Origin of the sequence: Antrihabitans spumae (assembly GCF_043944905.1) — a bacterium.
Classification (GTDB): Bacteria; Actinomycetota; Actinomycetes; order Mycobacteriales; family Mycobacteriaceae; genus Antrihabitans; species Antrihabitans spumae.
On sequence record NZ_JBIMSN010000096.1, the window covers coordinates 1 to 53,880 of the forward strand.

Annotated in this window: 53 protein-coding genes and 1 pseudogene; 29 read left to right on the forward strand and 25 right to left on the reverse strand. The window is 63.5% G+C overall.

Translation table 11 applies throughout. The features are described 5' to 3' along the window. Positions 1–90 precede the first annotated feature (90 nt). Complete coding sequence (gene coaA / locus ACHIRB_RS20765; protein WP_395114742.1) at positions 91–1,023, reverse strand: type I pantothenate kinase; 933 nt, start codon at positions 1,021–1,023, stop codon at positions 91–93. A 121-nt stretch (positions 1,024–1,144) separates the two neighbouring features. On the opposite strand from coaA, the gene ACHIRB_RS20770 reads away from it, so the two are divergent. The 5 genes from ACHIRB_RS20770 (at position 1,145) to ACHIRB_RS20790 (ending at position 7,354) form a co-directional block, all read left to right on the forward strand. Then, on the forward strand, positions 1,145–2,341 hold the full coding sequence (locus tag ACHIRB_RS20770) for a DUF885 domain-containing protein (RefSeq protein ID WP_395114743.1): 1,197 nt from the start codon (positions 1,145–1,147) through the stop codon (positions 2,339–2,341). 60 nt (positions 2,342–2,401) lie between these two features. Continuing rightward, positions 2,402–3,694 carry a serine hydroxymethyltransferase gene (gene glyA / locus ACHIRB_RS20775; protein WP_395125581.1) on the forward strand — a complete coding sequence of 431 codons (1,293 nt, stop codon included), beginning with the start codon at positions 2,402–2,404 and terminating at the stop codon, positions 3,692–3,694. Positions 3,695–3,972: 278 nt separating this feature from the next. Further along, complete coding sequence (locus tag ACHIRB_RS20780; RefSeq protein ID WP_395125582.1) at positions 3,973–5,376, forward strand: PhoH family protein; 1,404 nt, start codon at positions 3,973–3,975, stop codon at positions 5,374–5,376. Positions 5,377–5,772: 396 nt separating this feature from the next. After that, positions 5,773–6,387: an LGFP repeat-containing protein gene (locus ACHIRB_RS20785; protein WP_395125583.1), complete on the forward strand. Its 615-nt coding sequence runs from the start codon at positions 5,773–5,775 to the stop codon at positions 6,385–6,387. A gap of 103 nt (positions 6,388–6,490) precedes the next feature. Beyond that, positions 6,491–7,354 (forward strand): acyl-ACP desaturase, encoded by an 864-nt coding sequence (locus ACHIRB_RS20790; RefSeq protein WP_395125611.1) that lies wholly within the window; start codon positions 6,491–6,493, stop codon positions 7,352–7,354. Here the strand turns inward: ACHIRB_RS20790 and ACHIRB_RS20795 are convergent. The 4 genes from ACHIRB_RS20795 to glpX form a co-directional block, all read right to left on the reverse strand. Beyond that, entirely contained in the window at positions 7,351–7,800 is a 450-nt protein-coding gene (locus tag ACHIRB_RS20795) for a limonene-1,2-epoxide hydrolase family protein (RefSeq protein ID WP_395125584.1), read from the reverse strand. The two genes, ACHIRB_RS20790 and ACHIRB_RS20795, sit on opposite strands and share 4 nt — an antisense overlap. After that, entirely contained in the window at positions 7,797–9,404 is a 1,608-nt protein-coding gene (locus ACHIRB_RS20800) for a serine hydrolase (RefSeq protein WP_395125585.1), read from the reverse strand. The genes ACHIRB_RS20795 and ACHIRB_RS20800 overlap by 4 nt, the downstream gene beginning before the upstream one ends. Before the next feature lie 171 nt (positions 9,405–9,575). Next, a complete protein-coding gene (locus tag ACHIRB_RS20805) occupies positions 9,576–10,976 on the reverse strand; it encodes a class II fumarate hydratase (protein ID WP_199708401.1) in 1,401 nt (466 codons plus the stop codon). A gap of 46 nt (positions 10,977–11,022) precedes the next feature. Continuing rightward, a complete protein-coding gene (gene glpX, locus ACHIRB_RS20810; RefSeq protein ID WP_199708400.1) occupies positions 11,023–12,063 on the reverse strand; it encodes a class II fructose-bisphosphatase in 1,041 nt (346 codons plus the stop codon). Positions 12,064–12,216: 153 nt separating this feature from the next. On the opposite strand from glpX, the gene ACHIRB_RS20815 reads away from it, so the two are divergent. After that, complete coding sequence (locus ACHIRB_RS20815; RefSeq protein ID WP_395114754.1) at positions 12,217–12,777, forward strand: DUF4245 domain-containing protein; 561 nt, start codon at positions 12,217–12,219, stop codon at positions 12,775–12,777. A 13-nt stretch (positions 12,778–12,790) separates the two neighbouring features. On the opposite strand, the gene ACHIRB_RS20820 is transcribed toward ACHIRB_RS20815, so the two are convergent. The 4 genes from ACHIRB_RS20820 to ACHIRB_RS20835 form a co-directional block, all read right to left on the reverse strand. Further along, positions 12,791–13,321: a pyridoxamine 5'-phosphate oxidase family protein gene (locus tag ACHIRB_RS20820; RefSeq protein ID WP_395114755.1), complete on the reverse strand. Its 531-nt coding sequence runs from the start codon at positions 13,319–13,321 to the stop codon at positions 12,791–12,793. Positions 13,322–13,371: 50 nt separating this feature from the next. Further along, positions 13,372–13,605, reverse strand: coding sequence for an exodeoxyribonuclease VII small subunit (locus ACHIRB_RS20825; RefSeq protein WP_199708397.1), 234 nt, complete (start codon positions 13,603–13,605; stop codon positions 13,372–13,374). A gap of 88 nt (positions 13,606–13,693) precedes the next feature. Further along, positions 13,694–14,941: an exodeoxyribonuclease VII large subunit gene (xseA, locus tag ACHIRB_RS20830; RefSeq protein ID WP_199708396.1), complete on the reverse strand. Its 1,248-nt coding sequence runs from the start codon at positions 14,939–14,941 to the stop codon at positions 13,694–13,696. Beyond that, positions 14,938–15,522 carry a lipid droplet-associated protein gene (locus ACHIRB_RS20835; RefSeq protein WP_199708395.1) on the reverse strand — a complete coding sequence of 195 codons (585 nt, stop codon included), beginning with the start codon at positions 15,520–15,522 and terminating at the stop codon, positions 14,938–14,940. The genes xseA and ACHIRB_RS20835 overlap by 4 nt, the downstream gene beginning before the upstream one ends. A 98-nt stretch (positions 15,523–15,620) precedes the next feature. Here ACHIRB_RS20835 and ACHIRB_RS20840 point away from each other — a divergent pair, with 98 nt between their 5' ends. Next, positions 15,621–16,631 (forward strand): 4-hydroxy-3-methylbut-2-enyl diphosphate reductase, encoded by a 1,011-nt coding sequence (locus ACHIRB_RS20840; RefSeq protein ID WP_395114757.1) that lies wholly within the window; start codon positions 15,621–15,623, stop codon positions 16,629–16,631. 145 nt (positions 16,632–16,776) lie between these two features. Here ACHIRB_RS20840 and ACHIRB_RS20845 read toward each other — a convergent pair whose 3' ends face one another. After that, positions 16,777–17,778 carry a DUF6542 domain-containing protein gene (locus tag ACHIRB_RS20845; protein ID WP_395125586.1) on the reverse strand — a complete coding sequence of 334 codons (1,002 nt, stop codon included), beginning with the start codon at positions 17,776–17,778 and terminating at the stop codon, positions 16,777–16,779. A gap of 23 nt (positions 17,779–17,801) precedes the next feature. After that, complete coding sequence (locus ACHIRB_RS20850) at positions 17,802–18,965, reverse strand: DNA recombination protein RmuC (RefSeq protein ID WP_395114760.1); 1,164 nt, start codon at positions 18,963–18,965, stop codon at positions 17,802–17,804. Positions 18,966–19,099: 134 nt separating this feature from the next. Between ACHIRB_RS20850 and ACHIRB_RS20855 the strand changes: the two genes are divergently transcribed. After that, positions 19,100–20,269, forward strand: a complete 1,170-nt coding sequence (locus ACHIRB_RS20855; protein WP_395125587.1) for an exonuclease SbcCD subunit D — start codon at positions 19,100–19,102, stop codon at positions 20,267–20,269. Next, positions 20,266–23,244: an AAA family ATPase gene (locus ACHIRB_RS20860; RefSeq protein ID WP_395125588.1), complete on the forward strand. Its 2,979-nt coding sequence runs from the start codon at positions 20,266–20,268 to the stop codon at positions 23,242–23,244. The genes ACHIRB_RS20855 and ACHIRB_RS20860 overlap by 4 nt, the downstream gene beginning before the upstream one ends. Here ACHIRB_RS20860 and ACHIRB_RS20865 read toward each other — a convergent pair. The 6 genes from ACHIRB_RS20865 to ligD all read right to left on the reverse strand — a co-directional run bounded on the left by ACHIRB_RS20865 (position 23,195) and on the right by ligD (position 30,135). Further along, positions 23,195–24,352, reverse strand: a complete 1,158-nt coding sequence (locus tag ACHIRB_RS20865) for an AI-2E family transporter (RefSeq protein WP_199708389.1) — start codon at positions 24,350–24,352, stop codon at positions 23,195–23,197. The genes ACHIRB_RS20860 and ACHIRB_RS20865 overlap by 50 nt on opposite strands. A gap of 92 nt (positions 24,353–24,444) precedes the next feature. Continuing rightward, the gene (locus tag ACHIRB_RS20870; RefSeq protein ID WP_395125589.1) at positions 24,445–24,954 is read right to left on the reverse strand and encodes a methylated-DNA--[protein]-cysteine S-methyltransferase; all 510 of its coding nucleotides are present in this window, start codon (positions 24,952–24,954) and stop codon (positions 24,445–24,447) included. Further along, positions 24,951–26,420, reverse strand: coding sequence for a DNA-3-methyladenine glycosylase 2 family protein (locus ACHIRB_RS20875; protein WP_395125590.1), 1,470 nt, complete (start codon positions 26,418–26,420; stop codon positions 24,951–24,953). The genes ACHIRB_RS20870 and ACHIRB_RS20875 overlap by 4 nt, the downstream gene beginning before the upstream one ends. A 126-nt stretch (positions 26,421–26,546) precedes the next feature. Then, positions 26,547–26,729 (reverse strand): YbdD/YjiX family protein, encoded by a 183-nt coding sequence (locus ACHIRB_RS20880; protein ID WP_395114768.1) that lies wholly within the window; start codon positions 26,727–26,729, stop codon positions 26,547–26,549. Beyond that, the gene (locus ACHIRB_RS20885) at positions 26,729–29,047 is read right to left on the reverse strand and encodes a carbon starvation CstA family protein (RefSeq protein ID WP_395125591.1); all 2,319 of its coding nucleotides are present in this window, start codon (positions 29,045–29,047) and stop codon (positions 26,729–26,731) included. The genes ACHIRB_RS20880 and ACHIRB_RS20885 overlap by 1 nt, the downstream gene beginning before the upstream one ends. A 128-nt stretch (positions 29,048–29,175) precedes the next feature. Next, positions 29,176–30,135 carry a non-homologous end-joining DNA ligase gene (gene ligD, locus ACHIRB_RS20890; RefSeq protein ID WP_395125592.1) on the reverse strand — a complete coding sequence of 320 codons (960 nt, stop codon included), beginning with the start codon at positions 30,133–30,135 and terminating at the stop codon, positions 29,176–29,178. 124 nt (positions 30,136–30,259) lie between these two features. Here ligD and ACHIRB_RS20895 point away from each other — a divergent pair, with 124 nt between their 5' ends. Beyond that, positions 30,260–31,639 carry a WS/DGAT/MGAT family O-acyltransferase gene (locus ACHIRB_RS20895; RefSeq protein ID WP_395114799.1) on the forward strand — a complete coding sequence of 460 codons (1,380 nt, stop codon included), beginning with the start codon at positions 30,260–30,262 and terminating at the stop codon, positions 31,637–31,639. A gap of 46 nt (positions 31,640–31,685) precedes the next feature. Further along, positions 31,686–32,765 (forward strand): redox-regulated ATPase YchF, encoded by a 1,080-nt coding sequence (gene ychF, locus ACHIRB_RS20900; RefSeq protein ID WP_395114774.1) that lies wholly within the window; start codon positions 31,686–31,688, stop codon positions 32,763–32,765. A gap of 17 nt (positions 32,766–32,782) precedes the next feature. Here the strand turns inward: ychF and ACHIRB_RS20905 are convergent, their stop codons facing one another. Further along, positions 32,783–33,970 carry a tyrosine-type recombinase/integrase gene (locus ACHIRB_RS20905; RefSeq protein WP_395125593.1) on the reverse strand — a complete coding sequence of 396 codons (1,188 nt, stop codon included), beginning with the start codon at positions 33,968–33,970 and terminating at the stop codon, positions 32,783–32,785. Beyond that, positions 33,954–34,550: a helix-turn-helix transcriptional regulator gene (locus ACHIRB_RS20910; protein ID WP_395125594.1), complete on the reverse strand. Its 597-nt coding sequence runs from the start codon at positions 34,548–34,550 to the stop codon at positions 33,954–33,956. Before ACHIRB_RS20910 ends, ACHIRB_RS20905 begins: the two co-directional genes overlap by 17 nt. 123 nt (positions 34,551–34,673) lie before the next feature. Between ACHIRB_RS20910 and ACHIRB_RS20915 the strand changes: the two genes are divergently transcribed. The 4 genes from ACHIRB_RS20915 (at position 34,674) to ACHIRB_RS20930 (ending at position 35,694) form a co-directional block, all read left to right on the forward strand. Continuing rightward, a complete protein-coding gene (locus ACHIRB_RS20915; RefSeq protein WP_395125612.1) occupies positions 34,674–34,868 on the forward strand; it encodes a helix-turn-helix transcriptional regulator in 195 nt (64 codons plus the stop codon). Positions 34,869–34,961: 93 nt separating this feature from the next. Continuing rightward, the gene (locus ACHIRB_RS20920; protein WP_395125595.1) at positions 34,962–35,294 is read left to right on the forward strand and encodes a hypothetical protein; all 333 of its coding nucleotides are present in this window, start codon (positions 34,962–34,964) and stop codon (positions 35,292–35,294) included. Beyond that, complete coding sequence (locus tag ACHIRB_RS20925; RefSeq protein ID WP_395125596.1) at positions 35,291–35,494, forward strand: hypothetical protein; 204 nt, start codon at positions 35,291–35,293, stop codon at positions 35,492–35,494. The genes ACHIRB_RS20920 and ACHIRB_RS20925 overlap by 4 nt, the downstream gene beginning before the upstream one ends. A gap of 44 nt (positions 35,495–35,538) precedes the next feature. Further along, on the forward strand, positions 35,539–35,694 hold the full coding sequence (locus tag ACHIRB_RS20930; protein ID WP_395125597.1) for a hypothetical protein: 156 nt from the start codon (positions 35,539–35,541) through the stop codon (positions 35,692–35,694). A gap of 173 nt (positions 35,695–35,867) precedes the next feature. Here the strand turns inward: ACHIRB_RS20930 and ACHIRB_RS20935 are convergent, their stop codons facing one another. Beyond that, complete coding sequence (locus ACHIRB_RS20935) at positions 35,868–36,215, reverse strand: hypothetical protein (RefSeq protein ID WP_395127768.1); 348 nt, start codon at positions 36,213–36,215, stop codon at positions 35,868–35,870. A gap of 470 nt (positions 36,216–36,685) precedes the next feature. Here ACHIRB_RS20935 and ACHIRB_RS20940 point away from each other — a divergent pair, with 470 nt between their 5' ends. Genes ACHIRB_RS20940 through ACHIRB_RS20970 form a run of 7 tightly spaced genes read left to right on the forward strand, consistent with a single transcriptional unit; the run spans position 36,686 to position 43,059 of the window. Continuing rightward, on the forward strand, positions 36,686–36,934 hold the full coding sequence (locus tag ACHIRB_RS20940; protein ID WP_395125598.1) for a hypothetical protein: 249 nt from the start codon (positions 36,686–36,688) through the stop codon (positions 36,932–36,934). Positions 36,935–36,946: 12 nt separating this feature from the next. Further along, positions 36,947–37,282, forward strand: coding sequence for a hypothetical protein (locus ACHIRB_RS20945; RefSeq protein ID WP_395125599.1), 336 nt, complete (start codon positions 36,947–36,949; stop codon positions 37,280–37,282). Beyond that, a complete protein-coding gene (locus tag ACHIRB_RS20950) occupies positions 37,279–37,593 on the forward strand; it encodes a hypothetical protein (RefSeq protein ID WP_395125600.1) in 315 nt (104 codons plus the stop codon). The genes ACHIRB_RS20945 and ACHIRB_RS20950 overlap by 4 nt, the downstream gene beginning before the upstream one ends. 19 nt (positions 37,594–37,612) lie before the next feature. Continuing rightward, positions 37,613–37,981: a helix-turn-helix domain-containing protein gene (locus tag ACHIRB_RS20955; protein ID WP_395125613.1), complete on the forward strand. Its 369-nt coding sequence runs from the start codon at positions 37,613–37,615 to the stop codon at positions 37,979–37,981. Then, positions 37,978–38,346: a DUF2190 family protein gene (locus tag ACHIRB_RS20960; RefSeq protein ID WP_395125601.1), complete on the forward strand. Its 369-nt coding sequence runs from the start codon at positions 37,978–37,980 to the stop codon at positions 38,344–38,346. The genes ACHIRB_RS20955 and ACHIRB_RS20960 overlap by 4 nt, the downstream gene beginning before the upstream one ends. Before the next feature lie 18 nt (positions 38,347–38,364). Beyond that, complete coding sequence (locus tag ACHIRB_RS20965; protein WP_395125602.1) at positions 38,365–39,255, forward strand: major capsid protein; 891 nt, start codon at positions 38,365–38,367, stop codon at positions 39,253–39,255. Between the two features lie 6 nt (positions 39,256–39,261). Then, positions 39,262–43,059, forward strand: coding sequence for a phage tail tape measure protein (locus ACHIRB_RS20970; RefSeq protein WP_395125603.1), 3,798 nt, complete (start codon positions 39,262–39,264; stop codon positions 43,057–43,059). A 351-nt stretch (positions 43,060–43,410) separates the two neighbouring features. On the opposite strand, the gene ACHIRB_RS20975 is transcribed toward ACHIRB_RS20970, so the two are convergent. Beyond that, positions 43,411–43,881, reverse strand: coding sequence for a hypothetical protein (locus tag ACHIRB_RS20975; RefSeq protein WP_395114775.1), 471 nt, complete (start codon positions 43,879–43,881; stop codon positions 43,411–43,413). Then, complete coding sequence (locus ACHIRB_RS20980; protein WP_395114777.1) at positions 43,878–44,753, reverse strand: ParA family protein; 876 nt, start codon at positions 44,751–44,753, stop codon at positions 43,878–43,880. The genes ACHIRB_RS20975 and ACHIRB_RS20980 overlap by 4 nt, the downstream gene beginning before the upstream one ends. A 473-nt stretch (positions 44,754–45,226) precedes the next feature. Here ACHIRB_RS20980 and ACHIRB_RS20985 point away from each other — a divergent pair, with 473 nt between their 5' ends. Together ACHIRB_RS20985 and ACHIRB_RS20990 are read left to right on the forward strand one after the other, a co-directional pair. Next, positions 45,227–45,754 (forward strand): hypothetical protein, encoded by a 528-nt coding sequence (locus ACHIRB_RS20985; RefSeq protein ID WP_395114778.1) that lies wholly within the window; start codon positions 45,227–45,229, stop codon positions 45,752–45,754. Next, positions 45,751–46,269 carry a hypothetical protein gene (locus tag ACHIRB_RS20990; RefSeq protein WP_395125604.1) on the forward strand — a complete coding sequence of 173 codons (519 nt, stop codon included), beginning with the start codon at positions 45,751–45,753 and terminating at the stop codon, positions 46,267–46,269. Before ACHIRB_RS20985 ends, ACHIRB_RS20990 begins: the two co-directional genes overlap by 4 nt. Before the next feature lie 6 nt (positions 46,270–46,275). Here ACHIRB_RS20990 and ACHIRB_RS20995 read toward each other — a convergent pair whose 3' ends face one another. Further along, complete coding sequence (locus tag ACHIRB_RS20995) at positions 46,276–47,055, reverse strand: alpha/beta fold hydrolase (protein WP_395114780.1); 780 nt, start codon at positions 47,053–47,055, stop codon at positions 46,276–46,278. A gap of 81 nt (positions 47,056–47,136) precedes the next feature. On the opposite strand from ACHIRB_RS20995, the gene ACHIRB_RS21000 reads away from it, so the two are divergent. Next, positions 47,137–48,903 carry a GNAT family N-acetyltransferase gene (locus tag ACHIRB_RS21000; protein WP_395125605.1) on the forward strand — a complete coding sequence of 589 codons (1,767 nt, stop codon included), beginning with the start codon at positions 47,137–47,139 and terminating at the stop codon, positions 48,901–48,903. Positions 48,904–48,997: 94 nt separating this feature from the next. Here the strand turns inward: ACHIRB_RS21000 and ACHIRB_RS21005 are convergent, their stop codons facing one another. Both ACHIRB_RS21005 and ACHIRB_RS21010 read right to left on the reverse strand, forming a co-directional pair. Beyond that, positions 48,998–49,600, reverse strand: a complete 603-nt coding sequence (locus ACHIRB_RS21005) for a class I SAM-dependent methyltransferase (protein WP_395125606.1) — start codon at positions 49,598–49,600, stop codon at positions 48,998–49,000. Between the two features lie 26 nt (positions 49,601–49,626). Continuing rightward, entirely contained in the window at positions 49,627–50,754 is a 1,128-nt protein-coding gene (locus ACHIRB_RS21010) for a helix-turn-helix transcriptional regulator (RefSeq protein ID WP_395125607.1), read from the reverse strand. A 61-nt stretch (positions 50,755–50,815) separates the two neighbouring features. Here ACHIRB_RS21010 and ACHIRB_RS21015 point away from each other — a divergent pair, with 61 nt between their 5' ends. From ACHIRB_RS21015 to ACHIRB_RS21030, 4 genes and pseudogenes are all read left to right on the forward strand, one after another. After that, on the forward strand, positions 50,816–51,334 hold the full coding sequence (locus ACHIRB_RS21015; protein WP_395125608.1) for a cupin domain-containing protein: 519 nt from the start codon (positions 50,816–50,818) through the stop codon (positions 51,332–51,334). A gap of 161 nt (positions 51,335–51,495) precedes the next feature. Continuing rightward, a complete protein-coding gene (locus ACHIRB_RS21020; RefSeq protein WP_395125609.1) occupies positions 51,496–52,962 on the forward strand; it encodes an MDR family MFS transporter in 1,467 nt (488 codons plus the stop codon). A 76-nt stretch (positions 52,963–53,038) separates the two neighbouring features. After that, on the forward strand, positions 53,039–53,524 hold the full coding sequence (locus ACHIRB_RS21025; protein ID WP_395125610.1) for an SRPBCC family protein: 486 nt from the start codon (positions 53,039–53,041) through the stop codon (positions 53,522–53,524). Between the two features lie 153 nt (positions 53,525–53,677). Further along, positions 53,678–53,821: pseudogene (locus tag ACHIRB_RS21030) on the forward strand (oxygenase MpaB family protein); the annotation flags it as partial. Positions 53,822–53,880 lie beyond the last annotated feature (59 nt).

Below are 53,880 nucleotides of genomic sequence, written 5' to 3' on the forward strand. Positions count from 1 at the left end.
GCCTCGGCGGAGCCCGACCCCAACTACCCGGCCGAAAGACCCACGGTTAGAGCAGAAGAGCCCGAAAGGACTCACGAGGCGCGCAGCGCCCTAGAGCTTTCGGAGCCGCAACCGATTGATCGCGTGGTCGGCATCTTTGCGCAGCACCAGCGTCGCTCTCGGTCTCGTCGGCAGGATGTTCTCGACGAGGTTGGGGCGATTGATCGAGTTCCAGATTTCGCGGGCCGCAGCTGTCGCATCACGATCGTTGAGCATCGAGTAGTGATGGAAATGTGAGTTCGGGTCGGCGAAGGACGTTGCCCGGAGCGCGAGAAACCTTTGTGTGTACCAGTTTTCGATGTCTTCGATCCGTGCGTCGACGTAGATCGAAAAATCGAACAGGTCCGACACCATCAGGCGTGGACCTGTCTGTAGAACGTTGAGTCCCTCGATGATCAGGATGTCGGGCTGATGCACCAGGTGATAGTGGCCGGGCACGATGTCGTAGAGCGTGTGCGAATAGACAGGCGCCGCAACCTCTTCGGCCCCCGACTTGACCTCGGTGACGAAGCGCAACAACTTGCGGCGATCGTAGCTCTCGGGAAAGCCCTTGCGATGCATGATGTTTCGACGAGTGAGCTCGGCCGTCGAGTAGAGAAAGCCATCGGTGGTCACGAGATCGATGCGGGAATGATGTTCCCAGCGAGCCAGAAGTGCCTGCAGCACACGAGCGGTCGTCGACTTGCCGACCGCGACACTGCCTGCCACGCCGATGACGAACGGCACCTGCCGATCGGGGTGTTTCTCGCCGAGGAAGGTTGCCGTCGCGGCGAACAGGCGTTGGCGAGCGGCAACCTGTAGGTGGATGAGACGCGCCAGCGGGAGGTAGATCTCGGCGACCTCTTCGAGATCGATCTGCTCGCCGAGGCCACGCAATCCGAGCAGTTCTTCTTCGGTGAGAATCAAGGGCGTTGCCCGTCGCAGGGTGCGCCACTGCTTGCGGTCGAATTCGACGTAGGGGCTCGGTTCGCTCACCCGTGCCATCCGCGCACCTCCAGTTGCATAGGTCGAATTGTGCTCGCAACGCGCAGTCCATGCGACGGCGGGACCGAGTGTGCTGTGACACCTGCTGCTCGAACGACGACGTCGACTAAGGTCGGACGGCATGGAATCCGACGCCTTGGTCCGCGAATACCTGCTGCTCGGGCTGTCGTTCGACCGGCTGGAAGACGGCTTCGTCGACGCCTTCACAGGTGATCCGCAATTGCGTAAGCAGGTCGAGAATGCCCCTGCGCCCGATCCGCGAAACCTGGCCCGCCGGGCGGCCGAGTTACGTAAGGAGTTGCCTGCAGCAGGTCTGGCGGAGGATCGCGCCACGTTCCTCGACGCGCATCTGCGTGCGTTGGAATGCTCGGGACGCAAGTTTGCGGGTGAGCAGATCGGCTTCGTAGACGAGGTGAAGCAGTACTTCGACGTCGACATCGCGCTCGGTGACGTCGACGACTACCGCGAGGCTCACGAGCAGATCGCCACGGTGCTGCCGGGGCCGGGAAGTTTCATCGAACGTGTGCAGGCTCATCGTGCAGCGGAGGAGATTGCGCCGGAGAAGTTGCGCGATTGTGTGGAGGCTTTCTCCAGCGCGCTGCGCGATCTGGTCCGCAAGGCCTATCCGCTGCCCGCCGAAGAGGTCGTCGAATACGAGGTCGTCGGCGACAAGCCGTGGTCGGGATTCAACTACTACCTCGGCAATTACACGTCGCGAGTGGCCATCAACTCCGATCTCAAACAGCATCTGGCGAATCTACCGAGGTTGATCGCGCACGAGTCGTACCCGGGTCACCACACCGAGCATTGCCGCAAGGAGGCGGGCCTCGTCGGGGCAGGTCAGCTCGAGCAGACACTGTTTCTCGTCAATACGCCGCAGTGCCTGATGGCCGAAGGTCTCGCTGACCTGGCGTTGCGGGCCATAGCCGGTCCCGAGTGGGGGCTGTGGGCGCAGGAGATCTACGCCGACCTCGGCATCCGCTTCGACGGCGAACGTGCCCAACGGCTTTCGGCTGCGTCGGCAAAGCTCCTCGGCGTCCGGCAGGATGCGGCACTCCTCTTGCACGATAGAGGCAGGAGCGAGGACGACGTCGCGGAGTTCTTGCAGCGCTGGTCGATGTCGACGCCGAAACAAGCGCGGCAGTCGCTTCGCTTCCTGTCCTCGCCGCTGTGGCGTGCCTACATCAGCACCTACGTCGAGGGCTACCGTCTGCTCGGTGGGTGGCTGGACGAGGCGCCGGCCGCAGCCGACCGATCGGAGCGCTTTCGCAGACTGCTCGACGAGCCGCTGACGCCGGGGGCGCTGCGCGCCTCGTGAGTCCTTTCGGCGGGCGGGACCTCCGAAAAGACTCACGAGGCAACGCCCTAGAATGATCGCGTGACCGATACTTCTGCGTCCGTGAACAACCTCTCGCTCGGTGAGCTCGACCCCGAGGTCGCTGCCGCGATGGCAGGGGAGTTGGCCCGCGAACGCGACACGCTCGAGATGGTCGCGTCCGAGAACTTCGTCCCGCGCGCGGTGCTGCAGGCGCAGGGGAGCGTGCTCACCAACAAGTACGCGGAGGGTTACCCCGGCCGTCGCTACTACGGCGGCTGCGAGCATGTCGACATCATCGAAACGCTCGCCCGCGATCGTGCGAAAGCTCTGTTCGGCGCGGACTTCGCGAACGTGCAACCGCACTCCGGTGCGCAGGCCAACGCAGCGGTCCTGATGGCGCTGATGAACCCGGGCGAAAAGTTGCTCGGTCTCGATCTCGCGCACGGTGGCCACCTCACACACGGCATGCGCCTGAACTTCTCCGGCAAGTTGTACGAGGTGCACTCCTACGGGGTGAGCAAGGAAGATCACCGGATCGACATGGACGAGGTGCGCAAGATCGCACTCGAGTCGCGGCCGAAGGTGATCGTCGCAGGTTGGTCGGCATACCCGCGGCACCAGGATTTCGCGGCTTTCAGGTCGATCGCGGACGAGGTCGGCGCGTACCTCTGGGTCGACATGGCCCACTTCGCCGGCCTGGTTGCAGCTGGTCTGCACCCGTCGCCGGTTCCGTACGCCGATGTCGTGTCGACGACGGTCCACAAGACGCTCGGCGGACCCCGTTCGGGGCTGATCCTCGCCAAGCAGGAGTGGGCGAAGAAGCTGAACTCTGCGGTGTTCCCCGGTCAGCAGGGCGGTCCGCTTATGCATGCGATCGCTGCGAAGGCAGTGTCGCTCAAGGTTGCGGGCACCGACGAATTCAAGAACCGCCAGGAACGCACCATTTCCGGAGCCAAGATTCTCGCCGACCGGCTGACCGGTGCCGACATCGCGGGCAAGGGCATCAGCGTGCTGACCGGTGGCACCGACGTCCACCTCGTCCTCGTCGACCTTCGTAATTCCGAACTCGACGGCCAGCAGGGCGAAGACCTGCTGCACGAGGTCGGCATCACCGTGAACCGCAACGCCGTGCCGTTCGATCCCCGTCCGCCGATGGTGACCTCCGGCCTCAGGATTGGAACCGCCGCCCTGGCGACCCGTGGCTTCGGCGACACCGAGTTCACCGAGGTTGCCGACATCATTGCGACCACGCTCGCCGGCGGCGATCTCGAAACCCAGCGTCGACGCGTATCCGCCGTCGCCGCGGCCTTCCCGCTGTACCCCGGCCTCGAAGACTGGCGCCTGCTCGGCTGAGCCGTTCACTCGGACAGTCGAGACTGTTGATACGGCCGTGACTCGCGTTAATAAGTTGTTCACCGACACGCCCTCGTGCGGGGCGACCGGATCGTGCGAATAGCAGTAGCGTCGGCAGTACGGGTAGCGGGGAAGCCGCCCGTGCGGGAGGTTCTGATCGTGGCTGATTCATTCAGTTCGAGGGGACCGGCACCCGGTCCTCGTGTCATCTGACACACAGGACCCGCCGGTCCAGCGAGTGAGTTTGCGTGGGTGCCATGCAGACGTAGGAGCCTCACGTGACTGCAACACGAGCCGTTTCCGCTTCATCGGGACGCACGGGGACAGCGTCGAAATCCCCCTCGCACCGCTCCACTGGACAATCCCCCGACACCTCTCCTTCGACCGGTGTGCGCACCTATGTGCTCGACACATCCGTGTTGTTGTCGGACCCGTGGGCGGTGATTCGATTCGCGGAACACGACGTCATCCTTCCGCTGGTCGTGATCGGTGAACTCGAAGGCAAACGGCATCACCACGAGCTCGGCTGGTTCGCTCGCGAATCCTTGAGAATGCTCGACGACCTGCGCTTGCAGTACGGACGGCTGGACCGGCCCGTACCGATCGGCACGGAGGGCGGCACGCTGCAGGTCGAGCTCAACCACACCGACCCGACCGTCTTGCCCGTCGGATTCCGCACGGACACAAACGATTCCAGAATTCTGGCGTGTGCTTTGAATCTCGCGGCCGAAGGTCGCGACGTGATCCTGGTCAGCAAGGACATACCGCTGCGCGTGAAGGCGGGTGCGGTCGGACTCCCCGCCGACGAGTACCACGCTCACGACGTCGTCCCGTCGGGCTGGACCGGAATGACCGAACTCGACGTGGCGTCGACGACGATCGATCAGCTTTTCAGCGAGAGTGTGATCGACATCGACGAGGCGCGAGAGTTGCCGTGCCACACCGGAGTTCGGCTGCTCGGCGGGAGTTCGAGCGCGCTGGGACGCGTGACGCCGGACAAGCGCGTCCAGTTGGTCCGTGGTGAGCGTGAGGCCTTCGGATTGCACGGACGATCGGCTGAGCAGCGCATCGCGCTGGAACTGCTCCTCGACGAGAGCATCGGCATCGTCTCCCTCGGCGGTAAGGCAGGCACCGGAAAGTCAGCGCTTGCCCTTACCGCCGGACTCGAAGCGGTACTCGAGCGGCGAACGCAGCGCAAGGTGGTCGTCTTCCGGCCGCTGTATGCGGTCGGTGGGCAGGAACTCGGCTACCTGCCGGGCAGCGAGAGCGAAAAAATGGGTCCGTGGGCGCAGGCGGTCTTCGACACCCTCGACGGGCTCGCCAGCCCTGAGGTGATGGAGGAAGTGATCCATCGCGGCATGTTGGAAGTGTTGCCGCTGACGCACATTCGCGGCCGGTCGCTGCACGACTCCTTCGTCATCGTCGACGAGGCTCAGTCGCTGGAACGCAATGTGCTGCTCACCGTTCTGAGCCGACTCGGCAGCGGTTCGCGAGTGGTGTTGACGCACGACGTTGCCCAGCGCGACAACCTGCGGGTCGGCCGCCACGACGGTGTCGCCGCGGTGATCGAGAAGTTGAAGGGACATCCGCTCTTCGCGCACATCACGTTGACGAGGAGTGAGCGCTCGCCCATCGCGGCGCTGGTCACCGAAATGTTGGAAGAATTCGGACCGAACTCCTAGATAAACGCCTCGCCTGATGGGCGGTTGAAAGGTCGAAACAACCTTTCAACCGCCCATTCCGTTGCATAGCCGCCTATTCGCCAGGAATTTTTTCGGTGATGTTTGGATCACCGAAGGCAGGGGTACGAAGCCTGAGTGCTGGTCGGGGAGTGTGCCAATTCAACCGTTAAAACGGTCAGTTGGCATTTATATTTGCGGAATTTCCCGCGAATATCGTTGCGGTGCACGACAGGCCGTTCAACCCCTCGACTGTCGCTCGGGAGATCGCGTTTCCGGCTTGTGTCAGCCGACGATCTTTTAAGAAGAATTTGCCCCGCTGTTGCGGGTGGCTCCGATACGCTCCCACCCGGGTGCGTGCCATACGTCACCCGTATTCCATCGAGAGGATCGAAAAGTATGCGCCAAATTGCCAAGAGAACTGCCGCTTTTGCCGCCGCGACAGCTGCGGTTGCGTTGGTCGCCGTCGGTTGTGGCGAAGACGACAAGGCGTCCGACGTGGTCGAGTCGGCCAAGTCGAGTGCCGGTCAACTCACCGAATCGCTGAAGCCGTCCGCATCCGAAGAGAGTGGCACCGAAGGCTCATCCACGACCGCGGAGGGGTCGGCGGCGGAGTCAACGGAAGCCAGCGGAACCGAAGGTGCAGGCGGGGAGACCAAGATCGCCGGTCCCGACGGCCAGGAGTACACAGTCGCAGGTCCGATCCTCGCGAAGTACACCGCGTCGGGTGGTCCGACGAGCCCACTCGGTGCACCGACAAGCGCGGAGGAAGCTGCTCCCGGTGGCGGTAAGTACCAGGAGTTCGTCGGCGGCATCATCTACTGGAACGACAAGACGCAGGCGCACGTCGTCTGGGGCAAGATCCGCGAAGCCTGGGAAGCAGAAGGCGGACCGGAGGGCTCGCTCGGCTACCCGATCTCCGATGAGAAGGACATCCCGGGAGGCAAGCAGAGCGACTTCGAAAACGGTCACATCACGTTCGTGAACAACGAGACCACGGTCGTTCCGAAGTAGCAGTAAGCGCAGGTGTCGCGTGGTGGCCGTCGACTATGACGGCCACCACGCGTCTGTTTCCCCGGGTGCTGACTCACACTCGACGGTGCGCAGCGACTACCGTATGGGCGTGCCTGACGAAATGAACGACAAAGCGCTGCTGATCGCGCTGGCTCCTGTCGTGGAAGAAAACCTGCATCTCCATGGTGACGCCGCCGAAGGCTGGCAGCCGCAGGACCTCGTTCCGTGGGACGACGGTCGCAATTTCGCCTTCCTCGGCGGTGAGGACTGGGCTCCAGAGCAGTCGACGCTCAGCGAGATCGGCAAGCTCGCTCTCACAGTCGGTGTGCTCGCAGCCGACAACATGCCGTCCTATCACCGGGAACTGGCCAAGCATCTGCGGATCGGTCCGTGGTGGCGTTGGGTCGGGCGCTGGACTGCCGAGGAGAATCGGCACTCGATCGTCATCCGTGATTACCTCGTTCTGACGCGCGCCGTCGATCCCGTCGCACTCGAACGCATCCGTATGACGCACATGACCAACAACTACAACGCGCCCGCGATGCACCTGATCGAGGTGCTCGTCAACGCGGCCTTCGAAGAGACCGCATCGAGCATTCGCCATCGCAACACGGCAAAGCTTGCAGGCGATCCCGTTGTCGCCGGCATCTGCGAGAAGATCGCCACCGACGACGAACTGCAGCGCGACTTCTACGCCAACATCGTCGTCGCCGCACTGGATCTGGTTCCCGATCAGGCGATGCGCGCGATCGCGGACCGAGTCCGTGGCTTCAAGGTTCCGACGATTCCGCTCGCCGACGGTCGGGACAGCACCACCGACCTCGCCGAGGCAGGCATCTACGATCCCGCGCGCCAGGACGAACTGGTGTTCCGCCCGTTGCTGGAGAAGTGGAACGTCTTCGAGCGCACCGACCTCGGCGTCGACGGCGAAAAGGCCCGCGAGGAACTTGCGCGCCTGCGCGTCTAGTCGAGCGCAGGAGTGCGGCGCAGCACGGCCTGGGTCAGGCCGACTGCGGTGCCCTTTGCGAAGTTCGCCCAGCTGAAGTAATCGTGCCAGATGGCGATCTTGCCGTCGCGAAGCTCGAATGTGCCACATACCCAGAAGGCGATCCGTACCGGACCGAAGCGGAGCACGTCCGTGCGTTCGGTCAGCACGACGCTTTCGGAACTAGCCGTAGCCGATTCGGCGATGTGGTGGATGTGAGCCGCGAACCCGACACGAAGTTTCGGGCCCATCGATAGCGCACGGTCGAGATTTCCAGCGCCACGAGCGGTCGACAGCGAGTTGTTGATCCACTCGACGTCGTCGGTGACGAGTTCGAGTGCCTCTGCGGTCGCATCCACCTCCAGCGCCCCGAGAAATTCTCGGACCGTTGTCGTTGCGTCCTGTTTGATGTCGCTGAGCGGTGTCATCGATTGAACCTACCCAATCCGTCCTCGTCGAAATACTCGAGCGTCAGGGAGTTGCCCGAGAACGTTGCCTTGGAGATCGATCCCGGTGCTGCGTTTTCCCCACTCAGCGGGAACGTGAAGGTGTCACCGTCCCAATGTGTCAACGGGTAGGTGACGTTCTTGGGGCCCATCGTCAGCACCAGATTGCCGTTGGTTTCGGCGATTGTCGCCGGACCCCAGTACTCGTTGTCGTAGCGGCCTGCCAGGGACTGCAACGGCGGCGGGGGAGCGGGGTTGGTCGGTGCGGTCTGGCCTACCAGCGACCCTGCCGGATCGTCGAGTGCGGACAAGGCGTCTCGGTACAGGTCGCGCCAGTTCTCCCGAACCTCACCGAACTGGACGAGGTCGCTGAATTCTGCGGTCAACGTTTCGGGAAGCCCGATCGGTGCGGCGTTGGTCAGCGCGACGATGGCAACGTCTGCGGACGGAATCACCAGGAAGTTGGTTCCCGCGCCGAGTGCGAACGCTCCGGAATGGCTGTACACGGTGCGTCCGGCCGGTGACGTACCGACGTTGAATCCGTACCCGTAGAACCCGGCGCGAGCGTCAGGTGAGGTCGACGGCGAGGACACCGATTGGACCGATATCGCGGGCAGTATCGCGTCGCCCGGAGCGATCTCCTTGTCGTCGAAACGGCCGTTCGCCAACATCATCGTCAGCCACTTGGACATGTCGTTGACCGACGAACTGACACCGCCCGCAGGCGATTGCTCGTCCGGCTCGCGGACGTACTCGGCGACCCATTCGTTGTCGACTTTCACATGCCCGACTGCATGGTTCGGCCTGGCCTCGAAATCGGCGAATCGTGAACTTGTCGACGACATCCCCAGTGGTTGATAGAGCACCTCGTCGGACAGCTGCGCCCAATCGGTGTTGGCAGCGGTCGCTACTGCCTCTGCGGCTGCGGTGAGCCCGAAGTTGCCGTAGTGGTAGCTGATTCGGAACGGGTCGAGCGGTTCGAGCCGTAGCCGTTCGAGGATCTGTCTGCGGTCGAAGCCGATTTCTTCGAGATTGTCACCCGCGTGGAGTGGTAGTCCGGAGCGGTGTGAAAACAGGTCGCCGATCGTGACTGTCTGCGTGACCAACGGGTCGCGCAGGGCGAACCAGGGCAGCTTCGAGGCGATGGGTGTGGTCCAATCGATCGACTTGGTACCGACCTGATGGGCGACCACAGTCGCGGCCAACGACTTCGACACCGACGCCAGCTGGAACACCGTGTCCGCATCCACGGAGTCGCCGCTGCCGACATCGCGAACACCGAAACCTTTTGCGTACACGGTCTTTCCGCCGTGGACCACTGCTACTGCCATGCCGGGTATGCCGGACGACGCCATGAGCTCGTCGACGATACCGTCCAACTTGCCGACCGCTTCGTCGACGCGGCCATCGGGAATGGGAACTCCCGCAACAACATTCGGGGGCGCAGCGGCCGCGGCGGGGTCTGCGGATTCGGTATCGGTCGTGTCTGTGTTCTCGGGCGTCACCGTCGTACAACTGCAGACGAGTCCGACGATCGAAAATACGGTCGCGGCGATCATGGTCGCGCGCCGGCTGTGCCGAGTCATGGGCAAACCGTAGTCCTCGGCCCGCGCCTCGGATAGATCTTGAACGACGCCCTTTCAGGTGCTAACAGCGACGAGTTGGCGCGCCGCTCACCCAGAGGACACGAAGCGGGGACCGCTGCACGAATGCTGCGATCCCCGCTGTCGGAAATCCTGTGACGATGTGGCCGTGCCCTACTTCACTTTTGCCATTGCGAGGACGTCGAGGCGACGGTCGAGTTCTTCCTCCGACAGCTTGTCGCCGATGAGGCCACGGTCGACGACGGTCTGGCGGATCGTCTTCTTCTCCTTGAGCGCCTGCTTGGCGACGGCAGCTGCCTCTTCGTAACCGATCGCCGAATTCAGCGGAGTCACGATCGACGGCGACGATTCCGCAAGTTCCTTGAGGTGATCGACGTTCGCGATCAGGCCGCTGACGCACTTGTCGGCGAACAGCCGTGAGACGTTGGCGATCAACTTGAACGATTCGAGGAGGTTGCGCGCCATCATCGGGATGTAGACGTTGAGCTCGAACGCGCCGGCCGCGCCACCCCATGCGACTGCGGCGTCGTTACCGACGACCTGCGCTGCGACCTGCGTAACCGCTTCCGGCAGAACCGGATTGACCTTGCCGGGCATGATCGAGCTGCCTGGCTGCAGGTCGGGAAGCTGGATTTCGCCGAGTCCGGTCAGCGGACCCGATCCCATCCAGCGGATGTCGTTGGCGATCTTGGTCAAGGAGATGGCGATGGTGCGCAGCGCACCCGATGCTTCGACGAGGCCGTCACGTGCGGCCTGGGCCTCGAAGCTGTCCTTGGCGGGGGTGAGTGCGTCGACACCGGTCGAGGCGACGAGTTCGGTGACGACCTTGGGGCCGAAGCCGTCCGGTGCGTTGAGACCGGTGCCGACCGCGGTGCCACCGATGGGAAGTTCACCGAGGCGGGGGAGCGTCGACTGCACGCGCTCGATGCCTGCCTGAATCTGGCGGGCATAGCCGCCGAACTCCTGACCGAGGGTGACGGGAACGGCGTCCATCAGGTGGGTCCGGCCCGACTTGACGACGGTCTTCCACTCGGTCGCCTTCGCGGCGAGCGCCTCGTGCAGGTATTCGAGCGCTGGAATCAGATCGGTGACAGCGGCTTCGGTCGCGGCGACGTGCGTCGCGGTCGGGAACGTGTCGTTGGACGACTGCGACATGTTGACGTGGTCGTTGGGGTGCACGTCGACGCCGTTCGCCTTCGCGATGCTGGCGATGACCTCGTTGGCGTTCATGTTCGAGCTGGTGCCCGACCCGGTCTGGAAGACGTCGATCGGGAACTGGTCGTCGTGTTTGCCCTCAGCGATCTCGTTCGCAGCCGCGATGATCGCGTCGGCCTTGTCGGCGTCGAGCAGGCCGAGGTCCTTGTTGACCTTCGCGCACGCGCCCTTCAGCAGGCCCATCGCGCGGATCTGGGTGCGCTCGAGTGGCCGGAAGCTGATCGGGAAATTCTCGACGGCCCGTTGCGTTTGTGCACGCCACAGGGCATCGATGGGGACGCGGACCTCGCCCATCGTGTCGTGCTCGATGCGGTATTGCTGTTCTGTGCTCTCGGTCATGAGGTAAACCTTGCCAGTTGTGGGTCGGGGAGCGGGCGGCCGGAGATCAAGGCATCGGAAAATCTGCGCCGTCTTCACCATCGAAGTCGACTGCCGAATATTCACGCAGCTTGGTGAGGCGGTGGTAGGCGTCGATCATGCGAACGGTGCCGGACTTGGAGCGCATCACGATCGACTGCGTTGTTGCTCCGCCGCCGCTGTAGCGAACGCCGCGCAGCAGGTCGCCGTCCGTCACGCCGGTTGCGCAGAAGAAGACGTTCTCGCCGGAGACCAAGTCTTCGGTCAGCAGGATGCGGTCGAGATCGTGGCCTGCGTCGATCGCCTTCTGGCGTTCCTCGTCGTCGGTCGGGGCAAGACGACCCTGCAGAACCCCGCCCATACAACGCATCGCGGCGGCGGCGATGATGCCTTCGGGTGTGCCGCCCGTGCCGACGAGAATGTCGGTACCCGATTCGGGCCGTGCGGCAGCGATCGCTCCCGCGACGTCGCCGTCGGAGATGAGCCGGATGCGGGCACCGGTGTCTCGCACCTTCTGGATGAGGTCGTTGTGCCGTGGCCGATCGAGAATGCACACGGTTATGTCGGAGACGGACGATTTCTTCGCCTTCGCGACGCGACGGATGTTCTCCGAGACGGGCGCGGTGATGTCGATGACGTCCGCAGCGTCGGGTCCGACGGCGATCTTGTCCATGTAGAACACGGCCGACGGGTCGAACATGGAACCGCGTTCGGACACCGCGAGCACCGAGATGGCGTTCGGCATACCCTTCGACATCAGCGTGGTTCCGTCGACGGGATCCACAGCGAAGTCGCAGTCGGGTCCGTCGCCGTTGCCGACGAGTTCGCCGTTGTAGAGCATCGGTGCTTCGTCTTTTTCGCCTTCGCCGATGACGACGACGCCGCGCATGGATACCGAGCTGACCAGTTGCCGCATCGCGTCGACCGCGGCACCGTCGCCGCCCTCTTTGTCACCGCGTCCGACCCAGCGTCCGGCCGCCATAGCTCCAGCCTCGGTGACTCGTACGAGTTCGAGGGCGAGGTTGCGGTCCGGTGCTTCGCGTCGACTGGGTTTGATGCTGGACGTCATCCGCAGTGCCTCCTGGTTACGTCACGCGGCGGCCTCGTGTGCCGGCGTCGGGAACATGGGTGATTCTTTCAGAACGGCTTGTGCAGCCGTGCTTTGGCCTGTACCACGCCTGCCAGTGTGACGGCCGAACTCGGGGCTGGGATACTTTTCGGCGTGGCCTCCGACAAACCCCGCATATTTCACAGCTCGCGCGATATGGCTCTCTCGCTCATCCCGCTCGTGCTTCTGTGCTTGGCGATCGCGGGGATTGCCAGCCAGTGCAGCTTCAGCCCCGGCGGTCCGAAACCTGGGCCGGTACCGACGATCGACGTCGACGCGGTCTCCCAGGTCGATGCGCGTGAGCTCGGATTCCCGATACGAAAGCCGGTGTTGCCGGACGGTTGGCAACCCAACTCGGCCGAGCGCGTCCAAGTTCCTGGCGGCAGCGTGTCGAGTCGAATCGGCTACGTCTCTCCGAACGGCCGTTACGTCGAAATCCACCAGAGCAATGCGAGCGAAGACGCGTTGGTCCGCAAGGTCGTCGGCGAGAGCACCGCGGTCGGCACCGAAACGATCGGCACTCGCAAGTGGGTGGTCTACGGCGGCGAAGGTGAGAAACGGGCATGGTTCGCGAACTTCGGCGACGTCTCCATCCTGATTGCCGGTGGAGCGACGGCCGCGGAGTTCGCCGAAGTCGCACAGGCCATCGGGGACGCGACGCCGCTGCCGCGGTGACCTCGGGGGATGACTAGGGGTGGCTGGGGCCGACGTAGTCGAACCGCCACCTGGTCGGTGCGTGCAGATTCGATTCCCAGCCGAAGACAACCTGGGGAAACACTCGGAACACTGGTCCGCCGGAGCCGTCGCTGTCCTCGATTCCGACTGCGGTCGGGTGCATCGGCCAGTCGTATTTCGATCCGTAGTGCTCGCACATCCTGCGCAGTTCGCCGGCTGCGATCGCCGGTCGCGCGGTTCCCTCGATGATCACCGCCGCATCGCCGTCCTCGAGATTCACGCTGATGGCAGCGTTGCCCACGAGGTTGTGCCGAGCAAGTGAGCCCGTGCTGAACCACAACGAATTATCGAGCCAGACACCCCAAACGGGGCGAGTATGCGGACGACCGTCGGGGCGGTTGGTCGAGATCCAGTAATTCTTCGCCAGCGACAGGCGCGCGATTGCCCATGTCCACGGCAGCAAACTGGAACCCGTCGAAGGGGCGCCGAACAGAATCGGCGCCGACGCAGGGGGATCGCCCGGCACAGCAGATGACGCATCCACAAAACCGACGATAGTCCTCGTCGGAGCTGTGATCGAAGAGCAAAGCGAGACTACTTTCGGTTGGCCTCCGCGGCCGCGAGTGCTGCTTCGACTCGACCACGTGCACCGGCGAGGTGCTCCTCGCAACGGTTGGCAAGCGCCTCCCCACGCTCCCAGAGAGCGAGCGAGGCATCGAGGTCCAATCCGCCTTGTTCGAGGATTCGAACGACGTCGACGAGTTCTTCGCGGGCCGCTTCGTAGCCCATCTGCGAGATTTCTGTTGGGGTGTCGTCACTGTGCGGCAATGTTCCGTCGCTTCCATCAAGTACTTCGATCGTCGCGCCGAGGGCGGCGGAGCGACAGTGGGAATTATCGGGGAATTATCGGGGGGTCCTATCGATGCGGCCCGAGCGATGCAGCGCTGACAGCACCGTCAGCAACCCGAATCCGAAGCTGCGCTCCGGGCGGGGCATCGGCAACAGAACGTAGCACGTGTGGGTCCGCGCTTCCGTTCATTCGCTGGACGACCGCGTATCCACGCGCAAGTGTCGCCGCTGGTCCGAGTGTCGTCAGGCGCTCTCGGAGATGAGCGGCCCGCGTGCCTTCCAGATCGAGCGCGCGAACGATGTCGCGCCGGGCGGCTTGCCTCAGCATGGCAATCTCGTCCGCACGACCTGCGAGGTCGCGAGTCGGCTCGGCCAGTGCTGGACGACTTCGAATCTGGCCGATCACGCGGAGTTCGCGTTCGACCCACCCGCGCAGCGCAGCCACGGCACGACCTCGATAGTCGGCGACCAGTGCTTGCTCGGCATTGGCATCGGGAACGACGCGTTTGGCTGCGTCGGTCGGCGTCGCGGCACGAAGGTCCGCGACATAGTCGCTCAGCGGGCTGTCTGGTTCGTGGCCGATCGCACTGACGATCGGCGTTCGCGCCGCGACGATCGCACGGCACAGCGTCTCGTCCGAAAACGGCAGCAGATCTTCGACGCTGCCGCCGCCGCGCGCAAGGATGACGACGTCGACGTCGGCATCGGCGTCCAGTTCTGCGATGGCGGTGAGCAACTGCGGAACAGCGGTCGGACCTTGGACGGCAACATTCTTGATCACGAATCGCACTGCAGGCCAACGGCTTTGCGCGACCGAAACGACGTCGCGTTCAGCGGCGCTTGCCCTGCCCGTTACCAGCCCGATCGTCCTGGGCAGGAACGGAATCGGTCGTTTCAAGCGAGGATCGAAGAGCCCCTCCGCCGCGAGCAGCGCCCGCAGGCGCTCGATCCTGGCCAAGAGTTCGCCGATGCCGATTGCGCGAATTTCGGTGACACGCAGCGAGATCGTGCCCCGGCCGGGATAGAAGGCGAGCTTGCCGAACATGATCACGCGGCTGCCCTCGGTCAACGCCACGGGCGAATCTCGGATCAGTTCCGGTGTACAGGTCACCGTCAACGACATGTCGGCGGCGGGATCACGTAATACGACGAATGCGGTCCGCGTGCCGGGCCTGACGTTGATCTGAGTTATCTGGCCCTCGACCCAAATGCTGCCGAGGCGATCGATCCACTGGGTGACCTTCGTTGACACCGACCGGACCGGCCACGGATTCTCGGCAGAGTTGGAGGTCCGTGGTTGCTGGGCAGCAGTCACTTCGCCTTCGTTGAAACAATCCTGTTGGACAGCATCGTCACGAACGGGGCGCGCGCAAGGCTGCCCTCTTCGTAGTCGAGCAGTGCCGTCAACTCTTCGAGTGACAAGTTCCGCAACCGTGCGCGCAGCTGTGCAAGCGTCAGGTTGGCGTAATCGAGGTACGCAGCAATCTCCGGCTCGGCTGCCGGTTCAGGCGCTGGAGCCGCATTCGACGACGCGTTCGTCGATCGCGGGGTGCTCACGCCTGCGCGCTGCTCCTTCGGCGGCATCGAGTACAACGCGAAGCGACCCGGGGTTTCCGAGCGTTCGGCGATATCGGGCACATCGAGTTCGGTCTCGTCCTCGTCGAACGTCGCCCACTCCGGTTGGTCCTGATCAGGGCCGAGCAGCGGACTGAAAACCCGATCGCCCTTGATGGCCAAGCTCGTGAGGAACTGTTGGAAATGCATCCCGGTCTGGAGCATCTGGCTGAACGCGGTCATCGGCAGCGTCACAGCAGTCGAAGGGAACTTACGCGTCTCTTCGAGTATGTACACCGCGGCACCAGCGGCAACCCGCGCCAGATAAGGAGGTCGAATCATAACCATAGGGTGCCTGACGAGCGGCAGATTTGGTAGTTGAGAGTGTGATCCGTCCTTGTGAGGGCGGATGGAGCGCCATCGACACGTATCCTCGAGGTATGTCTGCGCCTGTACCACTCAATGTCGGGATCACACGATCTGCGGGTCGAGGTGGCGTCGGTACCGCGACCGGTAAGCGAGTCCTGCTGGCAGAACCGCGTGGTTACTGCGCCGGGGTCGACCGCGCTGTCGAAACCGTCGAGAAAACACTCGAGAAGCACGGCGCCCCCATCTACGTGCGTAAAGAGATCGTCCACAACCGCCACGTGGTCGAAACGCTGGAAGACCAGGGCGTCATCTTCGTGGACGAAACCGACGAAGTTCCGGAAGGTTCGCTGCTCGTCTTCTCCGCGCACGGAGTGTCGCCTGCCGTGCACGACGCCGCAGCGAGTCGCAGCCTGCGCACGATCGACGCCACGTGCCCGCTGGTGACCAAAGTGCACCAGGAAGCCAAGCGGTTCGCGCGCGACGACTACGACATTCTTCTCATCGGCCACGAAGGCCACGAAGAGGTCGAAGGAACTGCCGGCGAAGCACCGAATCACGTCCAGTTGGTCGACGGACCCGATTCGGTGGACCGCGTCACTGTCCGCGACGAAGCCAAGGTCATCTGGCTGTCGCAGACCACCCTGAGCGTCGACGAGACCATGCAAACGGTCGCCCGGCTGCGCGAGAAGTTCCCCACGCTGCAGGATCCGCCGAGCGACGACATCTGCTACGCGACCCAGAACCGGCAGGTCGCCGTCAAAGCGATGGCGCCCGAATGCGATTTGGTGATCGTCGTCGGCTCGAAGAACTCGTCCAACTCGGTGCGGCTCGTCGAGGTAGCACTCGGAGCGGGTGCCCGCGCCTCGTACCTGGTCGACTACGCCCGCGAGATCGACACGACCTGGTTCGACGGCTGCCAGACAGTCGGCCTCACCTCGGGTGCGTCGGTGCCAGAAGTGCTGGTCCGCGGGGTGATCGACCTACTCGCCGAGCACGGCTTCGCCGACGTACAGCCGGTGACGACAGCCAACGAGACCCTGGTCTTCTCGCTGCCAAGAGAACTGCGTGGGAGCCGGACCTAACCGGGGTTAACGCGAACGAAGATCGCGGAGGGGCCAGTGTGAGCTGGACTGACGACTGAGGGAGCGCAGCGACCGAAGGAGGAGGGAAGCTCACACGCAAAAGGCCCCGAAGCCCAGCGAGCGGAGCGAGCCAATGTCACAGTCACTACTCTTCGCGATCTCTATAACGCACTCTTGGGCTTGGGTGGGCCGGGACATCGGCACGCCTGCGCCCCTCTGACGTTTGCCTTCGTGGCTGCGGAGCTGCGTAGTCCTGAGCTGCGTAATCTCGCGCTGGGTAGTCCTGAGCTGCATAATCTCGAGCTGCGTGATCCCGCGCCGCATAGTCCCGAACTGAATAGTCGTGGACCAGCCGTTCTGCGCGTGGGGTCGAACGTGTCGCCGGCGGATCTTCCGGTGGCTTCGGGTACCGGTATCGATAGGTGCCGGGCGCCTCGGACTGCGGTGCTTCGCGCGGGGTGCGGTCGCGCGTCGGCGGATCGTCGTAGCGCTTCGGACGAATTGGCTCGTCCCGATAGGCACCGCGCGCCGGGGGAGTCTCGCGTCCTGTCGGAGGCTCGCGACGGGTACTGCGGGCGTCGCGTCGCGGCGGGGTGGGGCCTGCTTCCGCTTCGGGCTTCGAGGGTCGACGTGGACGAGTGCCGGGTCGTGGTCGACGAGGCTCGTCCTCGGCTGCCGATGCGCTGCGGGTTCGACGCGGGAGTGTGCTGCGTTGCTGGCTGACGAGGAACATCCGAACGAGGCCGATGATCAGCGCGAGCAATGTTGTCGCCAGCATGGTCGGAAATCTGTCGACCAGAGGTAGCGCAACGTTGAGAAGTATGTCCCTGAGTGACTTGCGGGGTTCCTCGGTGAAGTACTGAGATGCCAGCGGCACTGCGATGAACAAGATGAGCGGTGGCTGGACCATTGCGGTGAACAAGCCACGATGACGAACCGCGATAACCGCTGCGATGCAACCGAGGAAATAGAGCACGGAGAACGCGCCCGTCAGTTCTGAGCCACGCGAGGCATCGATCAGGAAGCCGACGAACGTGGCTCCAACGGCGATGAGCACTGCGATCGCGGCCGACACGCCGGGTACCGTCGGCAACGCCGACCGTTGCGCTAGAGGCACGGAGGAGCGAGCGCGTTGGTAACCAGACACATAACGACATTAACCGCTGAAAATCAGAATGCATCGTTGGCATGACCGTTGGTAGGGGAGATATTGGCCAAGCCGACGGCGCGCGGCCAGGATTCGACTTGTTCGACGTCGGGCACATCGCCTTCGAAGGACGGCAGGTCGTTCAATTTCCGTGCAGTCACCAGCACTCGAGACTCCATCGATGCGACCGTCTGATTGAACGATTCGACGGCCTTACCAAGTTGTCTCCCAAGGCGATCCAGGTGGGTGGCGGCAACATTGAGACGCGAGTAGAGGTCGCGGCCGAGTTGCTGGATCGTGGCGGCATCCTTCGACAGCGATTCCTCGCGCCACGTGTGGGCGATCGTTCGGAGGAGAGCGATAAGCGTCGTTGGTGTCGCAAGGATCACGTTCCGCGCAAATGCGTACTCGAGCAGCTCACCATCGGTCGACAGTGCGGCGTCGAGAAACGGATCGCCTGGGAGAAACAGCACGACGAACTCGGGCGTCGGAGTGAAGTTCTCCCAGTAGGCCTTCTCCGACAGTTGGTCGACGTGCGCACGGAGTCGGCGGGCGTGCCGTGCGAGGTGTGCGGTGATCGCGCGTGGATCGTCTTCCTCAATCGCATCGAGATACGCGGCAAACGGAACCTTCGAGTCGACGACGATCTGCTTGCCGCCTGCAAGGTGAACCAACAGGTCAGGGCGGGAGCCAGCGCGCGTCACCTGGGTATCGAAATCGCAGTGCCGAACCATCCCGGCGAGCTCGACGACTCGCTCCAGCTGCATCTCGCCCCACCGCCCGCGCACCTGCGGAGCTTTGAGCGCGCCGACCAGCTGGCTCGTCTGCGTCGTCAGCTGTTGCGACGTTCGGTGCATACCGGCGACCTGTTCGCGGAGGCCTGAATACGCGTGAGCCCGTTGGTTCTCGACCTGATCGACATGCTGGGTCAGCGCGCCGACCGCCTCGCGAAGTGGCGTGACGACCTGGGAGATCTGCTCGCCGATCGCGCCGGACTGCCTGCGTGCCGAATCCTCGCTGGCTGCGCTCACGGACTGTCGAAGCAGATGCTCGTTTTCGCGCATTGCTGCGAGAGCGGCCTCGGCTCGCGCCGCGCGGTGATCGGAGCGCGAGGCATGCAGCAGCCAGCCGAACGCGGTGCCGAATGCCGCCGCCAGCAGGAGCCCGAGTGCTGTCATCGCTGTCATGGCGGTGATCGTGCACGAGGCCACCGACAAGTTCGCCGCACGGATTGCGCCGTCGGCGGATGTGAGCGGATCCGACTGCGAAACGCTGGCCCGGCTCACCGAAACTGTCGGTGGATACGCCTACCGTCGGCGACATGAGGATCTTGCACACCTCCGATTGGCATATCGGACGCAGCTTCCACGGTGTGGACCTGCTCGCCGATCAGTCGTGTGCGCTCGAAGCCATTGCCGAACTCGTTGCCGAATGTCGCGTCGATGTCGTGGTCGTCGCCGGCGATGTGTACGACCGTGCAGTTCCGAATGCTGATGCGATCGACGTGTGCAACAAAGGGTTCGAGGCGATCAGGGCAGCGGGCGCCGTCATCGTCGCGACGTCGGGCAATCATGATTCGCCGGCTCGCCTCGGTGCAGCAGCCACGTTCGCTGCTGCTGGTGGACTGCACCTGATCACTCGTATCGGTTCGGTCGATCGGCCTGTCGTGCTCTCCGACGAGCATGGGCCTGTTGCGATCTACGGCATTCCCTATCTCGAGCCGGAGACCTCGCGTGTGGAACTCGGAGTGCCGCAAGCCCGTTCGCATGCACACGTGCTCGACGCTGCGATGGCTCGAATCCATGCCGACATCGCTGCGCGTGGTGTACCCCGCAGTGTCGTACTTGCCCACGCGTTCGTCGTCGGTGGCACCGCGACGGGATCGGAACGGTCGATCTCCATTGGCGGTGTCGAAACCGTCCCGCTCGACGCGTTCGCCGGAATCGACTATGTCGCACTCGGTCACCTGCATTCGCCACAGACGCTGGCCGAGGGCGTCAGGTACTCGGGTTCCCCGCTGCCGTACTCCTTCGGCGAACGCACGCATCGCAAAGCGGTGTGGTTGGCAGACCTCGGCCCACATGGTTTGGTCGGTGTCGAGCGTCGCGATCTGCCTGTCGTTCGGCCGCTCAGTCGACTGACGGGGACTGTCGACGAACTGCTGACCGATCCGACCTTCGATGCGGCGCGCGGACACTATGTCAGCGCGGTACTCACCGACGTCGTCCGTCCGGTCGACGCGATGCGCAGGCTGCAGACGCGATTTCCTCACGCGGTACACGTCGAATGGCAACGGCTGCAATCCGATTCGGCTCTTCCCTACCGGGCTCGCGTGCGTGGTCGCACGGACATCGATGTTGCCCGCAGCTTCTTCACCGACGTCTACGCCGAACCGTCCGCACGCGAGCTCGGCTGGCTGCGAGAGGCATTGGCCGCAGCCATCGACGAGAACCGCGCTGATCCCGAAGTGCCGCTGGAGGAAACGGCGTGAGGCTGCACAAGCTCGAGGTCACTGCGTTCGGGCCTTTCGCCGACACGGCAACGGTCGACTTCGATGCACTCGGCACCGATGGGCTGTTCCTACTGCACGGCAACACCGGAGCCGGCAAGACAACGGTGTTGGACGCCATCGCATTTGCGCTGTACGGCACTGTCCCGGGCGCGCGAAGTGAATGCAAACGTCTGCACTCCGATCATGCGCCCGCAGGTGTGGTGCCGCAGGTTGTCCTCGAAGCGACGATCGGTGGGCGTCGTCTGCGGCTGGTCCGCAGCCCCCAACACGAGCGCCCGAAGCTGCGCAGCACCGGAATCCGGGTAGAGAACGCCAAAGCGACACTGACGTGGTTGGACGGTGGTCGGAACCTGACGCGGATCCCGGAGATCGGCGACGAGATCAACAAATTGCTCGGAATGTCCGCCGATCAGTTCTTCCAGGTTGTGCTGCTCCCGCAGGGCGAGTTCGCTCGCTTTCTGTGCGCTGAGAACGACGAGCGCCAGCGACTCCTCGAAAGGCTCTTCGACACAGAACGTTTCGGCCGCGCCGAAGATTGGCTCGCCAACCGGCGCCGTACGAGCGCCGACCGACTCGCCGATCGTCTACAGGCCGTCGATCGCCTGCTCGCGCAAATTTGCACGGCGGCCGGGGTCGCTGAACCGGAGCCCGATGCACTCGAATGGGCGCAGCAGCTGCTGGCCGAGGCGCGGACCGCCAAGGCCGCGACCGAACAACATTTGCGCTCCTGCGAAGGCGTGTCGACGGATGCTGCACAACGGTTGGCAGACGCCCGTCGTACCGCGGATCTGCAGCGTCGGATGGCAACCGCCGCAGCACAACTCGAAGCATACGAGTCCTCCGCCGAGGACCGCCAGCACGTCACCGACGAACTTGCGCGGGCTCGCAGGGCGGAGTCGGTCGCTGCGTCGCTGACCGCAACCATTACAGCGAAAGAGTATGCGGCAAAAACGTATTCGGTGTTCGAGCACGCCTCGGCCGAACTCGCGGACCTGCCCGAGGGCGCCGAACTGGCCGGTGCGGTCGGGTGGCCCGCGGGTCCGGCGGATTCCGCGGTGATCGATGCTGCGGTCCGGCGATGGACCGAAGAGATCAGCAGGCTCGACGACCTCGTCGCAGATTCGAGGGAGTGCCTGCGCCTGCAAACGGCTCGGGACGCCCTGGTTGCCGAACGAGACGACCTTTCTGCAAAGGCGGCCGCACACAACGCCGAACGTGAGCTGCTTCCGGACCTTCTTCGATCGTTGGAAGACGACCTTCTGCGCGCCGTCGAGACTGCTGCAACACTGCCCGCCCGCATCAAGCGGCGCGACGATGCGGCGGACGCGAACGCGGCAGCCGTCGAATATCGGAGACAGACAGCAACTTTGACCGGTGCGCGAGAGCGGGTCAATGCGCTGCGGACGCGCCAGCTCGAGGCGAAGGAGCATGTACTTGCACTCCGGGAGCGCCGCCTCGCGGGTATGGCGGCAGAACTTGCGGGTGCGTTGGTCGATGGTCAGCCGTGTCAGGTGTGTGGTTCCGCCGAACATCCGTCGCGGGCAGAGCCTGTCGACGACTCGGTATCGGATGCCGACGAGCGGCTCGCTGCGGCAGCCGAGGCCGCCGCAGTGACCGAGCGAGACGCGGCTGTTGCCGTGCTCGCGTCGGTCGAGCGTGGCATCGATGCGCTGGTCGGGCGCGGTGGGGATCGAGCAACGACCGAACTTGCGGAAGAATTGGCAGCCGCTGATGCAGCTGTGGAACATGCGACTGCGGCGCAGCGACACTCGATACAGCTGGAGCAGAAGCTGATTCACGAGCGTAAGCGCGCCGACGACCTGGACCGTGTCATACGCGACGCGGAGCGACGGCTCAGCGCGCTTGCCGAACGAATCGAGACGACGAACGAACGTATTGCCGCCCTGCGTGATCGGGCCGGAACGGCGATGGGGGCCGACGGGACGGCGGAAGAAGCTCTCTCGAAGCTCGACCTGCTCGTGCACAGGGCGCTGCGCTGGCGCGACGTGCGCACCGAGGCAAGCGGTGCTGCCGCGTCGGCCGAGCAGGCGACCGATCGAGTCGAGCGGCTGGCCGCAGACAACGGGTTCGAGTCGGCAGCGGCCGCCGGGGCGGCGAGGCGGTCGAACGAGAGGCAACGTGCGATCGAGCAGGTGCTGGCGGACGCCGCCGACCTCCGAGCTCACGCGAAAGCAGTTCTGGGGGATCCGGATATCATCGCTGTTCGCGATCTGCCGCCAGCCGATCTCGAGGCACTCTCGGAAACGAATCGCCGCGCAGCAGCAGACCTACACGCCGCCCTCGTCGCGCACACCGAAGCAGCGCAGCGTTCGAAGCAGTTGGAGGAGTTGACCGCCCATTTGTGGTCAGCGCTCGACCGGCTCGCACCGATGCAGAACGACCACGACGAGTTGGAGCGCGTCGCCGAACTGGTCGCCGGGCGCGGGCAGAACTCTCGTCGAATGTCGTTGCGCTCGTATGTTTTGGCGGCGCGGTTGGAGGAAGTTGCTATCGCTGCCTCTGCGCAGCTGCGTCGGATGTCGGGCGGTAGGTACGAGTTCGTGCATACCGACGCGCGGGGGTCCCGCGGCAAGCGTGGCGGCCTCGGCCTCGACATCAGTGACGACTACACCGGTTCGGTGCGGCCTGCGAAAACGTTGTCCGGTGGCGAGAGTTTCACTGCGGCGCTTGCACTCGCGCTCGGCCTCGCCGATGTGGTCGCAGCGGAATCAGGCGGGCTGATACTCGACACACTCTTCATCGACGAAGGCTTCGGCGGTCTGGACGACGAAGCTCTCGATTCGGTGATGGGCGTCCTGGACGAGCTGCGCGCAGGCGGCCGGGTTGTCGGCGTCGTCAGCCACGTCGACGAAATGCGACAGCGAATTCCGAACCGCCTACACGTCATTCGGGGTCGGGCGGGCTCGCGTCTCGAGGCGCAGGTGGCAGGCTGACCGTCGCGGCGTCGATCTGTTCGCCGAGATAGCGGATGATGACGGCAGCCACTGCGGCTGCCGGCACCGCGAGGAAAGCCCCGACGATTCCGTACAGCGATCCGCCCGCGGTCACCGCGAGCAGCACGATCGCGGCATGCAGGTTCATGCTGCGGCTCTGCAGGATCGGCTGCAGGACGTTGCCCTCGATCTGCTGCACCGCGAGGATGATGCCGAGAACGATCAGGGCGGTTGTGAAACCGTTGCCGACGAGTGCGACCAACACCGCAAGCACACCGGCGACCAAAGCTCCGACGATCGGGATGAACCCGCCGAGGAACGTGATGACGGTGAGGACCAAAGCAAGCGGAACGTCGAGGATCACAAGTCCGATGCCGATGAACGCGGCATCGATGAGACTGACGAGCGCCTGCGTTCGGATGAAGCCGCCGAGGGTCGCCCACACTCTCGTGAACAGTTCTTCCAGATGATGGCCGGTCCTTCGGCCGGTGACCGAATGCAGCCACGGGATGAAACGGGGGCCGTCCTTGATGAAGAAGAAGGTCAGGAAAAGCACGAGAACGAACGCGACGAGGAACGACGTTGCGGCGCTGACTCCGCTGAACACACCGGTCGCGATCGCTTCGGCACTGGCCTCGACCTTGGTCACGATGGCTTGGACCGCGGAATCGAGTTGCTCGTCGCGGATGTTCAGCGGTGGACCCTGCAACCAGTCGCGGACCTGGTTGACGCCGTCGGTGGACTTGTCGGCGAGTTCTGGGGCCTGATCGACGACGGACGGGACGATCACGGCGATGATGCCCGCGAGTACTGCGAAAAACGTCAGCAGGCTTATGCCTGCGGCTGCCGCGGGTGGCGCGCCGCGCTTGGTCATCGCCCGGGTCGGTGGCCACAGCACGGTCGCGATGACGATCGCCATCAGGACCGGCAGTGCGATGACCCAGAGTTTCGAGATGACGTAGCCGGTGACCCACGCGCCCGCAGCGATCGCAACGATGCAGATCGACCACTTGGCAAGCCAGAGCAGTCCTTTCCCGATGACGTCACCGCGATCGACGTCGAAAGTGCCTGCGAGAGCCTCCGCTGGTTTATCGTCCGGTTCGGTCACGGATTCAGACTATCCGTGCGTTTCGGTTAGCGACGGAAGATGTCGGCCGCAGTTCGAAACTCGACCGTCGAACAGTGGACAGCGATTCCCCGTCACACCCGTGTGGCAGCCGCATTCTCGTGATCGAGCAGCCATCGCTTGGCTGGTAGGCCCCAACGGAATCCGCCGAGGTTTCCGCCGATCCGCAGTACCCGGTGACACGGGACGAACAACGCCGCTGCGTTGCGCGCGCAAGCACTCGCCGCGCCGCGCACCGCTGCCGGGCGACCGGACAGTTCCGCGAACGCGGAATAGGTTATCGGTGCCCCAGCGGGTACCGCGCGCAGGATCTTCCAGGCGTGTTCGAGGAACTCACCCGAATGCTGTTGTACAGCAATGTCGTCGATGGCATCGATAGCGCCGTTGTGATAGGCGGCGACTGCCCGGGTGACGTTGCCGAGCTCGGTGCGAACGTGGAGTTCGGTCGGTCGAATCCGAGGATGGATCAGGGGCCGGAGGTCCTCCGGTTCGGCGGTCCAGCCGGAAGCCAATACGACGTCGTCGGTGTCGACGATGGTCGTGAACGGGCCGATCGGAGTCAACTGCGTTGCGAAATAGGTCATTTCGAGTTCCTTCGGGAGAGGGCAGTCTGCCACAGGTGCATGGATGCATAGGATCGCCAGGGTTTCCAGGCGTCGCTTGCCGCAAGGTCTATATCGAGCGCTGCAGCCCCTTGTCGGACAACGAGATCGGTGTCGAGGAGGATGTCGGGATCGCCGAGGAGTCGCATCGTGACGTAGTCCGCGGTCCACGGACCGATTCCTTTGCATGCAAGCAGTTCTCGTTGCGCCTCGGTGGTGTCGAGACCGCAGTGCAACGTCAGTTTCCCCGTCGCCAACCGGTCGGCGATGTCGACGATCGCCTCGATTCGTCGCGCCGGTCCGGTCAGGATGTCGGCACCGTGGGCGGCGATCGACTCGGCGGTGGGGAACAGGTGGGTCACTGCGCCGTTCGGGTCCGCGATCGATTCGCCGAGGGCAGCGACGAGCCGAGCCGTGTGGGTGGCGGCGGCCGCAAGGGAGATCTGCTGCCCGATCATCGTGCGTAGGAGCAGTTCCTCGGCGTCGACGTTTCCCGGGACGCGGATGCCTGGGGTGGTGGCCACCGCAGTCTCGAACGCTGGATCGGTCGACAAGGCGTCGTCTACTGCTCGGGGGTCGGCGTCGAGGTCGAGCAGGTGACGCAACCGCGCAACGGCGGGTGCGAGATCGCGCATGTCCGTCAGCGACAGATTCGCGTCGACGTAGCCCGATTTGATGTCGAGTCCGACTGTGCCGTGGCCGTGGGGAAGGCGCAGGCTGCGGAAGTACGTTGCGTCGCGCCAGCATTCGATGCCGTCGACGATGTGGGCCGAGAGGAACCAGGACAACCAGGTCGCGTCCAAGGGCTCACGGTAGGGGAGTCGCAATGAGACCGTGCCCGGCGCGGTCGACACGTTGGGTCGCCGCAGTGACTCGGTCCGCATCTGGGTCGGGGTGACGACGAATACGGTGCGGACCGTGTCGTTGAACTGCCGAATGCTCGCGAATCCGGCGGCGAATGCAATGTCCGACATCGGCATTCGAGTCGTCTGGATCAGCAGTCGAGCGGTGTGGGCGCGGTGTGCCCGGGCGAGGGCAAGGGGTCCGGCGCCGAGTTCGGCCGTCAACACCCGGGTGAGTTGTCGTGACGAATAGCCGACCGAGGACGCGAGAGCGTCGACGCCACCACGCTCGACGACTCCGTCCGAGATCAGTCGCATGGCGCGGGCTGCCAGATCGGACCGCGTTCTCCACAGCGGCGAACCGGGTGCAGCGTCGGGTAGACAGCGCCGACAAGCGCGATAACCTGCGTGCTGGGCCGCCGCCGCGGTCGGGAGGAACGTGACGTTGGCCGACTTCGGGGTGATCGCCGGACACGATGGCCTGCAATAGATTCCGGTCGTGCGCACGGCGGTGTAGAACTGCCCGTCGAAGCGGGAATCCTTCGAGGACACCGCTCGGTAGCACCGCTCGAAATCGAGGTGGGGTAGCGCGGTTGCTTGGGTCACAAGCTCCACACTGGCAGGCCCCACCGACAGAAGCTAGCGGAAATCGGACACCAATGCGGCTCCGCCGCTCGTGCGTCTTTTCGGAGGGCGGAACCTCCGAAAGGACTCACGAGGCGCGGAGCGCCCTCAGCAGCAACGAGCGCCCGGATTTGTGTCCTGCTGTCGGTACCGTGCCCGCCAGAACGCGCGTTCGGTCGGGACGTCCGCGTCCGGATCGTGCGTCCGCAGATACTCGACGTAGCGCGCGTAGTCGTGATCGCCCATGACCGACGTGATCCACCACAGCACCGACCGAACGGCCCCTCCCATCAGTGACCGCCCTTGCCGTGCGCGGAACCAGGTGCTCGGACCTTGCCTTCCTTGATGAGTACGTCCCACTCGGCCTCGACCTCACGCTCCGCTGGACTGGGAATGAACCCGCTCGGCGCGAAGATCTTCGACGGAACCTCCGGCGACTCGGTGGTCGGCAGTCCGCCTGCCCTGATGGACCTTATACACACAGCGGCACCGGCGCCGACGACGACGAGAACGAGGACGGCGAACACAATGGACAACGTGCCTTGGATGAACGAGTTTCGAATCACCGCGTCCATCGCTTCGGGCGTCTTCGCAGAGCCGAACGACGTCAGTCCCGCTTCCTTCGCCTCCACGAACAGGGAGCGTTGCGTCCAGTAGCCGACCGCTCGGTCGCCGGAGAAGATCTTCTGCCACGATGCCGTCATCGTCACGATCAGGTCGAAGGCGAGCGGGATTCCGGGGATCCACGCCCACTTCAGCAGCCCTCGCTTGACCACGATCACCAGAACAACCGTGAGCGCGATCGCGGCCAACAACTGGTTGGCGATTCCGAACAGCGGGAACAAGGTGTTGATGCCACCGAGCGGATCGGTCACGCCCATCAGCAGGATCGAGCCCCACGCAGCGACGACGATCAACGAGCAGATCCACGCGCCGATTCGCCAGGACGGATCCTTGAATCGCGCTACCGGACCACCGAAGTTGCCGAGCGAATCCGACAGCATGAAGCGTGCGACGCGAGTACCCGCATCGACGGTCGTGAGGATGAACAGCGCCTCGAACATGATCGCGAAGTGATACCAGAACGCTTTGAGGCTTTCACCGCCCAGAAAGCCGTGCAGCACTTCGGACATGCCGACCGCAAGGGTCGGCGCGCCACCGGTCCTCGAAATGATCTTCTCCTCGCCGACCGCCTCTGCGGCAGCCGCCAGTTCGGCACCCGACGTCGGTGTGCCGCCGATCGGAAGGCTGTTGACGTACGCGGCGGCGTCGTCGGGCGTCGCGCCGGTCAGGGTCGCGGGTGCATTCATCGCGAAGTAGAGGTGCGGATCGAGTATCGCGGCCGTCACGAGAGCCATGATCGCGACAAACGACTCGGTGAGCATGCCGCCGTAGCCGATGACTCGTGCGTGGGACTCCTTTTGCAGCAGTTTCGGCGTAGTGCCCGACGAGATCAGTGCGTGGAATCCGGACAGTGCACCGCAGGCGATAGTGATGAACAGGAACGGGAACAACGATCCGGCGAACGCGGGTCCGTCGCCTGCAGTGGCGAATTCGGACACGGCGGGCATCTGGATGTTCGGCCTGGAAATCAGGATGCCGATTGCCAGGAGCCCGATGGTGCCGATTTTCATAAACGTCGACAGGTAGTCGCGAGGAGCGAGCAGTAGCCAGACCGGTAGGACCGACGCGGCGAACCCGTAGCCGATCAACAGCCAGGCGATCGTCACCTTGGAGAGCGTGAACCAGTCTGTGCCCCAGCCGGTTTCAGCGACCCAGCCGCCGGAGACGATGGCGAACAGCAGTAGTACGAAGCCGATCAGCGAAACCTCGGACACTTTGCCAGGTCGGATGAAGCGCAGGTAGACCCCCATGAACAACGCGATCGGAATTGTCATCGCGATCGAGAAGACACCCCATGGACTTTCGGCCAGCGCGTTGACAACGACCAGCGCAAGCACGGCAAGCAGGATCGTCATGATGACGAGCACGGCGATCAGTGCGGCGGTGCCACCGACCACGCCGAGTTCCTCGCGAGCCATCTGCCCGAGGCTGCGACCACGTCGCCGAGTCGAGGCCCACAGCACCAGGTAGTCCTGCACCGCGCCTGCGACGACGACGCCGATGATGATCCAGATCGTGCCGGGCAGGTAACCCATCTGCGCGGCGAGCACGGGCCCGACCAGTGGTCCCGCTCCGGCGATCGCAGCGAAGTGATGTCCGAACAGCACGCGCCGATCCATCGGTATGTAGTCGGTGCCGTTTTCGAGAATCTCCGCGGGCGTCGCGTTGTCGTCACGAGGCTTGACGATCCGGTACTCGATGAGCCGTGCGTAGAACCGGTAGGCGACCACATAGGTACATGCAGCCGCGAGGACGAACCAGACCGCGCTGATGTTCTCGCCGCGAACGATGGCGATCATCGCCCACGCAACCGCGCCAACCAAAGCGATGCCGGCGAACAATGCCTTCTTCGCGGGCGTGATCGGTGATCGGTCGATCACCCCGACGGGTGGCAGATCGGGATCGGTCTTCAGGTACTCGATGTTCGGATCAGCTCGACCTGTACCACTACCGTCGCCACCACGCGGAACATCTTTGACCGTCATCGTCACAGTGTTTCCGAAAGTGACCCGTTTCACACCGATGTTGCCGGAAAGATTTTGGCGGCTCCGCAGCTCGTGAGTCTTTTCGGTGGGCGGGACCGCCGAAAAGACTCACGAGGCGCGGAGCGCCCTCACTCTTTTCGGGCCCGCGCCCGGCGTTTTCCCTCGTGCATCGCAAGGACCCGCGCAACCGGAATCGTGTGCCCCTCCTCGATCAATTCGGCTGGAAGCGACTGCGGCGCAGGGAGTTGGTCGGCCCACGGATCGCCGTCACCGAGCCGCTCGATCGCATTCCGAATCGTGAAGTCGCTAGGCGCGACGTTGTCGAGATCGTCCCAGCCGACCGGATACGAGACGGGCGTTCCCGGCCGGATCCGCGGACTGTAGACCGCGGCAACGGTTGCACCTCCAGCACGCGTCGAGTCGACGAAGACCTTGCCGTGCCGATCGTCTTTGACGTATGCGGTCGTCGCAAGATCCGGGTCGAGTCGTTCCGCTCGCGCCGCAATTGCGCGGGTCGCCGCGGCCGCCTCTTCGATCGTCGACGTCGCATCGATGGGGACGATCACGTGGACCCCTTTTGCCCCACTCGTCTTCACCGCACCCGACAGGCCTGCGTCGGTCAACGCCTGACGCACCAACTGCGCCGCGCGGACCGCCAAGGTGAACTCACTCGAACCAGCGGGCGGGTCGAGGTCGAGAACGAGATGGGTGACGCGGTCCGGCCGCTGCGTCAGCGTGAGGGTCGGGTGATATTCGACGGCGCGTTGATTGGCGAACCACACGAGGGTGCGGACGTCGTTGCACAGTGCGTAGGACACTTCGCGTTTGGAGGCTTCCGCCCAGACCTTCGTCGTCTCGACCCACTCCGGGGTGTACTTCGGCACGTTCTTCTGCATAAACGGTTCCTGGCCCGGTCGGACTCTGATCACCGAGAGCGGGCGGTCCCGAAGTTCGACGATCATTCGGTCGGCTACCGCCTCGAGGTAGTCGACGAGATCACGTTTGGTCGCGTCCGCTGCGTCGAACAACGGCTGGTCCAGATTGGTGAGCGGTACACCTGCTCGCGTTTCGTCGCTTTTGCCGGCCACCCGATCAACTCTTGCAGACCACTCGGCCTCATGCGAGAGAACAGTGCCGCACGGTCGCGTCGGCGCTACGATCGGCGAGGGCATCCAGATCGGAATGGCCGATGGCACCGCGGAGGTCAGCAATATGGAAATTATTCAGCCATTGGACGCGGCGTTTCTGCTCGCCGAGTCGCGCGAGCATCCCATGCATGTCGGCTCGTTGATGCTGCTGGAACCGCCGGCCGACGCCGGTCCGGACTACGCGTACCAGATGTACGAGCAGATGATCGCCAGTAACGACGTCCACCCCACCTTCTTGAAGCGACTCGCGACGCCGTTCGGCAGCGTCGGCTCGTTCGGTTGGGTGCAGGACGAAGAGATCGACTGGGAGTATCACGTCCGCCGCGTCGCGATGCCGTCGCCCGGCCGCATCCGAGAACTGCTTGCCGTCGTATCCCGTTGGCATGGAACCCTTCTCGACCGACACCGCCCGCTGTGGGAGGTGCACATCATCGAGGGTCTCGCGGACGGTCGCGTCGCTGTCTACACCAAGGTGCACCACGCGCTCGTCGACGGCGTGAGCGCACTGCGGTTGCTCGAAAACAGGCTGACGACCGACCCCGACGCCAGAGATTGCGTCGCCCCGTGGCAGCGGTTGCCGGAATCGCAGCGCAAGCGTCCTCGCAAGCCACCGCCCGACCGCAGCTTGGGAGCGCTCGTCAAGACGGGTGGGCAAGTTGTTTCCGAAATCGCCGGCCTCGTTCCCGACACCGTCAAGATGGCCAGGCGCTCGTTCAGCGAGGGCGGTCTGCAAGGTCCGTTCGAAGCTCCGAAGACGATGTTCAACGTCCCCATCGGTGGCGCTCGTCGGTTCGCCGCCCAATCGTGGGACATCGCTCGCATCAACAAGGTCCGCAAAGCCGCAGGCGTCAGCGTCAACGACGTCGTTGTTGCGATGTGTGCGGGCGCGCTGCGTGCGTACCTCCTCGAACACGACGGACTGCCCGACGATTCGCTCAAAGCGATGGTGCCGATCTCGACGCGCTCGCCCGAGAACATCGACGCAGCGGGCAACGCCGTTGGAATGATCATCTGCAACCTCGGTACCGACGAAGCGGATCCGGTCGAGCGGCTTGCCGTCGTGCACAAATCGATGGCCAGTGGCAAGGTCATGTTCGTCGACGTCGGCTCCCTCGCCGGTTTGGCGTGGTCAGGAACGGCGGCGTCGCCACTGTTGGCTTCGCGCATTCCGGGCGCACTGTCGCTGATGCGACAGTCGTTCAACGTGATCATTTCCAATGTGCCTGGCCCTCGCGAGACGGTCTACTGGAACGGTGCGCGCCTGGACGGTCTGTACCCGGTCTCGGTGGTGACCGAAGGTCAGGCGCTCAACATCACGCTCACCAACACGGCAGGAACGCTCGACTTCGGCGTCATCGGAGACCGTAAATCCATCCCGCATCTCCAGCACATCCTGACCCACCTCGAAACCTCCCTCAGCGAGTTGGAGGAGGCGTACGCGTGATCCGTCGTCGAAGCCGACCCCTTGCGGCCCGTAGACTCTCTACACCGTGAGCCTTACCCTCGGAATCGTCGGACTGCCAAACGTCGGCAAGTCCACCCTTTTCAACGCCCTGACCAATAACGACGTGCTTGCGGCGAACTATCCGTTCGCCACGATCGAGCCCAACGTCGGTGTTGTGCCGCTGCCTGATCCGCGGCTGAACAAGCTGGCCGAGGTGTTCAATTCGGAGCGCCTTGTGCCGGCTGTCGTGTCGTTCGTCGACATCGCAGGCATCGTGAAGGGCGCATCGGAGGGTGCCGGGCTCGGCAACAAGTTCCTCGCGAACATTCGTGAGGCCGACGCGATCTGCCAGGTGGTCCGCGTCTTCGCCGACGACGACGTGATCCACGTCGACGGTCGCGTCGACCCGGCCGCCGACATCGAGGTGATCGAGACCGAGTTGATCATCGCCGACATCCAGACCCTCGAGAAGGCGATCCCGCGCCTGGAGAAAGAGGCGCGGGTCAAGAAGGATCGCAAGCCCGTCCTCGATGCCGCGAACGCTGCGCAGGCCGTGCTCGACGAAGGCAAGACGCTGTTCTCGGCTCGAGACAAGCTGGATGGTGAACTGCTGCGGGAACTTTCGCTGCTGACCACCAAGCCGTTCCTGTACGTGTTCAACGCAGACGAGTCGGTCCTCACCGACGCCGCTCGTGTCGCAGAGCTGAAAGCGTCTGTGGAACCGGCAGATTCGGTGTTCCTCGATGCCAAGGTCGAGCAGGAGTTGCTCGAACTCGACGCCGAGTCGGCAGCCGAGTTGCTCGAATCGATCGGCCAATTCGAGCCCGGTCTGCACGGACTTGCGCGTGCCGGTTTCCACACGCTCGGACTGCAGACCTACCTCACCGCAGGCCCGAAAGAGGCCCGCGCGTGGACGATTCACCAGGGCGACACCGCACCCAAGGCAGCGGGGGTCATCCACACCGACTTCGAACGCGGCTTCATCAAGGCCGAAATCGTGGCGTACGACGACCTCATCGAAGCCGGGTCCATGGCAAAGGCCAAGGCGGCGGGCAAGGTTCGTATGGAAGGCAAGGACTACGTCATGTCCGACGGCGACGTGGTGGAGTTCCGCTTCAACGTGTAGGTCCGCAGGTCAGCGGCCTATTTGGCGCTCTCCGTCCGCAGTACGTCCGCAGCAGCTTCCGCGAACATCGATTCCGCGGCCTTGCGTGTGCGGTCGTCGGCGTTCGGCCAAAGGTGCGCGTAGGTAGTCAGCGTCACGGTGGGCGAGGAGTGTCCGAGCGCCTTTTGCACGGTCACGACGTCGCACCCGGCGTGTATGAGGCCACTGGCGTAGAAGTGGCGTAGGTCGTGCAGATGCCAATCGAGCTGTTTGGCGGCTTTCTTCGCCTTGCGCCAGCGGTATCCGACCGTGTTTTGGTGCCATGGATCGCCCGATTCACCCGGGTAGAGCCATCGGTCGGGATCGCTGCCGCAGCACCAGCTCTGGATGTACTCGGCGAGCATGTCGATCAGTCCAGCGGGCGCGAAGATCGTTCGCTCGCTGCCGTACTTCGGTGCGCGGATCTCGACAGCACCGCCGTTCGCTCGCTGCACCTGACGTTGCACACGGATCTCCCGGCGCAGAAAGTTCACGTCACTTACCCGCAACGCGGCCGCCTCACCGAGCCGAAGGCCACCGAAGGCACACAATGCGATAAAGGCGCTGAAATCGTCGTCAGCGCAACGGAGTAGATCGCCCACCTGTTCGGTCGTCGGTATCCGCATCGCCGCTTCGGATCGCCGCTGGCGGGGCAGGGTGATGCCTTCGGTGGGATCGTCGCCGAGCACCTTGTCGCGCTTCGCTGCTTTGAGTACCGAGCGGACATTGTTGAACCGAGTGCGGATCGTCGAGGGCTCGAGTGGCTTGTCGCGCATGGACTTAACCCACGTCTCGACGTGCGACGGGCGTAGATCCCCTAGTGCGACAGAGCCGAACGTGACGCTGTTCGCTGCCAGGTTCATCGCCTGGACGGTGCCCGGTACCCACACCTGCCGCGAGGACCACTCACGGTAGAAGCTCGCGAACGTGATCTTGCCGAGCTGCGGGTCGACGTAGTTGCCTGTGACTTGGCTGGAAACGATCGAATCGAGCCAGCGTTGCGCGTCGGCCTTGCGCTCGAATCCGCGCGCGTGCTCGCGTGACTGATCATCGACATACCTAGCGCGCCAACGCTTTCCCGTTCCATGGCTGGCCGACTCGACTTTAGACTCGGCACCACTCTGGTCGCGGACAGTCCGATACCAGCGGTCCTCGACGCCGGCACGGCGATTACGACGGGCGGTCATCGTCCTGGCCGTTCGAGTCCCAGTCTTGCCCGGCTATACGTTCGAGCACCTCAGCTGAGGTGTTTCCCCAATCAGCTGGCAGCTCGGCAACGCGATCGTGCCGACTCAATGCGTCGAACAATCGCTCATTCAGCTCATCGCCCCAGTTGGTTCGAAGGAAGCCCAGACCCGGTCCCGCGCCGTCGTTTGTGACTAGGTACGGACTCGCGTCCTTTCCGGCTATGGCCACCGCGTCGGCCAGAGCAACCAGCTGGTCAGCGAGCCTGACCGAAAGCTCGTCGATATCGACCGACAAATCCGAAAGCTTGGTCGTGTGCTCCAAGATGCCAGCATCCGCACTAGCTCGGGCCTCCTTCTCCAGCAGATCGGCAAGACCAACGCGCAGCGCCGCACAGATGCGGTGCGCCTCTAGGTATTTGAGCGGCCGCGTGCCCTTCTCGATTTTGAGGATCGTCTGCTGGTGGAACTGCTCGCCAGAACGGCTGATCGCCTCAGCGAGATCCGCTTGGGACATCCCTCGCGCTGTACGAAACTTCTGCACATTCGAGCCCACAAGAACGTCGTCACTCGCCTCTGTCATAGCCGCGACGCTACAACAAATCGGTGTATTGACTCAACAACAACTGTGTTGATACCGTTTTGTTGTGAATGAACCACAACGAAAGGTTGTTGCATGAGGACCAACCAGGACGTCGCACAGGAGATGTGCGAACTCTTGACCACGCGGGAGGTCGAACGCGAGTTCGGCATCGCGAGCGGAACGCTTCGCTACTGGCGTCACAACGACCAGGGCCCAGCCTCATTCGTCCTAGGAAAGCGAGTCGTATACCGGCGCAGCGAGATTGAGCGGTGGATCGCTGCTCAGGAGAAGGCCACGATGCGCGGCGGTGTCGCCTAAATGTCGCCCGCAAACGAAGGTGCCCGGTGTGCGGCGGTAACCGCGACACCGGGCAATCAGAACACCCAACCCGCAAAGGAAAGACGTTCTCTCATGACCATACTCACCGCACCGACAAGTTCGGAAGTTCTCGCCCAGCTCGCCGCATTGCCGTTCGCCCAATCCGGTCCGGATTCCACATCGCACGCGGCCACCACCCTGCTCGCAAAAGTCGAACGCGGACCGTTCGTCGCCGAGATAACCCGTTTCGACATGGTCGAGATCGGCGAACCGCCGTACACAGCGCCGCCGCAGATCACGATCGACAGTTCCGAGCAGGACGGTGGGCAGATGTTCCACGACCTGACTGTTTTGCGTGATCACGTGGGCGACTTCCTGCAGGTCGCTATCGAGATCGCGGCCGACTACAAGGCAGTAGTCGGATGATCGGCCTCGGCGGCTCGATCCGCATCAGCAAAGACACGCGCGTGACCGTGGTCAGCACCGACTCCGGTATCGAGCTCGGCATCAACACAGCAACTGCCACTGTCGATTTCGGCGACGCCGAGCACATCGCGGCGTTGCTAGCCGACCTCGCGAGGGTCGCCCGCTATCGGTCCGGTATCGGTCGGCTGGAGGTCGCGTGATGGTCTACGTGTTGACCGAAAACTTTACCGACGAACCTATTGGCGTGGCGCTTTCATCGGGTGCAGGGCCGGGTGACGAGAGGGTCCGCATCAAGGTCGGTGCGACGGTGATTCGGCTCGACATTGCCGAGGCTGTCGACCTGATCGATCGCGTCACCGTCGCACTCGGCGCACAAGCTGACGTTCGGGAGGCGCTGTGACTCGCGTGATGGACGCCCGGTGTGTGCGCTGCGGGCGCGAGACAGAACGCGTCGGTCACAAGTTCGATGGTCTGTGCACGAGCTGTGACTATTGCTCGCGCTACGGCCACGTCGACAGCAACGACTGCTCGCGCTGCGGGTGGCCCGCGTACACCACGCCGGAGATTTCAGGGTCAATCCTGAAAACGGGCGGTCTCTGACGAATGTCCGGGAAATTGGTGGGCGAAGTCTTCGACAACGCCGAGCGCTTGCGGAACACCGGAGCGCTCGGCGGGCCGAACGTCGCTCACCGAAATCTGATCGCCCTCCTTGCTGTAGCCGAGGGATGCAGGGAAGAAAGCCGGTCGGGATACGTCGCACAAAGCCGTGTGGCGAAGGCGCTCGGTGGTGTGCGAAAGACGGCATCGAGAGCGCTCGCGGACTTGAGTTCGGCAGGTCTGATCGAGGTCGTGCAGAGAGGCACGAAGGCGTCCGGTGGTGACGGCCGACCGACCCTGTATCGCCTCGCTAAGGTGTCCCATCAATCCGAGGGTGCTCAGGTTGATGGGACACCCAAGGTGTCCCATCAATCCGGCGACATTGATGGGACACCCAAGGAGTCCCATCAATCCGAGTCCGTCGACCGATTGATGGGACACCTGAGCCCGATTGATGGGACACCTGAGCCCGATCGATGGGACTCCCAGGGTGTCCCCCTTCCCGTAAGAGACTTCCCGTTAACGACTTCCCGTTTGTCGTCGACTTTGGCAACTGATCTAACTGACGCGCGCGCGAGCAACGACGTCGTCGACAACGAACCATCCCCCGAAGCGGACCCGATCGCATGGGTAGACCAGAGCCTGCCTCAAGGATTCCTTGCAGGAGAACGAGCGGTGGCCGAACAACTCCTCGCCGACGGCGACAGCCCGGCAAGCGTCCGATACGCCATCCTCCGGCAACGCAGCGCTGAACTCGCCAGCCGTCGCGCAAAGTCGAGAGGGGCAGCAGTCTCATGACCACCACCGCGGCCGCACTGGCCGTTGCCGGCCGACTCATCCTCGCCACACTCCGGAACTCTGACGGTGACGGACTACCGCTCAAGCTCATCGTCGACGAGATCGAAGCCACACCCGACGGACTACTCGACACCGTCACCGCCCTCGCATCCATCTGCGCCACCGTCGCCGTCGCCGCCTACCCCGACGACCCCGAACGCTTCGTCTCCACCTTCATCCAATCCGCTCTCAACGAACCCCGATAGGACACACCCGCCGTGGGCAACATCGTGTTCAAGGCCAAAGACATGACCATGACACCGCGCGTCGAATGCGGCACATCATCGGTGATCATCTTCATGGGCCCGTTCCGGCTGCACATCCCAGTCGACGACGCCGCCAAGCTCGTCAAGGAGATCAATCAGGCCATCGCAGACCTCGCCCGCAGGGGCAAAAATCTACATCCGAAAAAAAGCCTGGGTACCCCGGGCCGCCCAGCTGACCAAGGTCAGTTTGACCCCCCCCGGCCGACCCAGGAAATGGAGGCTTTTCATTCCGTCAGGGTCGATTTCCGTCCGGAAAGTGACCATTTCCCCCCCGGGAACGACAAATGACGGGGTTTTTCGGCGATCGGCGGCGCGCGTGCGCATTGCTGCTGCACGCTATTCAGCGTCGAAATGCGCAGGGGGAGGCGGTGTTGTGGACGGGGGTTGTCCGGGCGACGGATGGGGAGGTGCATTCGCTCGGAATTTCGGAGATCCTCCGCGAGGCTGCGGAGGCCGGCCGATCGAGCGAACTGACCCGGGCGGTGCTGGCGGTGGTCCTGGACGTCGTTCCTGACTTCGCCTTGCTTGTCGAGTCGATCGAGGCCGAGCTTGCTTCGGCGGCGCACACGGAGGTCGACGAGGTCGAGAACGGTGACTGACGTTCGGCGGGTCGATGGGGTGGTCGTTCCGGCTGGCTCTGCGCGGTTGCTGGTCGAGGCTTTGCGACAGCTCGAGCAGTTCGCGCGGGAGCGGGGTGGGCGCTTCAGTGGGCCTTTGGTCGCGCTGCGGGATGAGCTGGTCGCGGCGGCGACTGACGCGGCGACTGACGCCGACGCAAGAACGCAAGAGAGACTTGACGACTGGCTGGCACCATCTGGGCATGACCTGCTCGACTCCAACGAAGTCGCCCGCATTCTCGGGTGCAGCCCCTCGAACGCCCGCGATCTCGCGCGGCGCGGAACCCTACCGGCTGTTCGTACCGGTGGGCGGTGGCTATTTGAGGCGGACGTCGTGCGTGTGCGAGTCCATCGAAGGGAACCAGCATGAAGTCAATTGACGTATTCAATCCAGGACGCGACATCACAGGACAGGCGACTGGCGACGTCTCGATGGCCCGGTTCCTCCGGATCACCGGCAACACGAGCGCAGGAGTAATCCAGGTCGGGCACGCTGCCGCGGCCGGCCGAATCGCGGGCGTCGCCGCGACCGACGCAGCTACCGGCCAACTGGTCACGGTGTCGCGCGGCAGCGCGCGGGTCGTCAAGGTAGAGGCGGCCGGAAACATCGCGGCATTCTCCGAGGTCGAGGTCGGCACCGACGGCAAGGCGGTCACGAAGACATCCGGCGTCGCCGTGGGATATGTGGTCACCGCTGCAACCTCGGGCGCTCTCGCCCAGGTCAACCTCTACTAGGAACAGGCGGAACCCCCCATGGCAACACTGATGCCCGAACTCTTCGGCGATCGTCTGACCGTCAGCATGGCAATGTCGAACCCGTCCTACATCATGACGCGGATCTCCGACGTCGCCGACAAGACGCTGATCCTCGATTCATTCTTCAGCCCGTACGGCGGAACTGTGCAGGGCGGCGCGATCTTGTACAACGTCCTCGCTGCGAAAGACCGCTACCTCAACGGTGACGTTGCCGAGCGCAAAGAAGGCGCCGAGTACGCCGTCGTCGAGGGCACCGATCCGGAGGCCAGGCTTGCGCCGGTCCGGGACTGGGGTGGAAAGTTCGCGACCTCCGACGAGCAGATCCACCGAAACGATGTGTCCTACTTGACGATTCAGGTCGATCAGCTGGCGAACACAATTGCGCGGAAGCTCAATGTCGCAGCGCTCGCGACGCTCGACGCGGAACTCGACGCGCTCGGCGGAGCAGCCGACATCGTGGGTCACAACTGGGACGACGTCGTGACGACCGGACCGGAGTCGACACTGACGCCGAACCGTGAGCGCCCGGCCGCTGACTTCGCGCTCGCTCAGCTCTCGGCAGACGGCGACGAGCTCGGCATCAAGTTCGACACGCTGTTGGTGCATCCGGAACAGGCATTCGCGTTGACCGTCGCCTACGCCGAGAACCTCACAACGGTGCTGAACTCAGCTGGTCTGACGATGAAGTCGTCGCCGTACATCACGCCTGGGAAGGCGTACATCACCCGCTCCGGAGCGGCTGGAACGGTGGGATTCGAGAAGCCGCTGACAGTGGACGTCTACGACGATCGCTCGATTCGGTCGAAGTGGACGCAGGCTTACGCCGTTCCCGCGTATGCAGTGGAGCAGCCGCGCGCAGTTCGACGTATTCTCGGCCTCGCCGCGTAGGCGGTTGTGGCTCTTGATGTCGCTCGGCTGATTGCTCGCCTCGAGGTCGATGACTCGAAGCTGACCAAAGGCCTGAGCGACGCACAGAAACGGCTGCAGCAGCTCGACGCGTCCGCGCGGGATACCAATCAGTCGTTGCAGCGCATCGAGATTCCGTCGGGCATCGCGCGCGCGGCGCAGGATGCGCAGCAGCAAGTCGCCAAGGTCGAAGCGTCGGCCCGTGAAGCGGGTGGCGGCTTCGATGAGATGTCGCGCAGCGCGCAGCGGGCATCGACCGAAGTCGGCAAGATCGGCGACAACGCCTCGGGTGCTGCGGATTCCGGCAAGAAGATGGGGACGAACTTCGTCTCCGGCTTCAAAGACACCCTTGGTGACCTGGCGAGCAAGACAGGCCCGGTCGCTGGTTCGTTGATCGGTATCGCCGTTCTCGGTGTCGCGGCGGGCGCGCTGCTGGCTACGACCATTCAGCAGGGGATGCAGCAAGAGTTGTCCCGCGACATCTTCCAAGCGCAAACGGGTGTGACTGAGGCGCAGGCTCGAAAGTTTGCGCTCGCAGCGGGCGAGGCCTATGCCGATGCGTTCGGCGAGTCCGTGCAGGCAAACCTATCGACGCTGAAGCTGGCGTTGCAGAACAACATCCTCGACCCCGCATCCACGCAACGCGACGCTGAGAAGGTCGTTGCCGACCTCGACACAATCTCGATAGCGCTCGACAGTGACGTGTCGGCTTCGGTCAAGGCCGTCAGTTCGCTGATGTCGACAGGACTCGCAGGGAGCGCGTCCGAGGCGGCGGACATGATTGCCAACGTGGTCGGCGGCAGCGCGAACAAGGGCGAGGATCTCCTCGATGTCATCTGGGAGTACTCGGCAGGCTGGAAGAACGCGGGCATATCTGCCGAGCAGGCGCTCGCGCTGATCGAGCAGGCCACAGATAGCGGCGCATTTAACGCTGACGTCGCCGGTGATGCGCTGCGCGAATTCGGCCGGCGCATGACCGAAGAGAGCGACGATGTCATCGCCGCAATGGACGGGATCGGCCTCAATGGTGAGGAGATGTTCGAGCGTCTCAAGCGTGGCGGCAGCGACGGCAACGAGGCCTTCGATACCGTGCTCGATGCGCTCCGCGGGATCGAAGACCAGACAACGCGGAACGCCGCTGCGGCAGCGCTTCTCGGCGACACCTCCGGCGACTTTTACGACGTGTTCACTCAGTGGGACCCGTCGACCGCCTTGGCGAACTTCGGCGAATTCGAGGGCGCCGCAGGGCGTCTCGCCGGAATCATGGGCGACAACTCGGCAACCTCTGTCACCGGTGCTATGCGGTCGATCGGACTCGTCGCCGACGGACTCAAGGGCGCTCTGGCGGAAGCGTTCGGTCCGAAGATTCAAGAGTTCGCCAGCGCTATTTCGAACAACCGAGCAGGTGTGATCGAGTTCTTCACGAGCTTGGGTAACGGTGCGTTCGAAGCAGCGACAGCCATTCTCGGGTTCGCGGCGAGTGGGCTCGATGCCTTCGCGAACGTGACCGAGATGGGCACGAAGATGGTTGTCGGCATCTTGAAGGGCCTTGCCGCTATGGCGAGCGGCTTCGATGTGGCGCGGGGGGTTCTGGGTGTGTTCGGTGTCGAGGTGCCGAGCGTGTCGGAGAATATCCAGAAGCTCGCCACCAGCCTCGAAACCTTCAGCGGCGACGCCGTGACAGGCATGAAGAACGGCGCGACGGCGATCCGCGAAGACATCATCCCGATAGTCGAAGAGGCACACGGTCGGTTCCAGGAGTTCGCGGGCGATCAGAAATTGTCGGCCGCATACAACGATCAAAGTCAAAAGATGATCAACGCCGCCGCCGAGATCGGTATCGGTCTGGACGGCGCGTCCATCAAGATCGAGAACTGGACCGGTGCGATCGACCGCGCGAACGTGCAACAGGTCGCGATGGAGAACGGTCTGAAGAACATGACCGTCGGCTTCCGTGACCAGATCCGCACCGGCATCGAAGCGGGCGAGACGGTCGAAAGTCTGACTGGGCAGTACGCCGCGAACCGGGAGGCGCTCGTCGACCAGCTCGTCGCAACCGGACTGAGCACCGAAGCGGCGAGCGCTTATCTCGACACCCTGGGGCTGACACCGACTCTCGTCGAAACGCAGATCACCCAGCCGGGTATGCCCGAAGCGAAGTACGCGATGGACGTGCTGAAGGACTCGGTTATCGCGGTGCCCGACTCGAAGACGATCGTCACCGAGACGCTGAGCAAGGACGCGATCGACGAACTCATTCGACTCGGACTCACGGTGACGGAACTCCCGAACGGGAAGATCGAAGTCACCGCGCAGACCGAAGCCGCCGAACGGACGATGCAGGACTGGCTAGCTAAGAAGCGTTCTCTGACAGTCGAATTGGCGTTGCGGCGTGCGTACTGGGAAGACCAGGGCGTCACACCTGATATCGCCGGAACCATTCAGGGCCCGGTCCCGATGACATCGAATGCCGACGGCAAGCTGCCGAAGGACGCTCTCATCGCACCCGGACGCGGTCGCGGCCTGGTGCAGTGGGCGGAAGCCGAAACCGAAGGCGAAGCGTTCATCCCGATGGCGTCGTCGAAACGTCGCAACTCCCTCAAGATCTGGGCCGAAACCGGCAAGCGGCTCGGCGCGCTGGCCATGGAAGACGGCGGCATCGTCGGCGGCCCGGCCGGGCAGCGCGCGGTCGAAGCTGCGCAGTCGAAGAACGGCATCCCGTACGAGTACGGTGCGCTCGACTGCTCGGGATATCAGTCGCTCATCTACAGCGAACTCACCGGCAAGCAAACCAGGTTCGTCACTGGCGCGGACTTCGCTGCGCTCGGATTCAAGCCGGGTGCTGATCACAGCACGTTCACCATCGGAACCGACGGCGGTTCGGGGATGAACGGGCACATGGCCGGCAGCCTGTTCGGCGTTCCTGTCGAGTCGGGTGGCGCGCATGGCACGGTCGCCTACGGCGGTCCCGCGGCTGATGAGAATACGTTCACGTCGAACACGGGCAAGCGGGAGATCTGGCATCTTCCGCGGTCGATGTTCAACCCACCTGCCGGCGAAGATCCGAACGGAACTCGGTACGGGACGGGACCTGACGGCCGCAGTTCCAGCCCCGGTCAACCTGGCAGCTCCGACGCGCTCTCGGCGGGTTCGAGTGGCTCGGGCGACGGGTCGCGCGTGTTTGTGACGAACTGGCCGACGGCGCTCGGCGGCGGTGAGAAGACCCCGATCGCGACGTTCTCCGCGAAGATGTTCGGCTCCGGCGGGATCGAGGATCACTCCGCGCAGATCTCGTCCGGTATGCGGATCTGGGCGGAACCGGAGACTCAGGGCGAGGCATACATCCCGTTCGCTCAGTCGAAGCGGCAACGCTCCCTTGCGATCTGGGCAGAGACAGGAAAACGGCTCGGCGTCGCAGGTTACGCCGACGGCGGCGGATTCGGCGGCTACTCCGGGCCCGACACCGAAGACTCGATGAAGCCAAAGAACTGGTACGACGCTCTCGCGCTCGGCACCGGACTCGCGTTCACCGCGGCGTCCGGTTTGGCTGGCGTCGCGTCGATGGCGCAGTCCGGAACGGTCGACCTCGGCAACATCATTCCCAGCTTCGACACCGGCAGCAACTCGATACCGGGACTCGACAAGCTCGTCGAATCGATTCAAAACGAGATCACGACGCGACTCGACGCGCTGATCGCGAAGAAGGAATCGATCGACTTGAACGTCGAAGTCGACACCAACACGGGTGCCGTGAACGCAGCTCTCATGCGATCGGGCATCGCGTGATCACAAACTTCGGGGCGTCAAGCGCACGCCGACCAGGGCACGGTGATGAAACGCCAGGTCAAAGGCGAAGTGTGGCCGGAGAGTCACCGTGGGACAGAAAAGGGTTGTCCCACTTCGTCCGCAGTACGTCCGCAGCACATTCGATTCGTTCCCGACAGTGCCAACGTTGCAAACAGTCATTCGCGCTGATCAGCGCGCTATCTCAATGGCAGCCAGCACGAACAAACGCCCAGCATTGAGTTCCGCTTCAATGTTTGAGGCACCGCGACGGCCAGTTGATTCATAACTGTCGTTGCTTGCCTCCGGCCGCGTGGAGGCGCTCTACTTCAATAGGCATCAAAGGCCGGTACATCAGGTATTCCTAAACCCGTCGCCTTTGGTGGCTCTGTTCACGACACGTTCCAGGATGCGGTCTATGACGCGCTCTGGGTTCCGCCACTTCATCGCGAGTCGATCTGTATCCATGCCGTGTTCAGCGACAATGTTTCGGAGCTGCTCAAGGTCCAGCGTCTCTAGCCTGCTCCGTAGGCCGCCTTCCCCGACGTCGGCATACACAGTATTTGGATCCCACGGACCGGGGTTGCGACGCGCGCGCTTCGCATTGTGAGGTCTCGTCGTAACCGTTTCCTTCCGATCGCCCAGAAGAGCCGCGGAGAGCTGCCTAGCGAAGCGAGAGTTTCTGTCTGCTTCATTAGCGACGACGGTTATCAGATCGGCTAAAACGCCGGCGAGGTCGGCATGGGATACCGCAAGGGACTGGAGGCTGCTGAGAACCCTTGCTTTTGGGTCGTTGGCCTCGGCTGCGTCAATGTGGGACGTCACAGTTGTGCCTTCGCGCGCGCATCAAGCTCGACCGCTAGCGCACTGAGCTGATCAAAGTGGCCTTTGTAGCCCCATCGCTGGCGGAGCGTTGACGCTGTGGTGAATTCGGCGGCGCCCGCAACGGCGTCACCGTGAGGGATAATGGCATCGAACAGCGGCGGCAACTTGCTCGCCTTGACGTCTAAGCGCAGCGCACGGAGCGTAGTTTCGTGGACCGTAGTGCCCGCTCGGTACATATTGATAACGATTCCGAGTGGCACGATGTCGTCGTCCAACAGGCCTTCAGCGAATCCGCTCACTCGGGTCAGGATCTGTGGGATCCCGTATGTACTCAAAACGTCGGGCTTGGTAGGAATTACGTAACCCTGGGACATTCTCAGTCCATTTAGCGTAATAATGCCCAGATTAGGCGGGCAGTCGATCAGTACATAGTCGTAGTCGGGAAGCAATTTCCGTGTCGACTTATAAAGGAGGTCGACCGGCCGGTCCGTGTAGTATCGGCCGCTCGGAACAGCCGCGAGGCGATCCTGTACATCGATCAGATCCAGACTGCTTGGCAGTAGGTCGAGTTTTTTCACCGCTGACACCGGTGAGACCTGCTTTTGTAGCGTCTTCTCTAGATTGAATTCTGCGGCTTCGCCTTCTGGTCGTAGCGAGTCCTTGAACAGCGTCGCCAGCGTCAAACCCGCTGCATTGGCAGTCGTCCATTCTTTCTCGCCAAGTAGCATCGTCGTGGCATTGGTCTGAGGATCCAGGTCAATTACTAGAACACGTTTGTTCAGCTCTCCGGCCAGAATTTCGGCGAGCGCTACCGTAGTCGTAGTTTTACCCACGCCGCCTTTTAGATTGATCATACTAATTACGTGCGTCATGTTGCTCCTTTTGCGAGCGAGGTATCGCTCTATTTGCTCGGATCGGAAGACGGGGCCCGCCGCCAGGTCAGCGGCAGGTCTCGGAAACCGCGCGTCGCGGATTCTCCAGTTGGACACCACATTGCGAGCGACTCCCGCAAGGCCCGCCACCTCCGCAAGGCCAAGGAGGTTCTCGGTCGACCGAATCGGCGGGCCGTGTATGTCATTCACAAGTTCATGTGTACAGCATTCACAGCGCTCTGTGCAACCCAACGAGCAGCAGCGCGCGTAACTTTCTCGCTATACGGAGCCACGGCGGTACGTTGAGGTTCGGTTTACAGTGCGACGTCGCATCAACGCTGCATGCACGTGCGTTCGACAGGTACGGATGGTCGAGGGGTGTGCTGATTCCACCCCTGTGACGACTGTTTACGCCGCAGGCCTCTACCGCATCCTCGAAACATCGGTGAGTTCAGGATGCGAAGGGGACCGAGATGTCTCGTAGGTCGGTCAGATTGTGGATGTCCGCGGCTGCGGCGGTGCTTGCCCCGGTGTCGATGCTCGTTGTCGCACAACCGGCGCAGGCCGCGCCACCGAGCTCCTACTGCACCCAATACGCCTTCGACGGCGAGTTTCGGGCCCGTGGCTACCCGTCGGGCCCGACCGACTGGGAGGTGACGTTCAGTTCGACGGGACAGTTTCCCAGCGGTCCCGCGCGGGTGCGATTCAGCGACGGCGGCTTCGTCGACGGGACAGTGAGCGGGGGAGCGATCAGCGGGCGACAAGTGGAATTCACGATCAAGTGGAAGGACAAACCCAACAACTATTGGCGCTTTCTCGGCTTCGTCGGCGACGACGGACTCGTCACCCGCGGTGACCAGAGGCGGCAGGCAGAAGGCGGCTACGAGGCGCTGTGGTACTCCGAGCGTCCGCTGGCCTGCGTCGCCTCGACTGCGCCGGAGCTGGGAAGCAAGAGGGTGGATCCCAACGCTCCCATCGGTCCAGGGGACGTGCCGCGATGAACCTGTCGACGAAAGTCCGGCTCTTCGTGGCTGTTGTAGCCGCGTTCTCGACGCTCACTTCCGCCCCGTCCGCGCTGGCGGCGCCTCCCAGCGCCAATTGCACCCAATACGCGTTCGACGGTGAGTTCATCGCCAGAGGCGACGGGATCGACCATCGATGGACGGTCACCTTCACATCGACCGGGCTGGTGCCAGGCGGCCCAGCACGGGTGAAATTCGACGACGGCGGCATTGTGAACGGAACCATCACAGGTGGCAAAATCAACCGGCACGTCATCGAGTTGAGCATCAAGTGGAACAACAAGCCGGACAACATCTGGAACTTCTCGGGCATCGTGGGCCCCGATGGGCTCGTGCGGCACGGCACGCAAATGCTGAGCGGTGCGCTGCCGAGGTCCGGCTCGTATTGGGAGTCGCTCCGGCCGCTGGACTGCGTCGCGTTTGCTGCGCCGGAGCCGCCCAATTCGCGGATAGATCCTCATGCTCCGATCGGTCCTGCGGATCTGCCGCGCTGACGGTGATCAGCCGCGGCGGGCGACGTCGTCGCGCAGGATGGTAGGCCAGGTATCGACGTCGGCCGGGGTGTGCGCGATCGTCAGCGTTGCCTGAGGCAGCAGTGCCGCAAGGGTTTCCGCCGTCGACAACGGGTGACCCGGATCGTCGACCCACGCCAGGATCGTCGTCGGAACGTCGATTCGCGCTACGTCGTCAGGAGCAGGTAGGTCGCTCAGTGCCGCGCCTCGCAGCAACGACGGTAGCAGGGCGTCGGGTACGTCGGGCACGGTTTCGGGCGCTCCGATCGTGGCCGGCGGGGCCGCTATTGCGCGTGCGGCAGTGAGAAACGCATCGACACCTTCGGTCTCGATGAGCGCCGCGGCGACCATGTAGTTCGCAGCTTGCGCAGGTCGGGTTTCCCACGCCGTTGCAGGCACCATCAGGGTCAACCCAGCGAACCGGTCCGGCTCACGGGCAGCGGCGTGCAAGAGGGTCGCGGTACCCATCGACGGACCCACTCCGTGCACCTGTTCGCCTGGAAACCAGCGATCCAGCAGCCGAAGGAGGTCGTCGGCGAGGTTCGGCCAGCGGTAGTCCTCGGGGACCTTCCGTCCCGTCGACCGACCGTGGCCGCGTGCGTCGTACCGCAGCAGTCGAGTGCCGCTGAGGCCACGACCGAGATCGAGGTTGAGCACCCGATCTCGTGCGCGGCTCGAGGTAAGGCCATGCAGTTGGACTACGGGGTGTCCACCTTCGTCGCTCAGAGTGACCGCGAGCTCGGCTCCGGGAACCTCGAAAGTTGGCATCAGGCTCCTAGTTTCGTGACCGACCGCGTCACCTCGAACGGCCGCGCTGATCGAGATTAACCGGAGCGATAGGGTACTGCCATGCGGCTGACCAACGTCACGCACCTGCGCCTGCCGTTCGGACGACTGTGGGGCTACGACGTCACTGCGTCTGCCCTCGACCGGCGTCTTCCGGTGTCGTTCGACCAGCACGCCCACGTCGCGGCAGGCGAGCGGCCAGGTTCCTGGATGGCCTTGTCTTTTCGGTTACCGAGAGGCATTCGCCGTGAGTCGATCGCCGACGCGTGGCTGAGTGTCATCGCCCGACACGGCACGCTTCGAACTGCATTCGTGCTCGGTGCGGATGGTGAGCCGGAACTCTACGAGCTCGAGGTTGGTCAGGGGGTCTGGGTCGAGCATCGGATAGCTCCTGGTCAGGCCGTCAACGATGCGGTGCGGGACGTTCTCGATGCCGCGTGTGCGCCGTACCAACAGCCCTCGCACCGGCTGTGTGTCCTCGAGACTGCTGCCGGACTCACGGTGTTGATCGGGGCCGACCACTCTCATGTCGATATGTGGTCGATGTTGGTGATCGCGCGCGACCTGCTCGCGTTGCTCACCGCTCGGCGGCCGGGCGCAACGTCGTTGCCGGGGCGCGCGCCGGCATTCGTCGAACACACCCAACTACTGCTGGATCGAGCTGCGGCGCCGGATCACGTTCGGCAGCGCTGGGCGCACATCATCGAGGACAGCGGCGGCGTGATGCCGCGATTCCCGCTGTCGCTCGGTGCACCCGAGCCGCAGCGCGAACGTGTCGAAGTGCGCGATGTCTTCGATCTCGACGACGGTGCCGCATTCGCTGCGCAGGCCCGCGAAGACGGTGTCTCGACGCTTGCACTCGCGGTTGTCGCGATGACCGCGGTGACCCGCGAGTTGGCGGGAACCCCGCTGCGAGCCGTTTTCCCGGTGCACAGCCGGTACGACGACAACTGGCACGATTCGGTCGGCTGGTTCATCACCAACTCGGTACTCGAGTCGGCGGTCGCCGAGCCGCGTGCGGCGGCAGCTGCGGTGAAACAGGCTGTGCAGCTTGGCTCTTGGCCGCTCGCGGACGTGCTCGCTCCGTGGGGCGGCATGCCCATAGCCCCGGGTATGTTCGCGATTTCGTGGCTGGACCTGCGGAGACTGCCGGTGCGAATCGACTCCGTCGGACTCGATGCGCAATACGTGAGCGCAACTATCCATACCGACGGCGTCATGCTGTGGTTCATCCTCGACGAGTCCGGTCTGCACCTGCGGTGTCGTTATCCTGACACCGTCGAAGCCCGGGTCAACGTCGGCGCTTGGCTCGATCTGTTGGTCGCCCGCTTGCAGACAAGTGCGCGATCCTCCGTTCGAGGACTCCTTCGGGTAGGGGGTCGGACCTTCAGACTCGAACGCGCGAGTCGGGACGACGTCGAAGCGATCGCAGCCCTGCTGTCCGACGATCAGTTCGGCCCGGATCGCGAGGGCGTCGAGCTCGAACGATACGAGGCGGCCTACGACATGGTCGCTCGCGACAGTTCCAACTATCTCGGGGTGGTCCGCAATGGTGACGATCGCGTCGTTGCCACGATGCAATTGACCGTCATTCCTGGGCTTTCCCGAGGTGGTTCCATCCGACTACAAGTCGAGGGACTGCGAGTTGCGGAGGCCGAACGTTCCAAAGGGCTCGGCACCGCGATGCTCGAATGGGCACACGACTACGGGCGTGCGCGTGGGGCGCAACTTGCACAGGTGACTACCGACGAGGCCCGCGAACGGGCGCGCGTGTTCTACACCAGGCTCGGCTATCGCTCCGCCCACGTCGGGCTGAAGCGGGGCCTGTAGTCGGGAACTGCTCAAAAGCGCTGAGCCAATGTGATATTCGACCCGAATAGCGGTACCACTGTCACATTGGCTCCGCGCTTTCTGCCTGCGGCGCCTAGTTCGCCCGTACTGCCAGTGCTGCGTGCTGTCGAACAAGATCTGTGCCAGGTCGTTGGACTCGTTCGATCTCTTCGAAGCCCGCAGCAGCCAGCGCCTTCGACATCTCGTCGATCGGCCAGCGGTAGGCCGTCGTCACCTTGTGGTCGAACGGTTCGACTGCGTCGCCGAGAAAGAAGCCGACGACAAGAGTCCCACTGTCCGACAGCAGCTTTCGGAATCGGCTAAGTGGCACTGCCAATTCGTCTGGGGCGCAATGGATGAGCGAGTACCACGCGAGAATTCCGCCGAGTGACTCTTCGGGTACATCCACCTCGAGCATCGAACCGACGTCGAAGGCGATATCGGGCCGGATCGATCGGGCGTTGTCGATGAACTCGGGTACCAGGTCGATACCCCGAACATCGCGACCGAGGTCGGCCAGAAAGCCGGTTAGATGGCCAGGACCACAGCCGGCATCCAGCACGACCCCGGCGCAAGTGCCGAGGTGTCGTTCGATGAACTCGAGGTCGTCGGGATCGGTTGCGCCGATTTCACCGATCAGCCGGATGTAGGTATCGGCGATAGCGGAGTAGCTGCGTCCGACGCGGTCGTTGTCCATTGCGCCGACTCTACGAGTGCGCCGGCTCAGCGGATCGAACCCCGCGCGGGCCCGCCGCGGATGGGCTTACCTACCTGAGTGCGTGTTTCGTTGTCTCGAAGACGTGGCTCGTAGAAGCCGAAGAAGACCTTGCCGACGAGTTCGCGACGACTGTTGACAGCTGTCTTGTCGAAAATGTGCTTGAGGTGCTGCTGTACCGTCTGCGGTGCGACCACCAGTTGTTCAGCGATGTCGTTCGTCGAAAGACCCTGCAGCACAAGGCGAGTGATGTCCTTCTCTCGTTCGGTCAGATCGTAGGCATCCATGAGCAGCGGAGCGAGGCGGTCGGCGTCGGTTTGCTCGATGATGACAGCGACACGGCGGTGCCCATCGGCGACCATCGGAGCACCATGCAGCGTGAGCCACACCCCGAGCGAATCGCGAACTCGCGCAACCGCCGGAAGTGACAAGGCGTCGTTGAGGGTCCGGGCCGCGACCGAGGTCACAACAGACGGCAACTGGTTCTCGCCGTAGCCGGGCAGCCGCTGTAGCAATTCGTGCGCCCCTGGCGTCATGGACTGCGTCTTCCAATCCTCGTCGACGACGATCAGGCTCGGAGCCATCCCGTTCTCGCGGTCGATGGCTTCACCGATCAGCAGGCCGCGCCGTGCCCCTTCTGCCATCGGGCGAGCCACGTGAGCGAGGAACTCCCGTTCGCTCGTCGAGAATTCGGGTCGATCCGGTTCCCGGAACAGTGAGACCGTCGCCCACGGTGTGCCGTTTCGACTCCGCAACGGCACCATTAGTTCCTGGTCAGCTCCATACGCTGCGACGAAGTTGCGCCAACATTCACTTATTTCAGGTCGGCCGCCGGTGATTTCGTGGACCGTCGCGGTACGAAGGTCGGATCGCGCGATGTCTGCCATCTTCCACACATCGTCACGCTGGTATTCGTGCGCGAGGTAGTCGGCCGAGATCTCGGGAACCGCCGGATCGAAATGGCTTGTCACCAAAAGTGATTGCGGGTCGAGCGTTAACCAGCATGGTGCCATGTAGTTGGGGACCGCGGTCGCAAGCACGTCGCTGCATTCGCGCCAGAATGCTGCGACGTCGAGACCTTGCGCCGCAAGCCGGACGATCTTTGCGGCACTTCGCTCGAGCAGGTCGGCGGTCATCTGTCGAGCGTTGCAGAAATGTCGATGCGCAGGAATACCAGATTCAGGGAATCGACCCGAAGTGCCGATCCGGCGATGGTTCACTCATGATTCCAATCGTGTAATCCGCCCCTCGCAGGGGGAAATCCTCGGACCGATCGACGGTGTCCGCGACCGGTTCCTGATCGACTCGCACCAGACCGAGGGCCGCCTCGCGGTGGTCGAGCATCTGCTTGCGCCGCGCTCGATCGCCGCGCCCGTGCATCGCCACCACCTCGAAGACGAATTCACCTTCGTCATAGAGGGCAAGCTCGGAGCGATCTTCGACGGCGTCGAGGTATTCGCAGAGCCCGGCGACCTGATCCTCAAACCGCGGGGGGAGTGGCACACCTTCTGGAACCCGAGCGACAAACCCACTCGGGTGCTCGAACTGATTACGCCGGGCGGTCTCGAAGATTTCTTCCGCGAGATCGACCTCGGCGTAACAGACGAGGAACTCGAGAGGCTCGCGGCCGCCGCGCAGTGCGACGTCGACATGCAACAAACCGGTCCACTTCTGGAGAAATATGGGCTGACCTTCGGAAGGGAAGTCGCCCACTGAACCTGTGAGGCTGCTCACTCGGTTCGGCGTTATCCCTCGGCCCCGACAAAATTCGTTCGATATTTTTGCCCGTCTCGTGTCGAATCGTCTACACCGCGTTCGACGTATCTATAAGCGGGTGGTCACAAGGGCTGCACCGAACACCGATCCGAGGGGGTCCTATGACTGTCGCCACCGATGTAGTCGATCCGGATGACCTAGACCTGGAAGTAACAGCTGACAAGGCCAGCGGGAAGACGCCGCTCATCGTCAAGCTGCTCGTCGCGGCGACGTTCGTGGTGATTCTCAACGAGACGATCATGATCAACGCGATGCCGAGCCTGATGGTCGACTTCGAGGTCACTGCCCGTACCGCACAGTGGTTGTCGTCGATATTCATGCTGACCATGGCAGCCGTCATCCCGATCACCGGCTGGTTCCTGCAGCGCGTCACGACTCGCACCGCGTTCACGGTCGCGATGGTGGTGTTCGGAACCGGTACCGCAATCGCCGGGTTGGCTCCGACGTTCGAGGTGCTGCTCGCTGCGCGCGGTATTCAAGCCGCAGGCACCGCTGTGATGATGCCGCTGCTGATGACGACCTTGATGCAGGTTGTTGCCGAAAAGGATCGTGGTCGGGTCATGGGCCAGGTCACGCTTGCCATCTCGGTCGCACCGGCGCTCGGTCCCGCAATTTCGGGCCTGATCCTGCAGCTCGGGTCGTGGCGTCTGATCTTCGCGTTCGTGCTGCCCGTTGCTGCCGGCGTGACGGTGTTCGGACTGCGTCACCTGAAGAATGTCGGCGAGACGAAGGTCGGGCCGGTGTCCTGGACGAGTGTCGCGTTGGCAGGCATCGGGTTCTCTGCGCTTGTGTACGGACTCAGTGAGATCGGTGCGCGTAGCGGTGGACAGCTCGGCGTGATCATCGGCATCGGCGTGGTTCTCGTCGCAGCGTTTGTCGCGTACCAGCTGCGGCTGCAGTCGTCGGGGAGTCCGTTGCTCGATCTGCGGACGCTGAAGCACCGGAACTACGCTGTCACGCTGGTCCTGATGTCGATCGCATTTATGGCATTCCTCGGTTCGATGATCCTGCTCCCGCTGTACCTGCAGGACATCCGTGGTCTGTCCGCTGTGCAAACCGGGTTACTTGTTATGCCGGGTGGGATCGCGATGGGCCTGCTCGGACCGCGGGTCGGCCGGATCTACGACCTGAAAGGCGCACGCGTCCTGGTCATTCCGGGTGCGATCGTCATGGTTGCTGCACTCGGTGCGTTGACCCGGATTCAAGCGGATACTCCGTACGCGCTGATCCTGGCCGTCCACGTGATCCTGATGGTGAGTTTGGCGGCCATCTTCACGCCGGTCTTCACACTCGGTCTCGGCGATCTGACACCGGAGCTCTACTCGCACGGCAGTTCGCTGCTCGGTACCTTGCAGCAGGTCGCCGGTGCGGTCGGCACCGCAGCCCTGATCGTCATTCTCGAGAATCGGTCGAGTGCGCTCGTCGAACGGGGCTCGGAGGCCGACGCGGCATTCGTCGGGGGACTGCAATGGGCGTTCATTGCCGGCGCTGTGCTCGGCGTGATCGTTGTCGCGCTCTCGCTGCTACTTCCGCCCAAGCAGGAAGGTGCCGCCGCGAGCGTGCACTAGAACCCGCGAGGCACGGTTTGTGAAGGGTCGGCGCCGTTTGGCGCCGACCCTTTGCCGTGCGCCATAGAGTGGCGGAATGGGACGAACCGACGAAGCATCACGCGTAGTCGATGCTCCACTTTCTCGCGTGTACGCGGCGCTCGTCGACCCGACCGCACTCGTCGAATGGCTGCCGCCCCAAGGCATGACAGGCCGATTCGAACATTACGAGGCCCGGCCTGGTGGCACGTACCGGATGATCCTGACCTACGACGTAGTACCTGAAGGTGGCGGAAAGGCCGGTGAAGACTCTGACGTCGTGGAGGGTCGTTTCATCAAGATTTCACCCGACGATCGTGTCGTTTCGGCCGTCGACTTCGCGTCGGACGATCCGTCGTTCGACGGGACTATGACTATGACGTGGTCAGTCTCGACGGTTGCCGACGGCACACGCGTCGATCTGCGCGCAGACGATGTGCCTGTCGGTATTTCGGCGGAAGATCACAAGGAGGGGATGGAGTCCTCGCTGGCCAACCTCGCTGCGTACTTCGATGAGCGTGGGGATTCGCCCGGCTCTCGCTGACCGAATTCAGCCCTCGTTGTGGCGGCAGGTGCGTAGGCTCCAATAGAGGACAAAGCCGTCCTTTTGTACACTCCTAGGAGTCGTCCCATGGCTGCTCTTCTTGACATCAACACCGTCTTCACCGCCATCGACAAGCTCGGAAAAGTCGGTGATATTCGCATCGACCTCATCAAGAAGAAATACGAGCCTGCCGCCGATTACGGCTTCTTCGGTCCCGGGTCGGTGACCTGGAAGGTGTGGACTTATCCCAGTTCGGCGCTGATGGGATTTATGCGTGCCGTCACGATCGAGCAGCTCGTGGCAGGTCCCCGATAGTCGGACCACATCGTTCTAGAGCCGAATTCTGATTGAGGTCA

Excerpts from the sequence above, each read along its gene's own strand:
- ACHIRB_RS20990 (WP_395125604.1), top strand. The coding sequence starts at position 45,751 with ATGAACCTGTCGACGAAAGTCCGGCTCTTCGTGGCTGTTGTAGCCGCG.
- ACHIRB_RS20985 (WP_395114778.1), top strand. The coding sequence starts at position 45,227 with ATGTCTCGTAGGTCGGTCAGATTGTGGATGTCCGCGGCTGCGGCGGTG.
- ACHIRB_RS20940 (WP_395125598.1), top strand. The coding sequence starts at position 36,686 with ATGACCACCACCGCGGCCGCACTGGCCGTTGCCGGCCGACTCATCCTC.
- ACHIRB_RS20805 (WP_199708401.1), bottom strand. The coding sequence starts at position 10,976 with ATGACCGAGAGCACAGAACAGCAATACCGCATCGAGCACGACACGATG.
- ACHIRB_RS20965 (WP_395125602.1), top strand. The coding sequence starts at position 38,365 with ATGGCAACACTGATGCCCGAACTCTTCGGCGATCGTCTGACCGTCAGC.
- ACHIRB_RS20885 (WP_395125591.1), bottom strand. The coding sequence starts at position 29,047 with ATGACGGTCAAAGATGTTCCGCGTGGTGGCGACGGTAGTGGTACAGGT.
- ACHIRB_RS20910 (WP_395125594.1), bottom strand. The coding sequence starts at position 34,550 with ATGACAGAGGCGAGTGACGACGTTCTTGTGGGCTCGAATGTGCAGAAG.
- ACHIRB_RS20795 (WP_395125584.1), bottom strand. The coding sequence starts at position 7,800 with ATGACACCGCTCAGCGACATCAAACAGGACGCAACGACAACGGTCCGA.
- ACHIRB_RS21020 (WP_395125609.1), top strand. The coding sequence starts at position 51,496 with ATGACTGTCGCCACCGATGTAGTCGATCCGGATGACCTAGACCTGGAA.
- ACHIRB_RS20770 (WP_395114743.1), top strand. The coding sequence starts at position 1,145 with ATGGAATCCGACGCCTTGGTCCGCGAATACCTGCTGCTCGGGCTGTCG.
- ACHIRB_RS20960 (WP_395125601.1), top strand. The coding sequence starts at position 37,978 with ATGAAGTCAATTGACGTATTCAATCCAGGACGCGACATCACAGGACAG.
- ACHIRB_RS20915 (WP_395125612.1), top strand. The coding sequence starts at position 34,674 with ATGTGCGAACTCTTGACCACGCGGGAGGTCGAACGCGAGTTCGGCATC.
- ACHIRB_RS20925 (WP_395125596.1), top strand. The coding sequence starts at position 35,291 with ATGATCGGCCTCGGCGGCTCGATCCGCATCAGCAAAGACACGCGCGTG.
- glpX (WP_199708400.1), bottom strand. The coding sequence starts at position 12,063 with ATGACGTCCAGCATCAAACCCAGTCGACGCGAAGCACCGGACCGCAAC.
- ACHIRB_RS20950 (WP_395125600.1), top strand. The coding sequence starts at position 37,279 with ATGACGGGGTTTTTCGGCGATCGGCGGCGCGCGTGCGCATTGCTGCTG.
- ACHIRB_RS20920 (WP_395125595.1), top strand. The coding sequence starts at position 34,962 with ATGACCATACTCACCGCACCGACAAGTTCGGAAGTTCTCGCCCAGCTC.
- ACHIRB_RS21025 (WP_395125610.1), top strand. The coding sequence starts at position 53,039 with ATGGGACGAACCGACGAAGCATCACGCGTAGTCGATGCTCCACTTTCT.
- ACHIRB_RS20895 (WP_395114799.1), top strand. The coding sequence starts at position 30,260 with ATGGAAATTATTCAGCCATTGGACGCGGCGTTTCTGCTCGCCGAGTCG.
- ACHIRB_RS21000 (WP_395125605.1), top strand. The coding sequence starts at position 47,137 with ATGCGGCTGACCAACGTCACGCACCTGCGCCTGCCGTTCGGACGACTG.
- ACHIRB_RS20880 (WP_395114768.1), bottom strand. The coding sequence starts at position 26,729 with ATGGGAGGGGCCGTTCGGTCGGTGCTGTGGTGGATCACGTCGGTCATG.
- ACHIRB_RS20840 (WP_395114757.1), top strand. The coding sequence starts at position 15,621 with ATGTCTGCGCCTGTACCACTCAATGTCGGGATCACACGATCTGCGGGT.
- ACHIRB_RS20995 (WP_395114780.1), bottom strand. The coding sequence starts at position 47,055 with ATGCCAACTTTCGAGGTTCCCGGAGCCGAGCTCGCGGTCACTCTGAGC.
- ACHIRB_RS21010 (WP_395125607.1), bottom strand. The coding sequence starts at position 50,754 with ATGACCGCCGACCTGCTCGAGCGAAGTGCCGCAAAGATCGTCCGGCTT.
- ACHIRB_RS20790 (WP_395125611.1), top strand. The coding sequence starts at position 6,491 with ATGGGCGTGCCTGACGAAATGAACGACAAAGCGCTGCTGATCGCGCTG.
- ACHIRB_RS20850 (WP_395114760.1), bottom strand. The coding sequence starts at position 18,965 with ATGACAGCGATGACAGCACTCGGGCTCCTGCTGGCGGCGGCATTCGGC.
- ACHIRB_RS20800 (WP_395125585.1), bottom strand. The coding sequence starts at position 9,404 with ATGACTCGGCACAGCCGGCGCGCGACCATGATCGCCGCGACCGTATTT.
- ACHIRB_RS20785 (WP_395125583.1), top strand. The coding sequence starts at position 5,773 with ATGCGCCAAATTGCCAAGAGAACTGCCGCTTTTGCCGCCGCGACAGCT.
- ACHIRB_RS20935 (WP_395127768.1), bottom strand. The coding sequence starts at position 36,215 with ATGGGACACCTTAGCGAGGCGATACAGGGTCGGTCGGCCGTCACCACC.
- ACHIRB_RS21005 (WP_395125606.1), bottom strand. The coding sequence starts at position 49,600 with ATGGACAACGACCGCGTCGGACGCAGCTACTCCGCTATCGCCGATACC.
- ACHIRB_RS20835 (WP_199708395.1), bottom strand. The coding sequence starts at position 15,522 with ATGATTCGACCTCCTTATCTGGCGCGGGTTGCCGCTGGTGCCGCGGTG.
- ACHIRB_RS20870 (WP_395125589.1), bottom strand. The coding sequence starts at position 24,954 with ATGACCTATTTCGCAACGCAGTTGACTCCGATCGGCCCGTTCACGACC.
- ACHIRB_RS20980 (WP_395114777.1), bottom strand. The coding sequence starts at position 44,753 with ATGACGCACGTAATTAGTATGATCAATCTAAAAGGCGGCGTGGGTAAA.
- coaA (WP_395114742.1), bottom strand. The coding sequence starts at position 1,023 with ATGGCACGGGTGAGCGAACCGAGCCCCTACGTCGAATTCGACCGCAAG.
- ACHIRB_RS20905 (WP_395125593.1), bottom strand. The coding sequence starts at position 33,970 with ATGACCGCCCGTCGTAATCGCCGTGCCGGCGTCGAGGACCGCTGGTAT.
- ACHIRB_RS20855 (WP_395125587.1), top strand. The coding sequence starts at position 19,100 with ATGAGGATCTTGCACACCTCCGATTGGCATATCGGACGCAGCTTCCAC.